Genomic DNA, 57,671 nt, shown 5'->3' with positions numbered 1-57,671 from the left:
ACGGTGTAATGAAGAAAGTCCGGCAGCTGAAATCGTTGAGTTTAACGCTCACGGCAATAAACCCAGATGTTTAATATGCGTAGGAACCACGGCATTGTTTACAGGTATTTTCAGTGGGGTATGCTCAGGGGTTGTCGCCAGTGTCAGTAGTGGTGCTGCATATACTACCGCTCTGACGGTTTTAGGCGCATCGTTTGGCATGGGGGGAATTGGTATGATGGGAATATGCGCCGGACTATACCTTAGCGCAAATGGCGTCAGAACCCGGCCAGCCTGGCCATAAATGAGCAAACACAGCAAGTCATAGGGAAAAGACGAATTCTGACGATGACACGGGGTGTTAAGCGTCCAGACCAGAGGCTTATGACTTATATAGAAACGCTTTAAATAGAGTATGGGGTGTTATGTATTCAAGAGCCGATCGCTTATTAAGACAGTTTTCACTAAAATTAAATGCCGATTCAATTGTCTTTGACGAAAACAGATTATGCTCATTTATTATAGATAACCGTTACCGTATCTTACTAACAAGCACTAACAGCGAGTATATAATGATATACGGTTTTTGCGGAAGACCTCCGGATAATAATAATCTTGCTTTTGAATTTCTCAATGCTAATTTATGGTTTGCAGAGAATAATGGACCACATTTGTGTTATGATAATAACTCACAATCATTATTACTGGCTCTCAACTTCTCACTCAATGAAAGTTCTGTAGAGAAACTTGAATGTGAAATTGAGGTGGTTATTAGATCAATGGAGAATCTGTATCACATTTTACAGGATAAAGGAATAACTCTGGATACCGATTATACGTGACGGTGGTAAGGGCGAGTAAAACAAGGCTATCATGATTACCTCCAAGAACTGGCAGTTAAACTGCTTGTGTTCATAATGATATTTTCGTGTTTAAATTCAATGAAATCGCAAAATGCGTCATAATCTTGTATATGAGAACCGTCAAAATAATGCCTCAACCCTTTACTGAGCCAGTCATTATAGGGATCGCCATAAGGTTTACTGTGCATAATATCGAGTCCTTTTATTAATGCTGGATGCTCGCTGCGGTTAACAGCAATAATCCCATTTTCAAGGCTAACATGATTATCTTTACGACTTACATGGATAGCGATACCATCAGGTAAATACAACGTGCCGAGTTTATCAGTAAGTAACATATCTGCATCAAGATATATGCACCCACCGCCTGGTTGCAGATGATGACAACCAGGTTTACCAGCTTCCAGAAAAGCATCGCTTCCTTTTAGCAGGAAAAGATTTCTGTAGAAGTCAAACCATAAGTGCCCTTTGTCTTTATTATGAGATGAAATAAGCGTTTCCTCCGGATTGTTTTCCAAGACATCTTCCAGGCTTTTTTTTACCCCGTTAAGCAAGACCTCATCTCGTTCACTTGCTGGCTGAGCTTCCAGTTTGGTGATGTTTTCTAAATAAATCGTCGTTAACTTTTTATCATACATGCTATAATTAAGGTCAGAATTATAAATAACCTTTATGTTTCTATAATTTTGTTCCAATTTTGCCAATGCTTTTCTTTGTCCCTTGCTAAAATCGCCATCAACGAAAATACCAATAATTCTTTCTTTTTCTATTATAGCAGCATTGATAATATTATTAAGATAAGGGTTTTTCTGCGTATTGATAATGGGAATTTCGTTTTGACCAAATCTATCTGGATTGCGTTCAAACCACTGAAAAACGAGCGGCGTTTGGTGATCTAGTGGTAATAGAGGATAATCAACCCCAGCAAAACTTACATGGCCTGATGAGGGTGGACTGAGCGTAGGTGCGATGGTTTGAGTATTACTTTGACATGAAATCAAACCTCTAATCCGGGAAAACATTATTTTAATCCTTGTAAAAGCGGCATTAAAACGTGCCATATTTTTACACGCTTAAATTATCAGTTTTTAACCTTAATTTAATAACCTGGAAACTTTTTGTGTAAGTTCTCACAAAGCAGTTATTGATTTAATTTACTGATGTTAAACGTAAACGTCAGAATGCTAAGTCCTGAGTCTGACCGGATGCGGGAGGATTGTGACTTGCTGGCTGGCCATGAATAGTGGAGGTCTGTAAACCTAAGCGCCCATTTGCGCTTTGGTTAGTGTGCTCAATTTTTGGATGTGGCGGGAAGTACCACTTTTTTATTGATTATACGCAAAAAATAAGCCTGCGTAAGGGAGATTACGCAGGCCAAGGAGGTGGTTCCTGGTACAGCTAGCATTTATGGGTTATGTTTTTCAGCGCGTTGAATAATACCCGCATTGAGCGAAGCGGTATGTGATCAATTTCTAAGAATCTTCCCGCCATGAAAAAATAACCGCAATTAACTACTTAGCATGGGGGTTACGCGTTGATTCGCCTGAGAAATTACGCATCAATAGTGCGTAATCCAGCGTAACGTCCTGCGGGACGGGCATCCAGACGGTATAGCCATCGCCAGGTGCCACCGGCATAGCGTCGCCTTTGGCGTTCTCCATCTGTTCCAGGGTGAAATTGATATTTCCCTGCGGTGTCATCAGCTCCAGACTATCGCCAACGGAGAATTTATTTTTCACCGCCACGGCCGCCAGTTGGCCTTTACGCTCGCCGGTGAACTCGCCGACAAATTGCTGGCGTTCGGAAACGGAGTACCCGTACTCGTAATTCTGGTAATCGTCGTGCGTATGGCGACGCAGGAAACCTTCGGTATAGCCGCGATGAGCCAGACCTTCCAGCGTTTCCAGCAGCGTAGGGTCGAAGGGTTTACCCGCGGCGGCGTCGTCGATGGCCTTACGGTAGACCTGCGCGGTACGGGCGCAGTAATAAAAGGATTTGGTGCGGCCTTCGATTTTCAGCGAGTGGACGCCCATTTTCGTCAGGCGCTCCACGTGGGCGATAGCGCGCAAATCTTTTGAGTTCATGATATAGGTGCCATGCTCGTCTTCGAACGCGGTCATGTATTCGCCCGGTCTTTGGGCCTCTTCTATCATAAACACTTTATCCGTCGGCGCGCCGATACCGAGCGTCGGCTCAACGTTCTGTACCGGAATCGGTTCGTGCTTATGCACGATGTTGCCGACAACGTCTTCTTTTCCTTCCTGCACGTTATATTCCCAACGGCAGGCATTGGTGCAGGTGCCCTGATTCGGATCGCGTTTATTGATGTAGCCGGAAAGCAGGCAGCGGCCGGAATAGGCCATGCATAGCGCGCCGTGGACGAAAATTTCTATTTCCATATCCGGCACCTGCTGGCGAATTTCCTCAATCTCTTCCAGTGACAGCTCGCGGGAGAGAATCACGCGTGTCAGCCCCATCTGCTGCCAGAATTTTACCGTCGCCCAGTTTACGGCATTAGCCTGTACCGACAGGTGAATCGGCATTGCCGGGAAGTGCTCGCGTACCAGCATAATCAACCCTGGATCGGACATGATCAGCGCATCCGGGCCCATCTCGACGACGGGTTTCAGGTCACGGATAAAGGTTTTGAGCTTGGCGTTATGCGGGGCGATGTTCACCACCACGTAGAATTTTTTTCCGAGCGCGTGGGCTTCGTTGATGCCAAGCTGCAAATTTTCGTGATTGAATTCGTTATTACGCACGCGTAAAGAGTAGCGCGGTTGGCCCGCATAGACGGCATCGGCACCGTAAGCGAAAGCGTAACGCATATTTTTCAGCGTTCCCGCCGGCGAAAGAAGTTCTGGTTTAAACATCATTTTCTCGTTCTGATGACAGGTCAGATCCGCCTCACCTGATGAGGCGGCTTGAGGAGAGTCCTCACTTTAAGGGCGGGCATTGTACGCTTACGGACAGGCCGAGTAAATATTGCGAGAGTATATTGGCGCTAATAGAACACCGGATGTTAATGGAGAGCCAATGATGAAAATGAGCCGCACGGCCATCGCGTTGAGTCTGCTGGGAATGGTCGCGCATCCCGTTTGTGCCGCTCCGTCGTTTGAAGAGACGGCAAGACAGGTGATTATCGCTTTTCAGCAGCGAGACAACGCGAAAATTAATGCCCTGATTGATAAAAAAGTTGGGATGTATGTGCTGTACCGAATTGGGGCTGGGGTTGATTATAAGTGGATGAAAAATTTTGATATTAATAAGCCGATACCCGGTTTTAACTACCTGTTGGGGCAGGTAGGTTGGTTTTCAGAGCATATTCCTGTGGATAACGAATTTGATCACCACACGGAGGTTGAGTACGTTTGTGAAAAGGGATGGGATCACGCCGGTTTTTTTGTCAGCTATACCGGTTCTGATAATGCGCTGCTGACGTTTAGCATGGTGAATGGAGCGGATAATGGGGATCAGGCGTCTGATACCCGTATAGCAAACGCCAGGCGGCTTGAGCTGCAATCAGAGCGAGTGGTGGCAGTGCCGAAAAAATGGGGTGATGGTTTGATTTTTCATCTGAGCGAGCTTCATGGCTTGGGCAAAGGGTGGAGTTTAACGCTGCTGGATTTGGTCACGGAAGATTGTAGTGCGTGAGGCATATATGTTTAATCAGGGTAAATAGCTGCTTATTTATATCTTTCTGCTATCAGGATGTTATGACACTGCCCCCAATATTCAGGATTTAAATAAAGTATTTCCTGAATATGAAACTAATTCACTAAAAATAAAGTTGAAATTACCTCGGCAACATGCATTAAAGAAAATACTAAAGGTCATTTGACTTATTATAGCGTCAGTGATTACGTCTTTAACTAATTTGGCTCACGTTATGTATCCACTATGGGGAATCTTTATATATTCCGAAAAAAAACACAATGATATTCTTAATGCAGATAAGAGAGTAATCTTAGGGTGTGCAGGTTTGTAAACCAGGGTATGGCGGTAGCGTTATTTTTAACGAGATATCATCAGAGGTAGAATTAACGATCGCAGACGATGCTCAGTACTAAGAGGAAATCAGGTTGAGGTTGAACAGAAAATGATAATTACGTATTGATAAGATGGAATCCATTGAATCTACTTATTAGTGGATTTTATTATGAAAAATATATTTTTGTTTTTTACGCATTGCGCAATAGCAAATCCTTGCCGCCTTGATGCAACTTGAGTGATTTTGTGTATAGTGTGGCAATGCTGAATACTGAATTGATACCTTCTACATATTAAATCAGGGGTTAGTGGTATGGGCGATTTTATAAAGTATCTATTTATTTTTTCTTGCTTATGGAGCGCAAATACTTTTGCGATTACTCAAACTCAATGGGATGGTAACTTTAGAGTCGAGGAACTTGGCGAGCAGTTAAATGATGGGAGTCAGGTTTTTTTACAATATAATTTAAAGATAGATAGTAAAAATAATCGTGCTTCTTTATCCATGACAACCTGGCATGCGGGGATAACATGCATTGGTGACTACTCTTTAAAAATCAATTCTGGTGTTTTGGCATTATACTATAACGGCGACGAGGAAAATGCATGTCCATATCCATCACCGCAATTTGAGATAAGCAATAAAGGAAAAGCATATTATATAAAAGGAAAAATGTTTTCATATTCTCAGCCTGGTGAGTGGTTGCCACTCAAACGTATTACACTAAAATAATTCTATATTTCATAAATTATGATGATGAAGTTAATGATGGTATGAAATATTAATTGGATATGTCGTGAGCATATTTTTGTTATATGTTTTCAATGTGTACGACAAGAAAATTTGCATGAAAAGATTATATGAGACGGTTTGAAAAATGAATGAAGTTCACATAAAAGCAAGGTCATTCTGAAACGAATTTGTCAAATTTACTGAATTATATATCAATAATTCCTGACTATCGACAATAATGTAAAATCGAGTACAAACTCACGGATTTGTAGTAATTAGGGCAAAGAACAAGTCAGATAAAAAATTTCTCATTATTTATTCAAAAAACAAGTGCAAACTGTTAGTTTGAATTTGTACTTCTTCATAGAATGTTAAATAATATTGACGTCAAACATGTTCTGCCTTTTTTTACTAAACTGAGTAAGGTAACTTTAATATTATAATTGCAATGATACAAAATCACATCAATATATAATGAGGAAAACTATATGCCCGCCGTCGCTCGACTAAACTACAATGGTATGCGTTCGACCTGGATAGAGTGTTAATATGAAAGCGAATAATGTGATTATTTTTGTGATTCTATTTTTATCCTCTGTGAGTTATTGTTTTGCTGATATGAAGATATTAAAAATAAATCAGTCCCATTATATGAGTCCTTATAATAAAGAGCCTGGGGATAGAAACTTATGCAATAAATGGGTTTTAAATGCAAGTCAGATAGAAAAAATATTTTCGTTAAGTGATAAATACAAGGAAATGAGTGATACCATGACTGGATTTTGGCTCTGGTTTCCCTGTGAAATAACGGGTGAGTTGATTTATAATAAGAAAAAATGGCATTTTTCTATTAATGCTGCTGCCACGGCAGAATGGTCCGATGGTAAGGAAACGATATACTGGGGGTGTTCCAGGGAAAAATGTGATGACATGTTTATACTTCCATACCCAGGCCGAAGTTATATAGGTGGTGGTGGTAAATTGATTTGGTGACGAGGTAGATCTTCATCCGGGTTTTAGCCTTTTAAAATGAATTAAATTTAACCTTCAGCATCATGACGAGAGTATGAAAGTATATTTTTGCACACGCCTGGATAAAGAATAAAATAACCAGGAATCGTATATTTAGCACGTTAAATACAACTTTTTAAATACAAGTCAGTGCTGGATTTTACAGATTAATGTTGCGTTATTACTAAATTCATAAATTAATGTTTGAGTTATGGTTGTTATGATCTTTCCCTGATAGAACAGTGCCTTCAGGCAGAGGTGGCATTACCACCAACAAAAATAATGTTCATTTTTATGGGCGTAGGGGATTCACCCTCATCTAAAGATTACAAAGAGATATATTTCTCATTGAATGTTAAATAACATGTGACTCATATTGTCAGTGATGTTCCGGATGAGCTAATTGATTTTACATTTGAATGAGGGGTTAAAAAACTATGTGTGACGGTATCTTTTCGTTCAGAGAAACGTAGCGGAAAGAAAGAACCGGAAATGTTGGGTGAGATATTATATATGTTCAGAAGATTTAACAGCAGAAAAATTTGCTAATGCGATGAGAAGCCATTGGGATGTGGAAAATAAATTGCACTGGCGTTTGGAAGTGGCGATGAACGAGGATGATTGCAGGATAAGAAGGGGAAATGTCAAGAGCTTTTTTGAAATAATAAAATCGGGTGAATATGAAATTTGGGGATGTGAGATAATGAGATGGATAAGAATAAATATACTTAAATGTACGTTAGTATTTTGCCTGGCTTGTGGTTTTTCATTTGCAAAAACACCATGTACTAATATGTCTGATAAATTGAGTGCTGCACAAAGAGATTCTTTGCAAAATAATATCAAAAGACAACTAAAAACAGAACGATTAAATATACTCGAATTTTTTAAAGAGCAAAATAGTTCAATCGTCTATATAGAAACATATGGTGCCGATGAGGCGTTTATTTTTTATTCTGGAGATGAGTTTAAGGATGATTTTATCACAATATGGAGTGGTGCGGCTGAAATATCAGAGGAAAAAAATATAGAAAAATGGGTAAAAGATCATGTTCCATACATTCCAGATAGGTTGGCTCGATGTTTCGCATGGTACACAATCTATAGGCATGACTGATCTGATATTTAAGATAAATTTGTCGACGTGCGGAAATATGGTGAGTGGGGAAACCTGTCGGGTGAGGAAAATCCGGCGTACCTGGAGCAGGTGATACGGCTGCCGGGGCAGCAATATGATGAGGAATCGGGGCTGTATTACAACCGGCACCGTTATTACAATCCGGAACAGGGAAGGTACATCACGCAGGATCCTATCGGATTAGCCGGGGGATGAAACCTTTATAAATATCCGCTGAATCCGGTCACAGATATAGATCCATTAGGATTGGAAACACTAAAATGTACTAAACCATTGCATTCACTAGGAGGTACGGGTGAAAAAAGTGGCCCTGATATATGGGGTAATCCTTTATATCATCAATATCTTTGTGTTCCTGACGGGGAAAATGGATATGTTTGTGGTGGTCAGGATCAACGAGGAGAATGGCCAACTGATGGAATGTTAGGGCCAGGAAAAGCGAGCAACGATACGAGAGAAGGTGCTAGCCGGTGCGAATCGGTCGAACCAGATAATGATTGTATTGAAAGCTGCCTAAAAGAAAAACTAAAAGGAGCAAGGCCTTTTTATACCGTATTACCCGACTGGATGTTCCCGATGAAATTTGGATTGGTCAATAATTGTCAGGATTGGTCTAATGATACTTTAAAAACATGTCAGATGAAATGTTCCGGGAATAATGCAGGACGGCTTATGAGATTTATTTTAACTGGAGTGTTATAATGAAACACTTTATTAGAAGTATAAAAATGATCTGGATAACAATGTCAATCTCTATATTATGTGTTTCTTTACTTAGACTTTCTCAGTTAGATTCAAATTACGATATAAGTGAACTGAATAGTATTATGATGTATGGGATGGTAATAATATCATTTCCGACAGGAATAATATTTGCTATTGTTTTGTTTTTATTTTTATTGTCTTTTGGTTTTATTTTTACAACCATTCACAGTGAATATGTTTTGACAGTGGCAATATGGTGGTGGTTTTTATTTGGTGGATATGTTCAATGGTTTTGTTTGGTGGGGAAAATGATAAAAAACGAGGAGTATCACAAGTGATAAATACGTACATACCTTATTCCTCACATCAAATTAAATAATAAAAGGAATTGAGTGATGAGCGGAAAACCAGCGGCGCGCCAGAATGATATGACAGCAGAAGGTGGCCCGATAGTCCAGGGGCTGCGGGGGGGGGCTGATAGGCGCGCCGACAGGCGTGGCGTGCTCGGTATGTCCGGGCGGAATGACGTCCGGCGAGCCGGTAAACCCGCTGCCGGGGACGAAGGTGCTGCCGGGGGAGACCAACTTCGCGCTGTCCGGCCCGCTGCCGTTCATACATCATCTTTACCACTGCGACCAGCGTGGACTGCCACTGGCGCTGATTACCCGGACAATACGGTGGCGTGGCGCGGGGAGTATGATGAATAGGGAAACCTGTCTGGTGAGGAAAATTCGGCGCACCTGGAGCCGGTGATACGGCTGCCGGGGCAGCAATATGATGAGGAATCGGGGCTGTATTGCATTTTTATATGGATCCACCAATTGATCGGGAAACAGCTATTGACAACGTAACGCAAGAATATATGCGGTTAACAGGGCAGGGCCAATAAATGAATGTCATGAAATGTATATATATTGTTGTAATGTTGTGTGTGTATCCGTCAATTGCGTGGGGGGAGAGAGAATGGCCAATAACGGGTATATATACTGATCTTTCCTTTCATAAGATAACGGGAGATGTATTGGGTACGGAAATTATAATTGGATACTCAAATAAAGGTTACTGGGCTATATTTCAGTATAGCGAGGGGGAGCCATCAATTCCAGTAATTGTTCCATTAAATGTTAGTGGAAATAATATCTCATTCAATCTGCCAACAAATACTTATGACAGAGGTAGGTTCGATGGGGAAATATTACAAGGTGGTTGGTTGATTGGTGAATTTGAAAGAAATAAGCAAAAGTTAAAATTAAGACGTAAAAATAGCTACTGGCAATACAGGTGACTATTTTCTGCAATCGATATGGTTATATGAGCTTATAATTAAAAATAATGAAAGGAGTGGAATGTGAGCGGAAAACCAGCGGCGCGCCAGAATGATATGACAGCAAAAGGCGGCCCGATAGTCCAGGGTTCAGCGGGAGTGCTGAGAGGCGCGCCGATAAACCCGCTGCCGGGGGCGAAGGTGCTGCCGGGTGAGATCGACTTCACGCCGCCCGGCCCGCGGCCGTTCATACTCACCCGCGCCTAATCAAGCTAACACAGGAATACAGAAGCTGGTTGATTCATTAATAAGTGAGCGAGGGCAAAGTACAGGTAAGAAACCTGGCCGATGTGAGATGCTCGAAGAGTTAATTGCAGATGGTAGATTTACTGCACTGGAGACAAGTACACCATGAAGGCATGGGGATGCAAACATTCACGGCAATCCAAAGATAAAATTACCAAGTGATAATCGTTATGAAAGTTATTGAAAAATACAAACAAAAAAAAGAAAGAAGAGAGATTTTTCTATATGAAAAGTATAAAAATTACACAATAGAACAACTCACTCCTATTTTGTATGATAATGACCACTTAAAAAGAAATGCTGCTATATTTTGCCTGCAAATATTAAGTGGAGACGATGTTTTTAATTTATCCATGAATCTTTGTCATTCCAGGGATAACTATAAAAAGAAAATTGGAGTTACTATTTTAAGTCAAATGACCATGTCATATGAGAAACTGCGAAAATCTTTTTGTTTTTTAGAAAACATGTTCCAGCTCAATAAATCAGTCTTGATAAGAGCCTCTATTATCAATGCGTTAGGGCATTTTTGTAAAAAAGACAAACACTTCGAAAAGGAATTTATTAATTTATGCACTAAAGTAATTCATGATAAATCGGCAAATGTTCGATGTGCAATTGCAGCAGCACTATCAAATATTAATGATAACTCGACAATACCTTTATTGCTATGTTTACTTCGTGATAATAATAGCGCCGTGAAGAATTGGGCTGCATTTTCTATAAATTTCAATCAATATGACACCGAGGATATCAGAGAGGAGTTTGTGGGGATGTTATTGGATACGAATGATGATATAAGAATTGAGGTTATATCAGGTCTGGCAGAGAGAAAGGATGAACGTGTTCTGGAAACCATAATTAAAGAACTTAAGAAAGATGTGATTTTTGATGAAATTATTATTGCAGCCGGGAATGCCGGGAGTAAAGAATTACTTCCTATTCTAAATGAACTATTAAATGAATTTAGAGATGAACGTATTATAGACAAAATTAATGAATCGATAAAAAAAATAAAAGAAAATGTTTGTGAATAATAGTCTGTCTGTGCTACTGCTAATGAGATATAAAATTATCTGGTGTCGAGATTACAACTGATGTCGATGGTATGATTTGCTGCAAAGGAGGAATATCATACAGGATCCGATAGGGCTTATGGGGGGATTAAACCCGTATCAACGACCACTGGAACGCTTCAGAAACCAGGCGATATAAAATAAATTTATATGATGAGGAAATAAATGCGATTTGTTATTATATTTATAATGTTAATAGTATCATTTTACACATTTGGTGGCAAAATGACTAAGTCTAAAGACGGTAATAAATGGAGGTCGGAATCCACTTCCACCATCTATAATCTAACGGATGAGCAAAAATTCGAGCTTGAAAACAAATCGAAAGATGGAGACTCGGAAGCATCATTTCGATTATATCAATATTATTGCTTCACCATAAATAACATTGACGAACAATTAAGGTATTTGGAGATATCTGCATCTCAAGGAAATATCATAGCTCAATATAATTATGGTATTTATTTATCCAATACAAATCCAGCCTTTTCAAAGTATTATGATTTGGACAAAGCTATTTATTGGATGGGATTGGCTTCAAAAAATGGTGATATAGGTGCTCAAAACAAGCTACAAGAACTGAAAAAATTAAAGAATTAGCTATGATGTAAATATTTTTTTATTATCAATGAGTTGTGTAAATTTTAGTCAAGAGGGACGGACTGACGCCGGAGCAGATGACGGGGCAACTGGAGCCACACCATGAGCTGGAGAGAAAACTCTACCTTTGCCACTGTGACCATATTCTGATGGAAAAGTAGAGCCTTGGGGGGAGGGTATGTTGGTCCAAACAAGAAATGGATACAACTCAACCAGGGTCAATTTGGCCGGGATCTTAAAAAATGCATTGAACTAAAACGGGTCTATTTGCAGAAGCACTGCGGATGCTGTGCTTTATGAATTGTCTACTGGTGAGAAGGTCGGCGGCAGAGAATATATTGAAAGATTTACAGCGAGCTTTAAGGGGAGAGTAATGGATAAAATTATTGCTGACTATGTGGATAAATTTAGTTCTTTTTCGGACTCTATATCAGAAACAATTGTGTCCGTTAATGAGTATTGGATTCCTGATGAGTCACCGTTGATTATGCTATTTTCGCAGATTGGTAAGTCTTTGGTAGCGATATTTTCTGAACTTGATTGTGTTAAAAAAGAGTTATTTTTTAAATATATTGAAGATGGGATGGCTTCAGATAATGATGAATTAGCCACTGCCATAGCAACAGGTCTTGTTGAGGCAATAGTTACATCGACAGACGCCAATCAACATTTATGGGGGGAAATAGAGGGGTTGTTGGGAGTAAAATCTAAGGAACATGCTCAGGCTTGGAGGAATTTTGGGAAGTCATGATGGTATTTATTTAAATATGTAGAATCCGGTAATGACGCAAATTTAGTGATAGTGATTGATTGTCAGATACCAGCTAATGTTCTTATCGTGCCGTGCATTTTTTCTGACTTTGAAATATTGGTTTTGAAAAGGATGCCTATGCGACAGGGAATAAAATCTGATATGAAAAAAATAACTGATGCAGGTGATAATTTATGTCAAAAAAAATTTTCTCTATAATTATGGTCATATCATTCGTTGCGGCGATAACAGCTTGCCAGTCTTCTATTCCTGAATATGTCAGGAGTACCCTCAACGGGCACTCTATCCAGGATGTTTTGGTGTATATGAAGGGATTGCCTTTAGATAAAAGGTATGATTTTTATTATTATGGTACACGTGCTAAAAGACCATATCCATTATGGATGGCTGATGGTATTGCCCCTATGGGATCGAAGGCTATGCCTCTATTGAGAGACAAACTTTCCACCACAAATAGTTCTTTTGAAAAAATGACAATTATATATTTGTTATCTGTGATGTCAGTTCATGGTTGCTATGATGTTAAGTCTGACAGCGAATTGTTTTCGTTGGTTATGCAGAAGGAACGTGAATTAAATGATGATAATTATCATGATTATATCACTAATATGAACTATTTTTATGAGTTTGGAAGTTCTTTAAATAGTACAGAAAGAATAAAGTGTGAATAATGTGGTGTTTTGTAAACGAGCTCCATCCTCCGGGGCAACGTTTTGTGGAGGATGCAGGGGGTAATGCCTTCAATCGATAGAATTTATGGTATGTACTGTTATTTTAGGTTTTCTATGGTTACTGTTGCCATTCATTGCCCCGTTGCCTTTCAGATGAAATTTATCGTCATGGTCATAGTTCTGCCCGGCATGAGCGCTTTCGTTGCCGGTCATGTAGACGTGTTTTCCAGTTGTCTTATACCTGTGAAGCCCGTACGCTCGGCGTTAAATACCATATTGTTGATATGGCCTTTAATGGTGCTGACGTGCGCGATACAGCAAAAACGCTAAAAATTGGTATCAACACCGTCATCTGCACATCTTAATAATTGACGCTTATTTAGCAATCATATCATGAGTCTTTAATTGAAAAATACAACAATGTATGATGACAATATTTTATTATATAGTTTTCAACATATAATCCAATGTTAATGCCGACTATGAATAGTTATAGATTAACTTTTTCTTTATGTTTACTGCGTTCGGCCATATTGTTTGGCATTATTTTAACAAGTGTTGGTTGTAATAATCAAAAGAGTAAAGAATTGGTTCTTCCTGTTGATTCCACGCAGTTTGCGCAATTGGCTTGTTATTATAAGGATATTAATTCCGATGATAATGTAATGGAGTTAAAATTACCAGGTGAATATAAAGAGAAAACTAACTTATTTAATCAGCAGGAAGTTAAGGTGCCGGTAAAAGGTGAGAATTTTCTTTCTCCGTATATTGGAGATGGTGTCCGTTATTATGAATTAGGATACTTTGAACATGATGGTAATACTTACAGATTGATAGTTTATAATAAAATTGGAGAGTCTGATACGTCATTGCTTAATGTGCAAATAAATAGTTACGATGCAAAAGGAAACCTGGTGGATGCTTTATTGCTTAGTAGCTTTTTTGCTTATGAAGATATCGTGCGTTTTTCTGATTTTGTCATCCGCCAGGATTACACAATAAGCATTGATAGTTATGTTATATATAGGTGGTATGAAGACAGCAAAGATGGTCAGCTTGTAACTATAAAGTTTAAAGATCAGGCGCCTCAGATTTATATAAAGGAACAATATCAAATGGAAAATGGTCGGTTCAAATTGATATCCAGAAATGAAGTATCACAGGGTAAAAAAAAGAAGCGAGCGTTAAATATATCATGCTTACGACATTAATAATTGTAATGGAGGTGTTGAGGTAATATGGATAGCAGGAAAGAATGAGGAACGTTATGAGAATTATAAATAGATTGTTAATTTCAACTGAACTCAGGTTAATCATAAAATTTCAGTTTCCGCGCCAGATTTATTCAACGCGCAAATAGTGCCCGTCGGCGCGGACATTTGTGCCAAAACCGCAGTCCACAAACGTATCGGTGCTGGCATCAATGGTTTCAGAAGAAAAAGCCAGTGAAATGTCACAGTGAATATCATCGCCTTCCCGAAGTGCCACGATGGCTTTATCGTTTTCCAGCGTTACCGTTGCGGAGAACTCGCCGATATTGGGGCCGAAGTAGATCCCCATTAAACCGAACCAGTAACCCTGAAAATTAACCTGATAGCGCGATGGGGTGGGTAATGCCTTCACGCTAAGCACGTTCCAGGAGGCGCGCCCGGCATAGCGCCAGTATTCACCCGCCGCAAAAACCGGTGGCGGCAGGGCCGATAGCTTATCTTTGATAAGTTTCAGGTTGTAGATCGACTTGCTATTATTCGGCCTTAGCATCAGCCAGGCGCGGGCTTTACGCCACTCGCCTTCGCGTATCCAGGTCAGCGCCACGTTGTTGTAGGCCGTCGCGATGGCGTTGTCGTCAAGAGCGCAGCTTTCGCTCCATGCGGCCTGCTGTTCAAAAGCGTCGCGCGCTTTGGCATACTTTTGGGTCTTGTAAAGCTGTTCGCCCTGGCTGGCAAAAACTGGAATTTTTGCGCAGTCGGCCTCGATCTGCTGCTCCGTAATTTCAGCCCTGGCGGTGGCGCAGAGTAGAAGCAGGGCGCAAAGAAATAGAGATTTTCTTTGTATTATCACTCCATTACACCATTGAGTTGACCTGTCCCGGCAGCTCTGAATTCGGGATACGGACGGTATACCAGGCGAAACGAAAGCGTTTCCAGAAAGAATCGAAATGCAGGTGGTCAAGGCAGTCCATAACGATTTCATTATCCGGGTAAAGTGTGAAGGCAAAATGCGCCCAGCGTGCGCTTAGCTTCATATTAAACAGCGTTCGATCGTGTTTATTACCGTGCAGACGCGATAGGGTCACCATAGCATGTAGCGTGCCTTTGTTGGCCTCTTGTTGCACCAGTTCCAGATGCTTATGCGCCAGCGTAATATCCTTCACTTCAAAAATATTCAGCAGGAACAAGCCCCAGGCCTCTTTATGCCCGAACTGATGCGCCAGCCAGAGATTATCGAGCAGTTCTTTTTCATAAGCGGAACGTTTTTCGGTATCAGGTTCTTGTTTACTCAGACGCTGGTTGCAGATGCCAATGCTGAAATGAATATTTTGCAGGTCATTTTCATAGTCGGTATAGCCTCCGTTATCTATTAATTTGTACGGGGTGCTCTCGCGCAGCGCTAACTGCTGGTGCAAAATCTCCGCCGCGCGCTGAAAATACCCTAACGCGATGGCAGGATCGTAAGGTAGTAGGCCGTTGTTCTCTTTATTATTGTGTTCAAGGCCCAGCAGGTTTAGCGCGGCGGGTATATTTCTTTGTGCGCCCAGCTCTGCCAGCGGCACGAAATGTTCCGGGAGCCCGAACCAGTTGAAATTTTTAATCGCCGCCCGCCAGCTATGGTTATATTGAATGTCGGCGACGCTATCGAGCCAGGCGAGGCCTTGCGCCTCATCCTTTTCGAAACCCAATAACCCGGCGTACTGAAAGTAGCCACGACGGATTTTCGGCACTGCGAATTCCGTTTGCTGCGCATTCTGACAGAGAAAGTTATACATCCACCAGGTGTCAGGAAAATCGCGCAGGGCGAACTTTATCGTGTCATCAGAGAAGTAATTGTTGAGCTTAACTTTTTCCACGATCGAACGCTGAAGGGTTCGCCAGAGCGCGTCATTATCGTCCAGATCGCTATAGCAGACCCGAAGCCACTCCAGCGCGTTGTGGCGAGATTCCTGGATATGCGCTCGCAGGCTAATCTCTTCGGCTTTGGCGATAATACGTTCCTGTTCTGCCGGGGAGTCAACCTCTTTGATGCGCAGATCGCGGTGATCGTCCCACCAGATTAATAGCTCCAGATGTTCACGTTCTGCGGCAGAAAGGTGATCGCATACGCTTGATTCCAGAAATTCGCGGATTTCCTCGTGAGACCCTCTCCAGCGTGGCATACGAAACGGGATATATTCATCCAGCACGTAAAATGCCGTCGGGAAAATAGCCAGGCAGACGGCGAGCCAGTATTTTTGCCCGGCATCGTCATTGCACTCCGGCAGCACGGACGGGCGCGGCAAATTTGGGCAAACCGCGTCGGCAAACGACAGCCCGGAATGGGCCATCAGCGCGTCCACCTCCTGCGGTGAATGGCGATGATATTCAGCCAGATCTTCCATTAATGGCTGCCCGGCAACATCCGCGCCCACAAGGAACTCAACCAGCCAGTCGGGCTGGCCGAAGACTTTTGAGTTGGTGCTGGTCAGGGCCGCCGCCATCCACTGGCGCGGTTCACAGTCGATAGCATTGAGCGCGGCGATGACCATCCGTTCGTTGCAGGCGGCGGCGCAGATCCACATCGCTCGGGTGGTTTCTCTCGCCCAGCCATAGCTGCGGTAAAGCCACGCACGGTGATTCCAGTATTGCGCCTCGGCAAGCCAGGCGTGAGTGGAGCGGGGACGAGCGCGCAGCCAGTTTTTGATCAGCGCTAATCCTTGCGGCCCAGCCTCAACCAGCGTGTCCATATCGTAAAAAGGGTTGTCCATTTGATTCCAGGCGAAGAAATAGCGCTTTTCCGCTTCGCGGCTGGTAAAGCTCTCCGTCAGCGCCTGGTTGTAGCGTTCGTCCAGTTCGTCATAGCGTTCTTCGCGCAGCAGGCCGGGAATATCGGCGATATGCCATTCGCGTTGCCCGTCATTGAGGGGATTTTTGTGGTTGCACATCTCAAACATGGCGTTGAGCAGGCGGTCATCCTGTTCCATAAAGCGTCCTTTAAATCGGCTCGAAAATTTTGAATTCATTCCACGGCAGTTGTCGCCAGCGGCTGACAGGGTCTTGCAAATAATGGGTGGCTTCCTGTAAATCCCGTCCGGCAAGCGCTGTTGGCGTGTCACGTAGCGTGAGCCATACCCGGCGGGCGCGAACGTAGGCGGTGGCGTAATCCTCCCAGGAATCAAAACAGTCCTGAGCGCGCTGGGCGTTAAGTAATAACACCAGCCAGGCCTGATTTACGTCGCACCAGCCGAGCCCGGCGATACAGCGGGTCAGGAAGGCGGTGCGCATACAGTCGAAGGCCAGCGCGTCGCGGACCTGGCCCTGGGCCGCCAGATGATGATAAAACGTGCGCGGCGAGCTGCCGATGCCCGCAGGCCAGCGGCGTAAGATATCCTCGACCTTGTGGCGTAACGCCGCGCCGTCGAGGTTTTCGCTCAAGCCCAGCTCTTTTTTTACCTGCTGCGCCAGATAGCGGCGTTTGTCATCGTCAAGTTTGAAGACCAGCTCAACGCCTTTGATCGGTAGCCCGTTGCGCCGGGCGAGGATATCAGCTAGCGCCAGCGCCCATTGCCGCCGTCGGGTATCGCGACGCAGATCCTTCAGGCGATCTTTTTCTTTCTCCTCGGCGATACGAGCCGCAATCAGCGGTTTGTTTTTTTTGTAGTTGCGCCAGCTAAAAAATAGGGCGGCAATAATAAGAACAATCCAGAACATTAGCGCTCCTCCCTGGTTGCAGAAAGATAGCGCGTGGTTTGTAGCGTCAGGCTTTCAATTTCGAAAGGTTCGCTACTGGTGTTTTTCCCGGCAAGCGTAGGGTGCCATTCATGTCGTGGAAACAGCATTTCCGCAGCCGTCGCCACGTTAGGATCAACAACCTGAAGGTAGCGTAGCGCCTCCGGGGCGCTGTGCAGCAGCAGCCACTGTAAAGCCACCGGAGGCGTAGGGAAGTGTTCCATTAAATGAAAATTGTCATGCAGCACATTGAGCAGAAAATTGAGGTCATGAATATGAGTAATAAATTTCCAACCTGAATATTCCGGCGTCGATTCATAAACTATTCCCATCCCTTCGCAATCAGCGTGGCGCTCAGGAAGTGGTTGCAGATGGCGTAACAGAGATAAAACATCGTTAGCATATTTCTTAATAGGATGGCGATTTTGCTTACCTTTAATCTGATCAATACTCAGGCCGTTATTACCAACCACCAGGCTTATTGTGACATGGGGAATATTATTGCCGTCGCGCAGGCTGAACAGGCGAAGTTTCTGTTGTTCAATTTGCCGGGCGTAGTAATCGCCGTAGCCGCCGGAAAGCGCGCCTTTATTATCAAAATCTCCGACGCAGTGTTGCATATGCCAGGATTCATACGCCATCTCACTGCGCAGGCCGGGGTTTGTTGCATCAAGCTCAACCAGCACACCGTTATTCACCGCCATCACCGGTTTTAGCGCCTCGCTGTTGGAGGGATACCAACCTTGTTCACGCAGGCGCTGCATTTTTTGATGCTCCGCTTCGCGCATTGCCAGCACGGTAAAGCAGTTGATGCGCTGTAGTTTAGTTTCCAGCCGCGTTCCTTCCTGCCGCGAAAGAAATTCCACTAAATCTCTTTCCATTGCCACGAGTTGCGGGTGCTGAACGTTAAGGTAGTAAAAGCGCTCATCGCCACCCAGTTTTGGCGCCAGCCAGGCGGGGATTTCTGCATCCGCGCTAAAATAAACGGCATAATCGGCGACGGAGCGCACAGGGTAAACATGAGGAAAGTCACCAATGATCCAACGATAAAAATGGTTGCTTAACCAGCGCTGGATATTTTCGCTGTCGCCGCGTTGTTGGCTCCGGGAAAAAATAGACGATTTTACATTTGGCGCATTTATTATATTGCGTGGTTTATAGCGGTGAGATGACGTTTCTGTCATAAAAATCCATGTATAATTAAGCTGGTGTTATGTTTATGTATTTTTAGATTCACTTAATGAATTAATGCGCAATAAGTTTAAAAAACTACTCACAGTATATCGGTAAACTAAAAAGAGCGGCCAAATAATTTATTGTCCCCGATCGCGTTCGTCGTGGTTTTCGGGATACCGCTCGGCCAAAGGAAAGAGGACTGTGTGTTAATTCCGCCAGAATAGCGTTGGCGGAAAATATCGTCTTACGACCTTGTTATTGTTATGCTAATAATCATTATACCAGGCGACACGCATCCGCTTCCCAGCGATATCCCACCCCGTAGACCGCGCGGATAAATGACTGTTCGGCATCCAGCGATTCCAGCTTGCGGCGCAGGTTTTTAATGTGGCTGTCGATAGTACGATCGGTCACCACACGGTAGTCGTCGTAGAGGTGGTTTAACAACTGCTCGCGGGAAAAAACTTTACCCGGTTCAAGCGATAAGGTTTTTAGCAGGCGGAATTCAGCGGGGGTTAAATCCAGCGCTTTACCACACCAGGAGGCCTGAAAGCGGCTTTCATCAATCATTAACGGGCTTTCGGCATCCTGCTGCTGGAGTTCGCGCTGCGGTTTACAGCGGCGCAAAATGGTTTTCACGCGGGCCACGACTTCGCGCGGGCTGTAAGGCTTACAGATATAATCATCGGCGCCGATTTCCAGCCCAAGCAGCCGGTCGATCTCTTCGATTTTGGCCGTGACCATCACAATGGGGATGTCGGAAAAACGGCGAATCTCCCGGCATAGCGTCAGACCATCGGTACCCGGCAGCATCAGATCCAGCAGGATCAGATCCGGCGGCGTTTGACGCACATACGGCAGTACCTTGTCGCCATGATTGATGAGCGTGGGGGCGTAACTCGCCGCGCGTAAGTAGTCAATAAGCAGCTGTCCCAGCTTGGGTTCATCTTCAACAATCAAAATGCGCGGCGTGTTTTCATCAATGGGTAATTCAGTCATACTTCTCTCTGTAAATCGCGATCCAGCGGTAACTCTACTGTAATGCTAACCCCGCCAAAAGGCGAATGAGCGGCGTGAAGATGACCGTTATGCGCGTGTACAATATTGACGCATATTGCCAGCCCCAGTCCAGAACCGCCGCTGGCGCGGTTACGGGACACTTCCGTGCGGTAAAAACGGTCAAAAAGCTTTTGTAACTGTTCATCGCTGACGCCCGGTGCAGAATCGGCAAAGGTCAGGAATAATGATTTGTCGCGTTGTTCGGCGGAAATATGCAGGCCGCCGCCGCTGTCGGTGTAGCGCAGACTGTTTTCCAGTAGATTATTAAACAGTTGCATCAGGCGATCCGGGTCGCCGAAGACGGTCATGCTATCCGGCAACGCGTAATGTAGCGTTAGCCCCCGGCTGGTAAAGCGCTCTCTGAACGCGCCGCCAGCGACTTCCAACAGGGGAACAAGATCGACGGTCGTTTTTTGGTAAGCCAGCGCGCCCTCGTCAGACAACGACAGCTGATGCAGGTCGTCAACCAGTTTGGTAAGCGTACCGACTTCCGCCTGTAGCGAGGTAACCGATTCTGGCGTGAACTGGCGAACGCCATCCTGAATGGCTTCCAGTTCGCCGCGCAATACCGCCAGCGGCGTGCGCAGTTCGTGGGAAATATCCGCCATAAAGTCGCGGCGCATCTGCTGGTTTTTTTCCAGCGTGCTGGCAAGCTGGTTAAAGTCTTGTGCCAGTTTTCCCAGCTCATCGGCGCTGGTTGGGGTCACGCGCGTGGTAAAATCCCCCGCCGCCAGTCTGTGCGTACCCTCGACCAACCGTTTGACCGGGGCGAGCAGGCCACGCGCTAGCAAAAATGTCGCCAGCGCGGCCAGCAACGTTGATAACGCCACGATCATCCAACTGGCGCGCCGCTGCTGCATATCAAAATTAATATCCGTATTGCGCGTCAGCCGCTCGACAGGAGAGGCGATAATCGCGCCGACTTCGACGTCATTGACCAGAATGGGGCGGCGAGTACCGTCATGCGGCACCGGACCGCGTGGGCCGACCAGCACCCGGCCATTTTGATCGACGACCCAGAATTGGGTGCGCCAACCGTGCGGCGGCATACCGGGGCCGGGTTTATCCCGGTCGTTGTCATGCTCAAATGAACGCAGAATCTGGAAAACGAAGCGATCGTTGTTGCGTAAAAAACGCCAGTTGCCGTGTTGCTGGTACTGGTCGCCCAGCGCATCGCCCAGCATTTGTAGCCGCTGCTCGTTGCCGTGTTTGATATAGTCAATAAATCCGCGTTCAAAACTGACGCGCACGGCCCAATGCATACTGATCAGCAGCACGATGCAGGTGGCGAAGATCGCCAGAAACAGCTTGCCGGTGATTCCGGGCCGCCAGACTTTCATTACAGGCTCCTTTTACGCCGTGAAATGACCATGTTTTGCTGTGTATCGTTCGGCACGCGGGCAAAAATTATCGCCGGTAGCGCGATAATAACCGCCATACATAACCAGGTGTACATAAAGACGTGATGTGTGGCGCTACTGTCTATCCCGATATGCTGTTGGCCAAACATACCCAGCAGCATTCCGGCAATAGTGACGCCGATACTCATCGAGAGCTGCATAATCATCGATAATAAGCTATTGCCGCTGCTGGCCAGCGTATCGGGAAGGTCTTTTAGCGTTAAGGTATTCATGGAAGAAAAGCGCGCCGAGTTCACCATTCCCTGCAAAAGCAGTACCAGCGGCAGGAGATAATACCAGCCGAGCAGCGCGACCGACATAAACAACAGGCTAACCAATGCCAGTCCGAGCGTGGTCGCCACCAGAACCCGACGATAGCCAAAACGGTTAACTATCTGCACCACAATCCGCTTCATTCCCATGCTGCCCAGCACCATGGGGATCATCATCAAACCGGCATGAAACGGTGAAAAACCAAGACCAATTTGTAAAAAGACCGGCGTCATAAACGGCAGCATACCGCTGCCGATACGCCCGGCAAAACTGCCCAGCAACCCCAGTGAAAACGTGGGCGTGCGGAACAATCGCAGGCTGAATAACGCGCCTGAGTTTTTTTTGGCATGGAAGAGATAGAGCAGAATGGCTGCCGCGCCGCCCGCAGCAAGTCCGGCTAATGTCCAGGGCGAAATCCCCATGCTTTTACTACCATCCAGCGCCAGCGTGAGTACCGCCATGCCGATAGCTAACAGCAGGAACCCCGGCAGATCAAAGCGCCGGGTCTCTATGGTGTAGTTTGGCATCAGCATAAAGGTTGCCATAGCGCCGACAATTCCCACCGGGATATTGATCAGAAAGATCCAGTGCCATGAAGCATATTCCACCAGCACCCCGCCCAGCGCGGGGCCGAGTAATGGCCCGATCTGACCCGGCAGGGTGACGAAGGTCATCGCCGCCATATATTGCGCGCGCGGCACGATTTTCATGACCGTCAGGCGTCCGACCGGCACCATCATCGCGCCGCCTACGCCTTGTAAAACCCGCGCTAATACCAGTTGATTAAGCGTGCCGGAAAGGGCGCAAAACAGCGAACCCAGCGTGAACAGCACGATGGCGGCAAAGAAAATATTACGCACGCCGATTTTATCTGCCAGCCAGCCGCTGGCGGGGAGCATCACGGCGACGGTAAGAACATATGACACCACTACCATGTGCATATGCAGCGGGCTTTCCCCCAGGCTTTTCGCCATGGAGGGCAGCGCAGTGTTGACGATGGTGGTATCCAGCGACTGCATAAAAAAGCCGAATGCCACAATCCAGAGTTGCCAGCGGGTGTTGTCAGGAAGTTCTGTCATATCTCTACTATCGGTTTGCTATTTTTACGCGAAAAACGCAGCCGCAGACGATCGAAAAAGAGGTACACCACCGGCGTGGTATAGAGCGTCAGGAGCTGGCTCATGACCAAACCGCCGACAATGGTTATCCCCAACGGCTGCCGTAATTCCGAACCGTCTCCGCCAGATAACACCAATGGCAGTGCGCCGAACAGCGCCGCCAGCGTGGTCATCATTATTGGACGGAAGCGTAACAAGCAGGCCTGGAAAATGGCTTGTTCCGGCGTCAGGCCGCCGCTTCGTTGCGCTTCAAGCGCAAAATCGACCATCATAATGGCGTTTTTCTTCACAATGCCAATTAATAGCATGATCCCTATCAGGGCGATTAGGCTGAAAGGGGCATTGAAGAGTTCCAGCGCCAGAAGCGCCCCAACGCCCGCCGATGGCAGAGTAGAGAGAATGGTCAGCGGATGGACGTAACTTTCGTACAGTATCCCCAGCACAATGTAGACGGTAGCGATCGCCGCCACTATCAAAATAAGCTGCGAATTCATGGTCTGCTGGAACACTTGCGCCGTTCCGGAAAAACTGCCGCGTACCGTCGGGGGGACGCCAAGCTGCGTCATGGTGCGATTAATGGCCTCCGTCGCCTGCGATAACGATGTGCCGGTCGGCAGGTTAAAGGCAATCGTGGACGCCGCGGAAAGTCCCTGATGGTTCACCGACAGCGGCGCATTGGCGGGCCGCCATTGGGCGAAATAAGAGAGGGGGATCGCTTTTCCGTCACGGTTGATAACGAACATTTTCTCCAGCGCGCTGATATCCTGGCTATAGCGCGGATCGACTTCCATCACCACTTTATACTGGTTCATCGGCTGATAAATGGTGGAAATTTGCCGCTGGCCGAAAGCATTATTTAACAGACTGTTTGCGGCCTGAACATCAATACCCAGCCGTGACATGGTGTCGCGGTCGTAGATAAGGTTCATCTCCGCGCCGTTATCCTGCTGATCGGAGTTTACGTCCGCCAGTTGCGGCAGGGCCGAGAGCGCTTTGCGTATTTTCGGCTCCCACTCGCGCAGCGCCGCCAGAGAGTCAGACAGCAACGTATATTGGTAACTGGCGTTAGCCTGCCGCCCGCCGACGCGAATATCCTGTACCGCCATCAGAAACAGCCTGGCGCCGGGTTCTTTTGCCAGTTTGACCCGCAGTCGATCAATGATTTGCTGCGCCGTCTCTTTGCGCTCGCCGCGCGGCTTCAGCGTAATAAACATCATGCCGCTATTCACCCGCGAGCCGCCGGTAAAACCAGTGACATTATTCACCGCCGGATCGTCGCGAATAATTTTCATAAAATCCTGCAGCTTGCCGCGCATGGCCTGGAAAGAGATGCTCTGGTCAGCCTGAATACCGCCCATCAACACGCCGGTGTCCTGCTCCGGAAAGAATGTTTTAGGGATGGCGATATAAAGCCAGATGTTCAGCGCAATGGTGCCAAGAAAAACCACACCGACAAGACGCGTATGGTTAAGCACCCATTTTAACGACGTGCCGTAACCCTGTTGCAAGGCGACCAGCAAACGGCCAACGCCCCGTTTACGCGGTTGGGTGCGCGGTTTGCTTGATTTAAGCATCCAGCCGCACATCATCGGCGTCAGCGTGAGCGAGACCACCAGCGAAATGCCAATCGCCACCGAGAGGGTAACGGCGAATTCCCGTAATAATCGCCCTGGCAGACCGCCCATTAACAGCAGCGGCAGAAATACCGCCACCAGCGACAGACTCATGGAGATGACCGTAAACCCGACTTCCCGCGTACCCTGTAATGCCGCCTGCAAAGGTTTCATTCCCGCCTCCAGATGGCGGGCGATATTTTCCAGCACCACAATGGCATCATCAACGACAAATCCGGTCGCGATAGTCAGCGCCATCAGCGACAGATTGTTGAGGCTGAAGCCGCACAGATACATGGCGGCGAAGGTGCCGATGAGCGAAACGGGAACGGCGACGGCGGGGATTAGCGTGGCGCGCCCGGAACGCAGGAATAAAAACACCACCAGGATCACCAGCGCGACAGAGATAGCCAGCGTCTCTTCTACCTCTTGCAGCGACGCGCGAATCGTCGGCGAACGATCCTGGGCGATTTGTAAATCGATAGCGGCGGGGATCATTGCCCGTAGTTCCGGCAGTTTTGCCCGGATGCCGTCGACCGTCTGAATAATATTGGCCTCCGGCAGCTTGCGGATCATCAATAAAATAGCGGGTTTAGCGTTCGTCATCCCGGCGTTACGGACATCCTGCACCGAGTCGGTGACGCTGGCGACGTCGCCCAGGCGTACCGCCGCGCCGTTGTTATAGTGAATAATCAGCGGCTGGTATTCGGCGGCGGTTTTCAGTTCGTCGTTGGTCTGGATTTGCCAGCGGTGGACGCTATCTTCAATTGCGCCTTGCGGTCGGCGTACGTTGGCGCTGTCGATCGCTTCGCGGACCTCATCCAGCGAGACGCCCTGGTTAAAGAGCGCCTGCGGGTTTAAGCCTACACGTACTGCGGGCAGGGAGCTGCCGCCGACGTCAACATCGCCGACGCCGTCAATTTGCGCGATGGTTTGCGCCAGTTGGGTAGAGGCGAAATCATACAGTTTGCCCTGTGACCAGCTCTCCGAGGTGAGCGTTAAAATCATAATCGGCGCGTCGGACGGGTTGGCCTTGCGATAAGTCGGGCGGCTGGGCATTCCACCTGGCAACAAGCTTTGCGCGGCGTTAATGGCGGCCTGCACGTCGCGCGCCGCGCCGTTAATATCACGATCGAAATTAAATTCGAGAATAATGCGCGTACTACCGAGCGAGCTGCTGGAGGTCATTTCATTGACGCCTGCAATGCGTCCCAAAGAACGTTCCAACGGCGTCGCCACCGACGAAGCCATGGTTTCCGGCGAGGCGCCCGGCAGCGAGGCGCTAACCATAATCACCGGGAAATCGACCTGCGGCAGCGGGGCGACCGGCAGCAGACGAAAGCCCAGAATGCCGCACAGCGTAATGGCGGCGGCAATCAAAATGGTGGCGACCGGGCGGTAGATGAAAAGGGCGAAAAAGCGCATCTACGCCTCCTCTTTATGGCGCGGAAAGCGACTTTTCACGTACAGCGACAGGCGGTCAAACAGGAGATAAATCACCGGTGTGGTAAACAGAGTTAATACCTGGCTGACCAGTAGGCCGCCCACCATCGCGATCCCCAACGGGCGACGTAATTCCGCGCCAACGCCGGTACTCAACATTAATGGCAATGCCCCGAGCAACGCCGCCAGCGTGGTCATCAGAATCGGTCGAAAACGCAGCAGACAGGCCTGGAAGATAGCGTCGCGCGGACTCATCCCCTGTTCGCGTTCAGCGGCGAGGGCGAAGTCAATCATCATGATGGCGTTTTTCTTCACGATGCCGATCAGCAAAATAATGCCGATAATGGCGATAATATCGAGCTCGCTACCAGCGATGATCAGCGCCAGCAGCGCGCCGACGCCCGCCGTAGGCAGCGTTGAGAGAATCGTGATCGGATGGATAAAACTCTCATACAGCACGCCGAGCACGATATACATCGCCACCACGGCGGCGACAATAAGCCAGACGGTGCTGCCCAGCGCCGCCTGGAAGGCGAGCGTACTGCCCTGAAACTGCGTTGTAATATCCGCTGGCAGGGCGAGCGTTTTTTCCGTATCGAGAATCGCCTGCACCGCATCGCCGAGCGAATAGCCCTCCGGCACGTTAAACGAAAATGTCGTAACCGGGAACTGATCTAAATGATTGATGGAGAGCGGAGCGAAGCGCTGCTCAATGCGGGCAATCGCGCTGAGCGGTACGGTGCCGCCGTCGCGGCTCGTCAGGCGAATCGTCTCCAGCGCCGCCAGGCCCGGCGTGCTGGCGGTATTATGTTCCAGCACGACGCGGTACTGGTTCGCCTGGGTATAAATCGTTGAAATCAGGCGTTGTCCGAACGCGTTGTAGAGCGCGTTATCCACATCCGCCATGCTGATACCCAGACGGCTGGCGCTGTCGCGGTCGACATTCACCCAGGCCGCTAATCCTCGATCTTGCCAGTCGCTGCTTACCTCAGAGAGCTGTGGTAACGACTGTAGCGCGTTCTGCAGTTTTGGCACCCAGTGGCTGAGCGCATCGAGCGTCGTGGCCTGCAGGGTAAACTGATACTGCGTGCGGCTGACCTGCGTGTCGATGGTTAAATCCTGCGTCGGCTGGAGATACAGCGCCACGCCGGGAATCGTCGCCACGGCGGTTTGCAGCCGGGAGATCACCTGCTGCACGCGGTCATCACGCGCATCCAGCGGCTTGAGGTTAATTTGCAGGCGCGCGCTATTCAGCGTGGGGTTAGCGCCGTCTACGCCAACAAAAGTCGTCAGGCTTTGCACCGCCGGGTCCTGTAATATCCGCTCCGCCACCTGGCGCTGACGTTGCGCCATACTGGCATACGATGACGATTGCGGCGCCTGCAGCGTCCCCTGGATAATGCCGTTATCCTGTACCGGAAAGAACCCTTTCGGGATGACTATCCACAGCATAACGCTGAGCAGGAGCGTGGCGAATGCCACGCTCAATGTAAGCCACGGATGGTTGAGCACTTTCGCTAATCCGCGTCCGTAGCTGGCGATCACGCGGTCAAACATCCGCTCGCAGGCGCGGGAAAAGCGGTTTTGTTTACGCAGAGATTGCTGGCTGAGCATACGCGCGCACATCATGGGCGTGAGCGTCAAAGAGACGACGGCGGAGATTAAAATCGCTACCGCCAACGTCACCGCAAATTCGCGGAACAGTCGACCAACAATATCGCCCATAAAGAGCAACGGGATCAGCACTGCAATCAGTGAAAAGGTGAGGGAAATAATGGTAAAGCCGATTTCGCCCGCGCCTTTGAGCGCCGCCGCCAGCGGTTTTTCTCCTTTTTCGATGTAGCGCGAGATGTTCTCGATCACCACAATCGCATCGTCCACCACGAAACCCGTGGCGATAGTGAGCGCCATCAGCGTCAGGTTATTAATGGAAAAATCCAAAAATACCATCACCGCAAAGGTGCCGATAAGCGACAGCGGTACGGCGACGCCGGGAATAATTGTGGCGGGAATGTTACGTAAAAACAGATAGATAATCATGACGACCAGCGCGATCGCCAGCATCAGTTCAAACTGGGTATCGCGCACGGAAGCGCGAATATTGGTGGTGCGATCGGACAGGACCGTGACCTTCACCGATTTCGGCAGGCTTTCGGTAAGCTGGGGCAGCATCTGGCGAATGCTGTCTGCCGTCGCAATGATATTGGCGCCGGGCTGGCGTTGAACGTTCATCACGATAGCCGGCGCTTGATTCGCCCATGCGCCGAGCCAGCTATTTTCCGCCCCCTGTTCGACGGTGGCGACATCGCCCAACCGTACCGGCGCGCCGTTTTGATACGCGATGATAAGCCTGCGGTATTCGTCGGCAGACTGCATCTGATCGTTAGCAGAAAGCGTCACCGCTCGTTCGGGGCCATCCAGACTGCCTTTCGCCGAGTTGACGTTGGCGCCGGTAATTGCGGTACGGATAGTTTCGCTGGTCAGACCGAGCGCGGCGATAGCCTGAGCATTCAGTTTTACACGCACCGCAGGGCGCTGCCCGCCGGCAAGCGTCACCAGTCCGACGCCGGAGACCTGCGAGATCTTCTGCGCCACGCGGGTTTCTACCATGTCCTCTACCTGGGTCATCGGCATCGCGTTTGAGGTGACGGCAAGCGTCATAATCGGCGGGTCCGCCGGATTGACTTTGCTATAAATCGGCGGATTCGGCAGGTCGGAAGGCAATAAATTGGTGGCTGCGTTAATCGCCGCCTGTACTTCCTGCTCGGCAACGTCCAGCGGCAGCGTCAACTGAAACTGTAGCGTTACCACCGATGCGCCGCCGGAGCTTTGCGACGACATCTGCTTCAGTCCTGACATCTGGCCGAACTGGCGCTCAAGCGGCGCGGTGACGGCGGAGGTCATGACATCCGGGCTGGCGCCAGGGTAGAGCGTAACAACCTGAATAGTGGGGTAGTCGACCTCCGGCAAAGCGGCGACGGGCAGGAAGCGATAGCCGATAATCCCGGCGAGTAAAATCGCCGCCATCAGCAGAGTGGTGGCCACGGGGCGCAGAATAAACAGACGCGAAGGGCCGCCCGTGCTGCCCGGAGGTAATACCTGCATCAGGCGCGCGCTCCTTTTTGACCTTCATGGCGGGAAGGGGATTTTTCATCCGCCACGGTGGTTTGCGGCTCAACGACCTCGACTTTTGCGCCTTCCGTCAGCCGATCAATACCATCGGTAACGACGCGATCGCCTGCCGACAAGCCAGCGCTGATCACCACGTTTTGGTTATCCTGAATACCGATTTTTACCCGCTTCTTGCTGACGTTATTTTCGTCGTTCAGCACCCACACAAAGTGGCCCTCATTGCCCATTTGCACCGCCGCGGCAGGCACCACAACGGCATTTTGTTCGGTATCGACCAGCATCCGGGCGTTCACAAATTGATTGGGGAACAGCGTATCGTCCTGATTGGTAAAGCGCGCTTTAATTTTGATCGTTCCCGTCGTGGGATCAATCTGGTTGTCCAGACTGAGCAACACACCTTCGCTCAATTTGTGCGAGTTAGTCCGATCCCAGGCTTCTACGACCAGCGCTTTCCCCGCTTTCTGTGCCTGAACTACGGTCGCGATATCGCTTTCCGGCAGAGTAAAAATGAGATCAATCGGGTGCGTTTGCGTAATGACGACAATACCGGCGGTATCGCTGCTGGAAATCTGGTTGCCGACATCCACCTGTTTCAGACCCACGCGTCCCGAGACCGGGGCCGTGATACGACTCCAGTCGAGCTGTAACTGCGCGCTGGCGACATTGGCTTCATCCGCTTTAATGGTTCCCTGGGTTTCGTTGACCAGCGCCTGTTGCGCATCCAGTTCCTGACGGGAAACCAGATTGGTTTTTGCCAGTTGCTGATAGCGCGCCAAATCACGACGCGCATTCGCCAGCGTAGCGTTATCTTTCGCCAACTGTCCCTGAGCCTGTGCCAGGGCGACCTTAAACTGGCTGGGATCGATTTGCGCCAGCAGATCGCCTGCGTTGACCTGCTGACCTTCCTGAAAGTGCAGGGCGATGAGTTGACCGTCCACGCGGCTACGCACCGTAACGGTATTCGCTGCGGTCACGGTACCCAGCCCGCTCAGATAGCGCGGTACGGCTTGCGTGGTCGCGGTCGCGGCCTGTACCGGCGCCAGAGGGCCGTCGCGCATACCGCGGCGACCTGCGGCGGCGGTATGCGGCGCTTGCGCGGCGACGCCCGGCGCGGCGGTCGGGCTTTCGCTACGGCTATGCCAGAACCATAATGCGACGGCGGCTACTACAACCCCAATCGCTATTGCCCAGCGGAAAGTATTACTGCCTTTCATCGGTATAAGTTTCTCATCCTGAAACGTTTTGCGGAATGTTGCTCCCTCTATTGTAGTCAGCAGGGAAGGGAGAAAAATGGAGGAATTATGGAACACGGTCGGGATTATTCTGAATGGCGACCCGCTTTGCGAGGCGCTACGCAACTCTCATCGGTGAAAATCGTTAACGCGCCGGAGTGCGGTAAAGTGGCGGCACGGCAATGAAGGTAAGCCACCGATTTCAGCAGGACGCTGAAACGGGAAAGCCCCTCCCGAGGAAGGGGCCAAAATAAGGAAAGGGTTATGATGAAGGTAGTCATCATACTGGTGATACTCTTAGTGATTAGCTTCCAGGCTTACTAAGACACCAGGGGGAGGAGGAATCCTCCCTTACCCTCACTCCTGACGTTAAGCCACATCAAGAATAATGTCAATCCATCAGCGCTGGGCTTGCGAGGCGCTTAGCGGAAAACGACCTCTGCCCAGCGAGCCAGTCCTGCGGTGACGGAGCCGAAATCATCGCCGCCAGCGACGGGTATGCCCGGTAGCTGTTCGGAAAGCGCTTTTTTAATCAATGGCGAACGGGCGCTGCCGCCGGTCAGATAGATGACATCCGGTTTTTCCTGCGCGCTGTCCAGCGCCAGTTGCACCTGTTCCAGAATACGCGCCAGCGGTTGATCCAGCGCCGCTTCCAGTCCTTGCTGGCTGATAGCGACCGCCAGGTCGTCGCTGATAAATGGCAGCCTCGCCGTAACATCCGCCTGGCCGGAAAGGGCGATTTTGCTCTCTTCCGCGCAGCGTACCAGGCGGTAACTAAGCCGTTGACGCCAGACCTTGAGCAGCAACGCGACCTTGTCTGCTTCACGCGCGTTGCGAACCAAATCGTTCAACAGACGACCATTCGCGCTACTGTAAAAATCGCTTTGCGCCGGGACGTCGTTAATCGCCACGGCATTCCACCACGGCAGCACCGGCAGGGCGATGCCTTTTTCGGTTTCGCCGCCCATGCCCAGCAAAGGCATCAGATTTTTAAAGGCCAGCGCGATATCCAGATCGTTTCCGCCCACGCGGCAACCGCTGTGTCCCAACAGGCTGTTTTCACGATCGGCGCGCTGACGCCACTGCGGCCCCATCAGCAGCATGGAACAGTCGGTGGTGCCGCCGCCAATATCCACGACCAGCACACGCTTCTCTTCCCGCAGCGTAGCCTCGTAGTCCAGGCCCGCCGCGACCGGTTCATACTGGAATACCACCTCCTGAAAACCGGCGCGTTTTGCCGCCCGCTCCAGAATACCCTGCGCCTGGCGGTTCGCGTCATCGCCGCCGAGTCCCTGAAAGTTGATCGGGCGACCGATCACTGCCTGGGTAATGGCCTCCGGCAATTGGCTGTGCGCCGTATGACGAATATGTACCATCATGGCGCAGACCAAATCTTCAAACAGCGCGACCTGCTGCGGTTTCAGGCCGCTGGCGCCTAAAAAGGATTTCGGCGATTTGACAAACCAGACCTCCTGGGGATCGTCAATATAGTGCGCCAGCGACGCCAGACCAAACTGTACGCTTTGCGCGCCAACCTCAATATCTTCCTCGCGGTTGTAGCGTATCGCGCGGCGCAGCAGCGCCTGGGTTTCTTCGTCCGTTGCCGGCACATCATGATGGCGATACAGCCACTCGCTCACCGCTTCGCGCGTCGGTGCGCACAGCATAGACGGCAGTAATGCGCTGTTATTCTCCATTGTCAGCAACTGTGGATGCCCGTCGCGCATAATGGCGACCGAGCAATTTGCCGTACCGTAATCAAATCCTATAAACACCTTAAAATCCCCATGCCAGTGAAGAAGGGGCGTGACTTTAGCGAAATGTCGTCGCGGCGACAACTGGAATATGAAAGCAAGGCGTTACGTGCGATTAGCGTTTATGCTGAAAGGTCAAATAAAGGAGAAAAGTATGTTTACCCTGAGCTGGCAGCCACCTTACGACTGGTCGTGGATGTTGGGCTTTCTTGCCTCGCGTGCGGTGGACGGCGTGGAAACGGTAGGCGAGGGCTTTTATGCGCGCAGCCTGGTGGTGGGCGAGCATCGCGGACTGGTCAGCGTGAGGCCCCATCTGCCCACCCACACTGTGCAGGTTAGCGTGAGCGCCGGATTACTTCCCGTCGCGCCGGCGTGTCTGGCGAAGGTTTCGCGTCTGTTTGATCTTGACTGCCAGCCCGCGCAGGTTGCCGCCGTGCTGGGGCCACTGGGCGAGGACAGACCGGGGCTGCGTTTACCGGGATCGGTTGATACGTTTGAACAAGGCGTGCGGGCGATACTGGGGCAACTGGTGAGTGTCGCGATGGCGGCAAGGTTGACGGCGAAAGTGGCGCGCCGCTATGGCGAGGCGTTGCCGGATGCGCCCGATTATGTCTGTTTTCCCGGTCCGGAAACGCTGGCGTTGGCCGATCCGCTGGCGCTTAAAGCTCTGGGGATGCCGCTGCGGCGCGCCGAAGCGCTGATTCATCTGGCGCAGGCGACGCTGGCGGGAAAACTGGCGCTCGCCGCGCCGCCGGATATTGAGCAGAGCGTTAAAAATTTACAAACGTTTCCGGGAATTGGCCGCTGGACGGCGAACTATTTCGCCCTGCGCGGTTGGCAGGCAAAAGATATCTTTTTGCCCGATGATTACTTAATTAAGCAGCGCTTCGCCGGGATGACGCCCGCGCAGATCCGTCGCTACGCGGAGCGCTGGAAACCGTGGCGTTCCTACGCGCTACTGCATATCTGGTATACCCACGGCTGGCAACCGTCAATGGATAGCGAAATAGCTGGTATTCAGTAACAAATCCAGCGGTTGCGCTTCGGCGATAGTGTCGCCATAAATCAGATCCACGCCAATACGGGAGAGCGTATCCAGCACCTGTGGGTTTTGTACCGGCCCGGCGAGCGTTTTGATGTCCAGATGCTGGGCGTGTCCCTGGATGATCGAGGTCAGCATTTCATCCATTAAATTCTCATGAACGTTGGCGATAAGGTCGCTATCCAGCAGTAAATAATCGGCGATATGCGGGGTCAGTAAATTAAACAGCTGTAAATCGCGCCCGACATGGCTGAGAATCACCTGGCAGCCGCGTTGCCGCAGTTTTCGCAGAGTCGCAGCGGCGGTCTGCGCCTGCTTAACGATAACGTCAGCCGGGATAATCAGGTGTAATAACCGTGGCGGCAGTGGGCTATGCTCCAGTTGTTCCAGCAGCTCATCAATAAGGGTCGCGCTGTATAATCCCGCGGCGGACAGCGGCAGCGCAACGCTTAATCCCTTGCTGGCGACGGCGGTCGCCGCATGGCGGAAAAACTCATGGAATACCCGTCGGTCAAGCGCGTGATGCAGCGCGGAGTCGGCTAACCCTGCCCGGAACGCGCGCTCTTCCATCACTTCCCCTTCGCTGGTCCACAGCCTGAGTGAGACCAGCCAAAAGCTGGTGGCCTCCGGCGTACGCGGCGGCGCGACGTTTCTGGCAAGCATCAGCAGGTGGTTATTTTTAATCATATGCCACTGTTCTTCCAGCGGCATCATTCCCTTTGAGGAGGTTAATGCGTGCTGTGGTTCGTACACGGTCAGACGGCCTCGACCGCTATTTTTCGCGGCGTAGCAGGCAATATCGGCCTGAGACACGACCTCTGTGAGCTGGCAGTTATGTTCATTTATCATTGTGATCCCGGCGCTGGCGCCGATCCGATGCAGGCGTCCTTCCCACATAAAGTGATACTCATTAACGGCGTTGATAAGCCGCGTCACGATAAAGCGCGCGCTGTCACTATTACAATCCGGCAGCAACAGGCCAAACTCATCGCCACCCAGACGGGCCAGGAGATCGCCGGAGCGAAGCATACTGAGCATCAGTGACGCGAGCTCGCGCAATAAGGCATCGCCGGCGGCATGTCCCGCGCTGTCGTTAACCGCTTTAAAACGGTCCAGATCGATAAACACCAGCGCATGATGTTGAGGCGATTCCTGTATTGTTTGCAGGCGCTGTTGAAGCTGTTTTTCAAAACTGGCGCGGTTGGCAAGATGGGTGAGGGCGTCATGCGTTGCGCTGTAGCTGAGCTGGCGTAACATTTTTCGTGATTCGGTAACGTCCTGGATAACCAGAACCGAACCAATCTTATCGCCGTCAAGCGTACTGAGCGGCGTGATACTGTAATGAATATCGTAGCTGCCGCCGTTATGACAATGGAGCACTATCTCCTGTTCCATGTCCGATCGCGACCTGTCGGCGCGATAAATATCCTCCAGCAGCGGCCCCTTATTACCTGACGTAATGCGCAGAACCGTTAATAATGGCGCGCCTAAAGCATCCTCTTGCCGCCAGCCGCTCATCTTCTCGGCGATCGGGTTCATAAAGGTGATATTCATCGCGACATCAATACACACCACCGCTTCTCCGATAGAGTCAAGCGTGATGTGCAACCGTTCTTTTTCCTGAAACAGCGCCTCGTTCGCCTGTGTAATTCGCTCCATCAACCGCTGGTTTTCCTGCTCGCTTTGCTTGAGATCGTTAATATCTTCAATCTGAGCAATAAAATAGAGAGGTTGATTGTCTTTATGACGAACCAGCGAGACGGCCAGTAGCGCCCAGACGACATCGCCGTTGCGGGTGTAGTAGCGTTTTTCCATGGAATAGCTATTGATGTCGCCGCGCACCAGCATGTTTAGCTGTTCAAGGTCGTTATTCAGGTCTTCCGGCCAGGTCAATTGCTGAAATGTCATCGTGCGTAATTCATCCTGGCTATAGCCAAGAAAATGGCTCAGAGATTTATTGACCTGTAGCCACTGACCCTCCGTACCGACCAGCGCCATACCAATGGCGGAATACTCCATCGCGTTGCGAAAGCGGGATTCGCTCTCGGTGATATGTTTGCGTTCCGTGCGAAACGCGTACATCACCATCGTCATCATATTGGCAGGCAGCAGGATCATTAAAAAAGGTAGCCACGGCATATTGACCATCACGTCGGTTTTCGGCGTGGCGAGCAGCGTGGGGTCATTGGCCAGCATGAGCGAGACCACGATAACGGTAGCTAAAAAAATTAAAAACGCCTCCATTCGCGGCAGGCGCACCGCACTCCACATCAACAGGACGATAACGCACGTAAACGGCCACGGAATATAGCGCATAGCGAGCCAGCTTAGCGCCAGCGTAATGACCAGCGTCAATAGCGTTTCCAGCAACAGATGCGGGTCGCGATGACGCAACAGATAGTGTGGTTTAAACAGTAAACCTAACGGTACCAGCGTCAGCGCGCCGATGGCTTCCGATAATACCCAAATCAGAAACGCTTTCGAGGCGACCGCTTCCGGCGCTATCAGCCAAAATAACAGGCCGCCGAGTAGCGGCGGAATCACGGCGCTGCCGATAGCCAGACGAAACCAGTCATTCAAATTTTGTAAGGGGTTGTAGCTGGGGAGCAGTTTTCGCAGCAGTATCGCGCCAGTGGCCGCCTCGATAATATTTATTGCCGTCCAGCTAAAGTTAAGCGAGGCGGCAGGAAATAAAGTCAGGGAGGCGCCGATGCTGCCGAGCGAGCAGGCGACCGCGATCCCTGGCCACAGACGGCCCGCGTGGCGGTAAAACGCGACCATCATAATGGAGGTGGGGAACCACAGCGGCGCGAGTTGGGTGCCGACACGCGATAATACGAGCGAAAAGAGCGTAAAGACAAACGCGACCAGGCCTAAACTGACCAGACGCAATAGCGGGTGGGGGACGGTAACGAAAACATGTTGGGATGGTTTACTCATTACCACTCTATCCGAATCGCCGGTAACGTCGCGGAATACCGGACGCGTCAGTTTACTCTGTGATTATGCTAGTATAAACGCGTAATGATTTATACGCTGGCTGAATATAAATTGTGGCTCCCGGCGTATTCCTCCTCCAGACGGGTCGATAAAACCGCTGCCCGCGTTAAAACTGAACGCTTTTACGTCGCGACGTCGAATGCGCCGCCAACAAATTCACCGTGGCATAGCGCCGGACTGGTATCGCGCTGCTGAAATCCCTATAATTGCCGCGTTTGGCGTTTCGGCGCCCCCCTTCCTTACATCCAGGTTAATCAGGTCGCTAAATTTATGACTGATCAGTCTCATCAGTGCGTCATTATCGGTATCGCTGGCGCATCGGCTTCCGGCAAGAGTCTTATTGCCAGTACCCTTTACCGCGAATTGCGTGAACAAGTGGGTGACGAACATATTGGCGTTATTCCCGAAGACAGTTATTACAAAGATCAAAGCCATCTGTCGATGGAAGAACGCGTAAAAACCAACTATGACCATCCGAATGCGATGGATCACAGCCTGCTATTTCAGCATCTTCAGGCGCTCAAGCGCGGTTCGGCGATTGAATTACCGGTATACAGTTATGTTGAGCATACCCGTATGCAGGAAACGGTTCGCGTAGAACCGAAGAAAGTGATTATTCTTGAAGGTATTCTGTTACTGACCGACGCGCGTTTGCGTGAAGAGATGAACTTCTCTATTTTTGTCGATACGCCGCTGGATATCTGTTTGATGCGCCGTATCAAACGCGATGTGAACGAGCGTGGTCGCTCAATGGATTCGGTGATGGCGCAATATCAGAAAACGGTGCGTCCGATGTTCCTGCAATTTATTGAGCCTTCCAAACAATATGCGGATATTATCGTGCCGCGCGGCGGTAAAAACCGCATCGCTATTGATATTCTGAAAGCGAAAATCAGCCAGTTCTTTGAATAAATCTGGCGAATTGTGTACCGTTCAGTGATAACCTGGTTAGCCCTTGATGTGCTTGATTTAAGGGCTTGATGCGCGAAAGGAGAAAGTGCCATGCGTTTATGCGACCGAGATATTGAAGCCTGGCTGGATGAAGGCCGTTTGTCTATCACCCCGCGACCTCCCGTAGAGCGCATTAACGGCGCGACGGTCGATGTACGTCTTGGCAATAAATTTCGAACCTTCCGTGGCCATACGGCGGCGTTTATCGATCTGAGCGGGCCGAAAGATGAGGTCAGCGCAGCGCTGGATCGCGTGATGAGCGATGAAATCGTTTTGCCGGACGGCGAGGCATTTTATCTGCATCCGGGCGAGTTGGCGCTGGCCGTTACCTTTGAATCCGTTACCCTGCCGCCGGATTTAGTGGGCTGGCTGGATGGTCGCTCCTCGCTGGCGCGTCTGGGGCTGATGGTGCATGTGACGGCGCACCGGATCGATCCCGGCTGGTCGGGCTGCATTGTGCTTGAGTTTTACAACTCCGGGAAGCTGCCGCTGGCGTTGCGTCCGGGTATGCTCATCGGCGCGCTGAGCTTTGAGCCGCTGTCCGGCCCGGCGGCGCGGCCTTATAACCGCCGTCAGGATGCCAAATATCGCGATCAGCAGGGCGCTGTTGCCAGCCGGATTGATAAAGACTGAGCCATTCGGCGCAATACTGCCGGTCCATTGAGGGTAGCATGAGACGATTTCTGACGACGCTGATGATTCTCCTGGTCGTGCTGGTGGCCGGATTCTCTGCGTTGGTATTGTTGGTCAATCCGAATGATTTCCGCGCCTATATGGTGCAGCAGGTTGCCGCGCGTAGTGAATATCAGTTGCAACTGGACGGGCCGCTGCGCTGGCACGTATGGCCGCAACTCAGCATCCTTTCCGGGCGAATGACGCTAACGGCGCGAGGCGCCAGCGAACCGCTGGTGCGGGCTGACAATATGCGCCTGGACGTCGCTTTATGGCCGCTATTGAGTCATCAGCTTCATGTTAAGCAGGTGATGCTGAAAGGCGGGGTGATTCAACTGACGCCGCAAACGGAAGCGGTACGCAGCGATGATGCGCCGGTCGCGCCGAAAGATAATACCTTGCCGGACGTAGCGGAAGATCGCGGCTGGTCGTTTGATATTCGTAGCCTGCGCGTTGCCGACAGCGTGCTGGTTTTCCAGCATGAAAATGATGATCAGGTCACGGTGCGTGATATTCGTCTGAATATGGAACAAGATGCCGAGCATCGCGGCACGTTTGATTTTTCGGGACGCGTGAACCGCGATCAGCGGGATCTTGCTTTATCGTTCAGCGGAACGGTGGATGCTTCCGATTACCCGCATAATTTAACCGCGGGTATTGAGCAACTGCGCTGGCAATTGCAGGGCGCGGATCTACCGGCGCAGGGGATTGAGGGGCAGGGACAATTGCAGGCGCAGTGGCAGGAGGCGCAAAAACGTCTTTCATTTAACCACTTAAATTTAACGGCGAATGACAGTTCTCTGACCGGGCAAGTTCAGGTAACGCTGGCGGACCAGCCGGAATGGCAAATTGACCTCCAGTCCAGCAAGCTTAATCTGGACAACCTGTTGCCGCATCATAGCGCCGTGGCACAGACGGGCGGCGCGGTGTCGCAGGGGCAAAATACGCTCCCCCTGACCAGGCCAGTTATCGCGTCGCGTGTTGGTGCGCCGCCTTATCAGGGGCTGCAAAGCTTTACGGCGGAGATTGCTTTACAGGCGGATTCAGTTCGCTGGCGGGGAATGGACTTTACCCAGGTTTCGACGAAGATGTCTAATCAGGCCGGATTGCTGGATATCACCGAGTTGCAGGGGAAACTGGCCGACGGAGAGATGTCGCTGCCCGGCACGCTGGACGCCCGCACCGCCAGTCCACGCATCGAGTTCCATCCTCGCCTCAACCATGTTGAGATTGGGACTATCCTGAAAGCCTTCAATTATCCGATTAGCCTGACCGGTAAGATGTCGCTGGTTGGCGATTTCTCCGGGGCGGATATTGACGCAGAGGCATTTCGCCACAGCTGGAAAGGAAAAGCGCATGTTGACATGAGCAATACGCGCCTCGAAGGAATGAATTTCCAGCAACTGGTGCAGCAGGCCGTAGAGCGAAGCGGCGGCGACGCGCAGCAGTCGCAGGAAAATATGGACAACGCGACCCGACTGGATCGCTTCACGACCGATCTGACGCTAAATAAGGGCACGCTGACGCTCGACGACATGGTCGGGCAATCTTCTATGCTGGCGTTAACCGGCAGCGGAACGCTGGATCTGGTTAAGCAGAGCTGTGATACACAATTTAATCTGCGTGTGCTGGGCGGCTGGAACGGCAATAGCAACCTGATCACCTTCCTGAAAGAGACGCCGGTGCCGTTGCGCGTCTATGGCAAGTGGCAGGAGCTGAACTATACCCTGCAAGTGGATCAGTTATTGCGTAAGCATTTACAGGATGAGGCGAAGCGTCGGCTCAATGACTGGGCGGATCGCAATAAAGATACCCGCAACGGTAAAGATGTGAAGAAGCTGCTGAATAAGCTGTAGTTTTTGGCCAAAGGGCAGCGCCGGATGGCGAGGCTAACGCGCCTCCGGCCTGCCTGGTAAGCAGGCCGGGGCAGGCGAACAGACGTTACATCTCCTGGTCTGGCTCGCCGTTATGCAGCGGAATTAACTGCACTTTCTGCACTCGATGGCTTTCTACCTGCAATGTTTTCAGCAAATAATCGCCCACCTGAACCTCTTCACCGGTTTGTGGTATGCGCTGCAAATATTCCATCAATAATCCGGCAATCGTATGGTATTCCCGTTTTTCATCCAGCGGTAGCGGCACGTACTGCACCAAATCCTCCAGCGGCATATGGCCGTTTGCTGTCCAGGAACCGTCCGGGTTCTTCTGAATATCGTGGCGGGCGTCAATTTCCTCGACTTCATTCGGCAGATTACCGGCGATAGTCTCCATGACATCGCTTAATGTCACAATGCCTTCAACCGAGCCAAATTCATCTACGACAAAGGCAAAATGGGTTCTGGCGTTACGGAACTGCTCCAGCGCAGGCAGCAGCGGCAATGTTTCCGGGAAAACCAGCGGTTGGCGAATCAGCGCCCGCAGGTTGAGCGGTTCGCCGCGCAGCGATTGTTGCAACAGATCGATGACGTGGACGACGCCGAGTAAATCTTCCTGTTCATTTTCACCCGTCACGACCAGACGCGTATGCTGGTTCTTTTCCAGCAGAGCGCGGATTTCCGCTTCCGGCGCGTTGAGATCGATATGCTCGATATCGTGGCGCGACGTCATGATGCTACTTACGGTGCGCTGGTTGAGATTCAGCACCCGCTCAATCATCCTGCGCTCCTGCGGATTAAAAATCTGGCTGTCGTCATGGTCTGCCAGCATCGCGGCGGTTTCCGCATCCAGTTCGGCATCCTCTTTTTTACCGCTAATCAGCCGCATCACGGCCTCCGTTGTGCGCTGGCGCAGCGTATGGTTAGCGGAAAGAAAACGGCGGCGGTTAAAAATAGCCAGTTGGTTGAGCGCCTCGATCATCACCGAGAAGCCGATAGCCGCGTACAGATATCCTTTCGGAATGTGGAAACCAAACCCTTCCGCCACCAGGCTAAAGCCGATCATTAGCAGGAAGCTAAGGCACAAAATAACAATGGTGGGATGGTTGTTCACAAATCGGGTCAGGGACTTGCTGGCGAGCAGCATCAGGCTAATGGCGATTATCACTGCCGCCATCATGACCGCCAGGTGATCGACCATCCCCACGGCGGTAATCACGGAGTCGAGAGAAAAGATAGCGTCCAGCACCACGATTTGCGCGACCACCGCCCAGAATTTCGCCCCCTTACGCTGGGTAGGGTTGGCGCTATCTTTCCCTTCCAGCCGTTCGTTGAGCTCCATGGTGGCTTTAAAGAGCAGGAAGAAGCCGCCGAACAGCATAATCAGATCGCGGGCGCTGAAGCTTAACGCCTGTACGCTAAAGAGCGGCTTAGTCAAGGTGACCAGCCACGAGATTGACGCCAGCAGCAGCAGGCGCATGATCATCGCCAGTATCAGGCCGGTAATGCGCGCGCGGTCGCGCTGCCCCGGCGGTAGTTTTTCAGCGAGGATGGCAATAAAGACCAGGTTATCAATGCCGAGAACAAGTTCGATAACGATTAACGTTACCAGTCCGGCCCAGATTGACGGATCGGCAATCCATTCCATAGTAAGAGCAATACCTTCTGTAATATGACAATTGTCACAATTCGATCATGGATAATACGGCGGAAAAATGCAATGCCGCAGAGCAATTTATCTTTGTTACGCGGCTATAAAATAACTTTAAAATAGCCGTAATGTTTCTGTCGGAAACTAAATAATGTCAAGAATATATTTAGGAAATATCGCAGGTGGAGTGGAGTAAATAAATATTGTCAACATCAATAAAATCCTAAAATCATCTGTTAATTCATTTAATATTAATCTTAAAAATATAGAATGGCGGGTTTGTTACCTTGCCTGTCATTAGGTTAGCTGCAACAATTCTTGCAGGATTAAGATAGCGCTCTTAAATATCCTGTCACGACATCGAGAAAACTATTAATACGTAACCTTTATTTCGCTGAAGATTTTTATCTGAACGAGGATGAAATCGGAGGGGAATGCGAAAATTTAGAATAATCAGTGTATTGGTAGCTAAGAAGCCAGGGGCGGTAGCGTGCCTGAAAGCCTGAATATAAGCCTTTATTATTCTGTCAATAGCCTGCGGATGAATTGATTTTTTTTCAGAATGATGCCAGTTAATTTTCTCTGCCATTAACTGCAAGGTAAATGTGCACGGACGAAGTCGCTATTTAAATTGCACAGGATAATGACTCTGCCAAAGTGATAAATAATCAATGATGAAATCCAAAATGAAATTGATGCCATTATTGGCGTCGCTCAGCTTGATAAGTGGTTGCACAGTACTTCCGGGCAGCAATATGTCTACGATGGGGAAAGATGTGATCAAACAGCAAGACGCTGACTTTGATCTCGACCGGATGGTCAATGTGTATCCGCTGACGCCACGGCTGGTTGAGCAATTACGCCCGCGGCCCAATGTCGCGCAACCGAATATGTCGCTGGACCAGGAGATCGCCAGCTATCAGTATCGCGTCGGGCCTGGCGATGTGCTGAATGTCACCGTCTGGGATCACCCGGAATTGACCACGCCAGCGGGCCAGTACCGTAGCTCAAGCGATACCGGCAACTGGGTTCAGCCGGACGGCACCATGTTTTATCCCTACATTGGCAAGGTTAGCGTCGTCGGTAAAACTTTGTCAGAGATTCGCAGCGATATTACCGGGCGTTTAGCGAAGTACATCGCGGACCCACAGGTGGATGTCAATATCGCCGCTTTCCGCTCGCAAAAAGCGTATATCTCCGGCCAGGTGAATAAATCCGGTCAGCAGGCTATTACTAACGTACCGCTAACCGTCCTGGATGCGATTAACGCTGCGGGCGGCCTGACCGATATGGCGGACTGGCGCAACGTCGTGTTGACGCACAACGGCAAAGAACAGCGCATTTCGCTACAGGCGCTGATGCAAAATGGCGATCTTAGCCAGAACCGCTTGCTCTACCCTGGCGACATTCTGTATGTGCCGCGCAATGACGATCTGAAAGTCTTTGTCATGGGCGAAGTGAAAAAACAGAGCACTCTCAAAATGGATTTCAGCGGTATGACGCTCACCGAAGCATTGGGCAATGCGGAAGGCATCGATCTGACCACCTCCAACGCCAGCGGCATTTTTGTGATTCGTCCGTTGAAAGGCGAGGGGGGACGCGGCGGCAAGATCGCCAATATCTACCAGCTTGATATGTCTGACGCCACGTCATTGGTGATGGCGACGGAATTCCGACTTCAGCCTTACGATGTGGTGTACGTCACGACCGCGCCGGTTGCTCGCTGGAACCGTCTGATCAATCAGTTGCTGCCGACCATTAGCGGTGTCCGTTATATGACGGATACGGCCAGCGACATTCATTCCTGGTAATCGTTATGTTTAACAAAATCTTAGTGGTCTGTGTGGGGAATGTTTGCCGTTCCCCGACGGCGGAACGTTTGCTAAAGCGCTTTCATCCCTCGCTGACGGTTGCGTCCGCCGGATTAGGCGCGCTGGTCGGCAAAGGCGCCGATCCTGCGGCGGCGAGCGTGGCGAGCGCCCACGATCTGTCTTTGGAAAATCACTGCGCAAGGCAAATTTCCGCGCGTCTGTGCCGGGAATATGACCTGATTCTGACGATGGAGAAACGCCACATCGCCGCCCTGTGCGACATTGCGCCGGAAATGCGCGGCAAGGTAATGCTGTTTGGTCACTGGGACAGCGAGCGTGAAATACCGGACCCGTATCGCAAAAGCCGCGATGCGTTTGAGGCGGTGTACACATTACTGGAAAGGTCTGCCCGCCAGTGGGCGCAGGCACTGAATGCAGAGCAGGGAAAACCATGACAGAAAAAGTAAAACAATCTGCGGCGGTTACGGGTAGCGATGAAATCGATATCGGGCGTCTGGTCGGAACGGTGATTGAAGCGCGTTGGTGGGTGTTGGGGACGACGGCCATATTTGCGCTGTGCGCGGTAATTTATACGTTCTTCGCCACGCCCATCTATAGCGCCGATGCGCTGGTGCAGATTGAACAAAACGCCGGTAATTCGCTGGTACAGGATATCAACAGCGCATTAGCGAATAAGCCGCCGGCTTCCGATGCGGAAATTCAGCTCATTCGATCGCGCCTGGTGCTGGGGAAGACCGTCGACGATCTGGATCTGGATATTGCCGTCACTAAAAACACCTTTCCGCTCTTCGGCGCTGGGTGGGAACGGCTGATGGGACGTCACAATGAAAGGGTGAAAGTCACGACATTCACCCGACCAGAGACGATGAGCGGACAGATCTTCACCCTCAAAGTGCTGGGCGACAAACGTTATCAGTTGGTCAGCGACGGCGGATTTAGCGCGCAGGGCGTTGTGGGCCAGCCACTCAATAAAGACGGCGTGACGATGCAGGTAGAGGCGATTGACGCCCGTCCTGATACAGAATTTACGGTGAGTAAATTCTCAACGCTTGGCATGATTAATAACCTGCAAAATAACCTCACCGTAACGGAAACCGGCAAAGATACCGGCGTTCTGAGCCTGACGTTCACGGGAGAGGATCGCGACCAGATCCGCGAAATTCTCAACAGTATTACCCGTAACTATCTGCAACAGGATATTGCGCGGAAATCTGAAGAGGCGGGGAAGAGCCTGGCGTTTCTGGCAAAACAACTGCCGGAAGTCCGTAGCCGTCTGGATGTGGCAGAAAACAAGCTAAACGCTTTCCGCCAGGATAAAGACTCGGTGGATTTACCGCTGGAGGCGAAGGCGGTGCTCGATTCGATGGTTAATATCGACGCCCAGTTGAATGAGTTGACGTTTAAAGAGGCGGAAATTTCCAAGCTCTTTACCAAAGCGCATCCGGCTTACCGCACCCTGCTGGAAAAACGTAAAGCGCTGGAAGATGAAAAAGCCAAACTGAACGGGCGGGTGACGGCAATGCCGAAAACCCAGCAGGAGATTGTGCGTTTGACCCGTGATGTGGAGTCCGGCCAGCAGGTTTATATGCAACTGCTTAATAAACAGCAGGAGCTGAAAATCACCGAAGCCAGCACCGTTGGCGACGTGCGCATCGTTGACCCGGCGATTACCCAGCCGGGCGTGCTGAAGCCGAAAAAGGCGTTGATTATTCTCGGCAGCATTATTCTGGGATTAATGTTATCGATTGTCGGCGTGCTGCTGCGCTCGCTGTTTAATCGCGGTATTGAAAGCCCGCAGGCGCTGGAGGAGCAGGGGATCAGCGTCTATGCCAGTATTCCGCTGTCGGAATGGCAAAAAGCGCGCGATAGCGTCAAAACCATTAAAGGAATTAAGCGTTACAAGCAGAGCCAACTGCTGGCGGTGGGCAATCCGACCGATCTGGCGATTGAGGCGATTCGCAGCCTGCGCACCAGCCTGCATTTCGCCATGATGCAGGCGCAAAATAATGTACTCATGCTCACAGGCGTCAGCCCCTCTATCGGCAAAACCTTTGTTTGCGCCAACCTGGCGGCCGTCATCAGCCAGACGCATAAACGGGTATTACTGATCGACTGCGATATGCGTAAGGGCTACACCCATGAACTGCTCGGCACCAATAACGTGGACGGCTTATCTGACATTCTGGCGGGCAAAGGCGAGATAGCCTCCTGCGCGAAACCCACGGCGATCGCTAATTTTGATCTTATTCCGCGCGGTCAGGTGCCGCCTAACCCATCGGAACTGCTGATGAGCGAGCGCTTCGGCGAGCTGATCGCCTGGGCAAGCAGCCGCTACGATCTGGTATTAATCGACACGCCGCCGATTCTGGCCGTGACGGACGCCGCGATTGTGGGTCGTCACGTCGGGACGACGCTGATGGTGGCGCGTTATGCCGTCAACACTTTAAAAGAGGTGGAAACCAGTCTGAGCCGTTTTGACCAGAATGGCATTCAGGTCAAAGGCGTCATTCTCAACTCCATTTTCCGCCGGGCGACGGGCTACCAGGATTATGGCTATTACGAGTATGAATACCAGTCAGATTCCAAATAAAAAATAAGGCGTGCCGGATGGCGCGGCCTGTGACTGTAGGCCGGACAAGCGTAGCGCCATGCGGCAAAACTATCTGGGGAATAAGCATGACAACAGACAATCCGCTGATCTCAATTTATATGCCAACCTGGAACAGGCAGCAGTTGGCTATCCGGGCGATTAAATCAGTACTACGTCAGGACTACCGTCACTGGGAGATGATCATCGTGGATGATTGCTCCTCATCTTATCAGCAGCTACAACAATTTGTTGAGGAGCTGAACGACCCGCGCGTCCGTTATACCCATAACGCCAGGAATACCGGCGCTTGCGCGGTTCGCAACCAGGCCATTATGCAGGCGCAAGGGCACTACATTACCGGTATTGATGATGACGATGAATGGACGCCAAACCGTCTGAGCGTGTTTCTGGCCCATAAACACCAGTTGACTACGCACGCCTTTTTGTATGCCAACGACTATGTGTGCGAGGGCGAGGTCTACTCTCAGCCTGCCAGCCTGCCGCTGTATCCGAAATCCCCTTATTCGCGCCGCTTGTTCTACAAGCGCAATATTATTGGCAATCAGGTTTTTACCTGGGCCTGGCGTTTTAAAGCGTGTTTGTTCGATACCGAACTCAAGGCGGCGCAGGACTACGACATTTTTCTGCGCATGGTGGTGGAGTATGGCGAACCGTGGAAAGTCGAAGAGGCGACGCAAATTTTACATATCAACCACGGCGAGATGCAGATTACCTCTTCGCCGAAAAAGTTCTCCGGCTATTTCCATTTTTATCGTAAGCACAAAGATAAATTCGATCGCGCCAGTAAAAAATACCAGCTTTTTACCCTGTACCAAATTCGCAATAAGCGAATGACCTGGCGCACGTTGCTGACGTTGCTCTCCGTGCGTAATAGCAAACGCCTGGCGGCCGGGCTGCGGGGGCGATAACGATGCTGGAAGACTTACGCGCGAATAGCTGGAGCTTACGCCCCTGTTGCATGGTGCTGGCCTACCGTATCGCTCATTTTTGTTCCGTCTGGCGCAAAAAGAATGTGCTGAATAATCTGTGGGCTGCGCCGGTGCTGGTGCTGTATCGCGTGATCACGGAATGCCTGTTCGGGTATGAAATCCAGGCCGCCGCGACCATTGGTCGGCGGTTCACTATCCATCATGGTTACGCGGTAGTGATCAACAAACATGTCGTCGCCGGCGACGATTTTACCATTCGCCACGGCGTCACCATTGGCAATCGCGGCGCGGACAGCCTGGCTTGTCCGGTGATTGGTCACGGCGTTGAGCTGGGGGCGAATGTCATCCTGCTTGGCGATATTACTATCGGTAATCACGTCACGATTGGCGCGGGTAGCGTGGTGCTTGACAGTATTCCGGACCATGCGCTGGTGGTGGGAGAAAAAGCACGGGTGAAGGTCAGCACATGAATATTCTGCAATTTAATGTACGGCTGGCGGAAGGCGGCGCGGCGGGAGTGGCGTTGGATCTCCATCTGCGGGCGCTGCAAAAAGGGCTGACGTCACGTTTTGTCTACGGTTATGGTAAAGGCGGAAAAAAAAGCGTCAGCCACCACCGTTATCCGCAGGTGATAAAACAGACGCCGCGCGGCACGGCAATCGCTAATATCGCGCTGTTTCGTTTCCTGAATCGCGATCTGTTTGGCAATCTCGACAATCTTTACCGCACGGTTATCCAGACATCCGGCCCGCTGGTGCTGCATTTTCATGTTCTCCACAGTTACTGGCTAAACCTGGCGGACATCGTGACGTTTTGCGAAAAAGTCAAAGCGCAAAAACCAGACGTCACGCTGGTCTGGACGCTGCACGATCACTGGAGCGTCACCGGGCGTTGCGCCTTCACCGACGGTTGCGAGGGCTGGAAAAGCGGCTGCCAAAAATGCCCGACCCTAAGCAATTATCCGCCGGTCAGGGTGGATCGGGCGCACCAGCTTATTGACGGCAAACGTCAGCGCTTTCGTGACATGCTGCGGCTGGGCTGCCAGTTTATTTCGCCGAGCCAGCACGTGGCCGAGGCCTTTAACAGCGTTTATGGCGCGGGGCGCTGCCAGATTATTAACAACGGTATCGATCTGGCGACCGAGGCGATTCTCGCGCAGCTATCACCTGTGCCGCTGAATCCGGGCAAACCGCGGATCGCCATTGTGGCGCATGACTTGCGTTACGACGGCAAAACTGACCAGCGTCTGGTACACGACATGATGGCGCTGGGCGAAAAAATTGAACTGCATACCTTCGGTAAATTTTCGCCTTTTACCGGCCAAAACGTTGTTAATCACGGTTTTGAAACCGATAAGCGTAAATTAATGAGCGCGCTCAATGAGATGGATGCGCTGGTCTTTAGCTCGCGGGTCGATAACTATCCGCTGATCTTGTGTGAAGCGCTCTCGATCGGCGTACCGGTGCTCGCTACCCACAGCGAGGCGGCGCAGGAGGTGCTGGCGAAATCCGGCGGCCAGACCTTTGCCGCTACAGATGTACTGCGCCTGGCGCAGCGGCGTAAGCCAGAGATTGCTCAGGCGGTATTTGGCGCCACGCTGGACGCCTTTCGTATGCGTAGCCGCGTCGCGTACAGCGGTCAACAGATGCTGGAGGAGTATGTCTCGTTCTATCAGAATCTGTAGCTATCTGCTGCTGCCGCTGATCTACCTACTGGTCAATGTCAAGATTGCCCAACTGGGGGAAAGCTTTCCCATTACCATCGTCACTTTTTTACCGCTGTTGCTGCTGTTATTTGTGGAACGCATTAGCGTAAAAAAATTGATGATCGCCTTAGGCATCGGCGCGGGGCTTACGGCATTTAACTTCCTGTTCGGCCAGTCGCTGAATGCCGGTAAATATGTCACATCCACGATGCTGTTTGTCTATATTGTGGTCATTATCGGGATGGTCTGGAGTATCCGATTCAAAACCATTTCCGCGCATAACCACCGAAAGATTTTGCGTTTTTTTTATCTGGTGGTGGGTATGGTGGTCGCGCTCGCCGCGGTTGAGATGGCGCAAATTATCCTTACCGGCGGCAGCAGTATTATGGAAGGAATTTCGAAATATCTCATTTACAGTAATAGCTACGTACTGAACTTCATAAAATTTGGCGGTAAGCGTACCACTGCGCTTTATTTTGAACCGGCATTTTTCGCTTTGGCACTAATCTCAATTTGGCTGAGCATCAAACAGTTTGGTATCAAAACACCGAAAAGCGATGCTATGATTCTGGCAGGGATAATATTATCAGGATCATTTTCAGGGGTAATGACCTTTATCTTGTTTTACCTTCTGGAGTGGGCGTTCCAATATTTGAATAAGGATGCGATAAAGAAAAAACTTCCACTGGCGCTGGTCTCATTAACCCTGTTTTTGGTTGGGGTAATTATTGCATTTCCTTATATCGCGACACGACTTGGCGATTTAGGGACGGAAGGCTCATCTTCTTATTATCGTATTGTGGGCCCGTTAGTCATGGTCGGATATTCCTTGACCCATATTGATGGTGTAGTCAGATTTGGCTCACTTTATGAATATGTCGCATCATTCGGAATCTTTAACGGTGCGGATGTCGGGAAAACCATAGACAATGGATTGTATCTGCTGATTATTTATTTTTCCTGGTTCGCAGTGCTAATGACGCTGTGGTATATGGGGAAAGTTTTAAAAATGGCGCTAAATGCGTTTGGCGATAATCGCAATTTTCGGGTACAGCTCTATCTTTTTACGCCGGTGTCACTGTTTTTTACCGGTTCAATATTTAGCCCGGAATATGCTTTTTTAATCGTCTGTCCGTTCATTTTGCGCAAGGCGTTAAAAATTTCATAACAGGGTGGTGGCATGTTTTTAAGCGTCGTTACCGTCGCCTTTCGCAATTACGAAGGGGTGGTAAAAACCTGGCGCTCGCTGCGCAATCTGGCGCGCGATCCGGGTCTGTCATTTGAATGGATCGTAGTGGATGGCGGTTCGGAGGACGGCACGCGCGAATTTCTGCAAAAACGTCACGGTGAGTTTAACCTGCGTTTTATCAGTGAAAAGGATCGCGGTATTTATGATGCCATGAACAAAGGCATTGCGCTGGCGCAGGGGCGCTATACCCTGTTTCTTAATTCCGGTGATGCGTTCCATGATGATGCCGCGCTGTTTGTCCGCCAACTGGCGCGACAAAAGGGCGAGGCGATGTATATTGGCGACGCGCTGCTGGATTTTGGCGGCGGGCATAAAATACGCCGGAAGGCTAAACCCGGGTATTATATCTACCATAGTTTGCCAGCCAGCCATCAGGCGATATTTTTCCCGACGGTAGCGTTAAAAAAGTATCCTTATGATCTGCAATATCATGTCTCTTCAGATTATGCGCTGGCGGCCCGTCTCTATAAAGCAGGCTATCCTTTCCGGCGAATTAACGGACTGGTATCTGAATTTTCAATGGGCGGCGTGTCAACCTCGAATAATCTGGAATTATGTCAGGATGCAAAAAACGTACAGCGAAAAATATTACATGTTCCAGGGTTTTGGGCGCAATTATCCTATTTGTTACGTCTGAAAACGACGGGTAAAACAAAAGCGCGGTATAACAAAGTCTAATCACCGGGAGTTATTATGCAGGATCTTAGCGGCTTTACGGTGCCGAAGGGGTTCCGCGGCGCTAATGCGCTAAAAGTACAATTATGGTGGGCGGTACAGGCGACATTATTCGCCGGGTCGCCGCAAATATTGTATCGCTGGCGAGCCTTTTTGCTGCGTCTGTTTGGCGCCAAAATTGGAAAGAATGTGGTTATTCGACCGTCAGTAAAAATTACCTATCCGTGGAAATTAACCGTCGGCGATTATGCATGGGTAGGCGACGACGCGGTGTTATATACGTTGGGTGAAATTAATATTGGCGCACATGCGGTTATTTCACAAAAAGGGTATTTGTGTACCGGTAGCCATGATTATACCAGCGCCCATTTCGATATTAATGCCGCGCCGATTGTTATTGGCGAAAAATGTTGGCTGGCGACCGATGTTTTTGTCGCGCCCGGCGTGACGATAGGTCATGGCACCGTCGTCGGCGCGCGCAGCAGCGTATTTAAATCATTACCGGCAAATGCGATTTGTCGGGGCAATCCCGCAGTGGTAACGCGCCAGCGCGTTCAGAAAGTTACTCCCTAACGGGACTATTTGAGGAAATGAAAATGTCAAAAGTCGCTCTCATTACTGGCGTAACCGGACAGGATGGGTCTTACCTGGCAGAATTTCTGCTGGAAAAAGGGTATGAGGTGCATGGTATCAAGCGCCGCGCGTCATCGTTTAATACCGAGCGCGTGGACCATATTTATCAGGATCCGCACAGCTGCAACCCGAAATTTCATCTGCATTATGGCGACCTGACCGACGCCTCCAACCTGACCCGCATTTTACAGGAAGTGCAGCCGGATGAGGTCTACAACCTGGGCGCGATGAGCCATGTGGCGGTGTCGTTTGAGTCGCCGGAATATACCGCCGATGTGGATGCGATGGGCACGCTGCGCCTGCTGGAGGCGATCCGCTTCCTCGGTCTTGAAAAGAAAACGCGGTTCTACCAGGCCTCCACCTCTGAACTGTACGGGCTGGTGCAGGAGATCCCGCAGAAAGAGACCACGCCGTTCTACCCGCGTTCCCCCTATGCGGTGGCGAAACTGTACGCCTACTGGATCACCGTCAACTACCGTGAATCCTACGGTATTTACGCCTGTAACGGCATTCTGTTTAACCATGAGTCCCCGCGTCGCGGCGAAACCTTCGTCACCCGTAAGATCACCCGCGCCATCGCCAATATCGCGCAGGGACTGGAGTCCTGCCTGTATCTCGGCAACATGGACTCGCTGCGCGACTGGGGCCATGCGAAAGATTACGTGCGGATGCAGTGGATGATGTTACAGCAGGAGCAGCCGGAAGATTTCGTGATTGCCACCGGCGTGCAGTATTCCGTGCGCCAGTTTGTGGAGCTGGCGGCGGCGCAACTGGGGATAAAACTGCGCTTTGAAGGCGAAGGCATTAATGAGAAAGGGATCGTGGTATCCGTTACCGGACACGATGCGCCGGGTGTGAAACCGGGGGATGTGATTGTGGCCGTTGATCCGCGTTATTTCCGTCCGGCGGAAGTGGAAACCCTGCTGGGCGACCCGTCCAAAGCGCATGAGAAACTGGGCTGGAAACCGGAAATCACCCTGTCGGAGATGGTCTCCGAGATGGTGGCGAACGATCTGGAGGCCGCGAAAAAACACTCACTGCTGAAATCTCACGGTTACGAGGTGGCCATCGCGCTGGAGTCCTGAGAATGAATAAGCAACGAATTTTTGTGGCGGGCCATCGTGGGATGGTGGGATCCGCCATTGTACGGCAGCTTGCGCAGCGCGGCGACGTGGAACTGGTGCTGCGCACCCGCGATGAGCTGGATCTGCTCGACGGGCGCGCGGTACAGGCGTTCTTTGCCGGAGCGGGTATCGACCAGGTTTATCTGGCGGCGGCGAAAGTGGGCGGCATTGTTGCCAACAACACGTATCCGGCGGATTTTATTTATGAAAACATGATGATAGAGAGCAACATTATTCACGCCGCGCACCTGCACAACGTGAACAAACTGCTGTTTCTCGGTTCGTCCTGTATCTATCCGAAACTGGCAAGGCAGCCGATGGCGGAAAGCGAGCTGCTGCAGGGAACGCTGGAGCCGACCAACGAGCCGTACGCCATCGCCAAGATCGCCGGGATTAAACTGTGCGAGTCCTACAACCGGCAGTACGGTCGCGACTACCGTTCGGTGATGCCAACCAACCTGTACGGCCCGCATGACAATTTCCATCCGGACAATTCACATGTGATCCCGGCGCTGCTGCGTCGCTTTCATGAGGCCGCGCAGAGCCACGCGCCGGAGGTGGTGGTGTGGGGCAGCGGCACGCCGATGCGTGAATTTCTGCACGTTGACGATATGGCGGCGGCCAGTATTCACGTGATGGAGCTGGCGCGCGAAGTGTGGCAGGAGAACACCGCCCCGATGCTGTCGCACATTAACGTCGGCACTGGCGTGGACTGCACCATCCGCGAGCTGGCGCAGACTATCGCAAAGGTGGTGGGTTACCAGGGCCGGGTGGTGTTCGACGCCGCGAAGCCGGACGGCACGCCGCGTAAATTGCTCGACGTCACGCGCCTGCATCAGCTTGGCTGGTATCACGAAATTTCACTGGAGGCAGGGCTTGCCGGTACTTACCAGTGGTTCCTTGAGAATCAGCAACGGTTCCGGGGGTGACAATGTTTTTACGTCAGGAAGATTTCGCCGCCGTGGTGCGGACCACGCCCCTCATCTCCCTCGATTTCATTGTGGAAAACGGCCAGGGGGAAATTTTACTGGGCCAGCGTCTCAACCGTCCGGCGCAGGGCTACTGGTTTGTGCCGGGGGGGCGGGTGTGCAAAGACGAAACGCTGGAGACCGCCTTTGCACGCCTGACGCAGGCGGAACTGGGCGTGCGTCTGCCGCTGGCGGCAGGGACGTTTTATGGCGTCTGGCAGCACTTCTATGACGACAACTTTTCCGGTGAGGATTTTTCAACTCACTACATCGTGCTCGGCTTTCGTCTGCGCGTGGCGGAGAGCGATTTACGCCTGCCTGACACCCAGCATGGCAGTTACCGCTGGCTGACGCCGGAACAGCTTCTGGCAAGCGATAATGTTCATGAGAACAGTCGGGCCTACTTCTCTCCTGACGCGCCGGCGGTGGGCCTATGAAGATCCTGGTCTATGGCATTAACTATTCACCGGAACTGACCGGTATCGGCAAATATACCGGCGAAATGGTGGCGTGGATGGCGCGGGAAGGCCATGAGGTGCGGGTCATTACTGCGCCGCCGTACTACCCGCAGTGGAAGGTCGGTGAGCGCTATTCCGCCTGGCGCTATCGCCGGGAAGAGGGCGAGGCTACCGTCTGGCGCTGCCCGCTGTATGTGCCGAAACAGCCCTCCACCCTAAAACGACTGCTTCATCTGGGGAGCTTTGCATTGAGCAGTTTTTTCCCACTGATGGCGCAGCGTCGCTGGAAGCCGGATCGGATTATCGGCGTTGTACCGACGCTCTTTTGTACGCCGGGAATGCGCCTGCTGGCGAAACTCTCCGGCGCGCGTACCGTACTGCATATTCAGGATTACGAAGTGGACGCCATGCTCGGCTTAGGAATGGCGGGAAAAGGCAAGCGCGGCAGCGTAGCGCGGTTAGCGACGGCCTTTGAACGCAGTGCGCTGCGTAACGTTGATAATGTTTCGACCATCTCTCGCTCCATGATGAATAAAGCGCGGGAAAAGGGCGTCGCGGCGGAAAAAATCCTCTTTTTTCCGAACTGGTCGGAAGTGGCGCGCTTTCAGGATGTTAATGACGCTGACGTGACGGCTTTGCGTCAGCAGCTTGGCTTGCCAGAGGGCAAAAAAATTGTGCTCTATTCCGGCAATATCGGCGAAAAGCAAGGGCTGGAAAAGGTAATTGGCGCCGCGGAACGATTACGCGATCGACCGTTGATTTTTGCGATTGTCGGCCAGGGGGGCGGCAAGGCGCGGCTGGAGAACATGGCCCGCGAACGCGGCCTGGCAAATATTAAATTCCTCCCGTTGCAGCCTTACGACGCCTTACCCGCGCTGCTGAAAATGGGCGACTGCCATCTGGTGGTGCAAAAGCGCGGCGCGGCGGATGCGGTACTGCCCTCCAAGCTGACTAACATTCTGGCGGTCGGCGGTAATGCGGTGATTACCGCTGAGCCGCACACCGAATTAGGACAACTTTGCGCGCGCTATCCGGGCATCGCCGTTTGCGTGGAGCCGGAGTCGACCGACGCGCTGGTCAACGGGATTAGCCAGGCGCTCGCCATGCCGAAAAACAACACGACGGCACGTGAATACGCCGAACGCACGCTCAATAAAGAGAACGTGCTACGCCAATTTATTGCAGATATTCGGGGATGATAATGCGTCAGACAAAACTTTACCCGGTTGTGATGGCCGGTGGCTCCGGTAGCCGATTGTGGCCGCTTTCTCGCGTGCTTTATCCAAAACAGTTTTTGTGCCTGAAAGGCGATCTCACCATGCTGCAAACCACCATTTGCCGTCTGAACGGCGTGGAGTGCGAAAGCCCGGTGGTTATCTGCAACGAACAGCACCGTTTTATCGTTGCCGAACAGCTCCGCCAGCTCAATAAGCTGACGGAGAACATTATTCTTGAGCCCGCCGGGCGCAATACCGCGCCGGCGATTGCGTTGGCGGCGCTGGCGGCGACGCGCCAGCATACGGACTGCGATCCGCTGATGCTGGTACTGGCGGCGGATCATGCGATCGCCAATGAAGAGGCCTTCCGCGACGCGGTGCGCGGCGCCATGCCCTATGCCGACGCGGGCAAACTGGTGACCTTCGGTATCGTGCCGGATCTGCCGGAAACCGGCTATGGCTATATCCGGCGTGGTGATGTCGTGCCGGGCGCGACGGATGCGGTGGCTTTTGAGGTGGCGCAGTTCGTTGAGAAGCCGGGGCTGGAAACCGCTCAGGCCTACGTCGCCAGCGGCGATTACTACTGGAACAGCGGCATGTTTCTGTTCCGCGCCGGACGCTATCTGGAAGAGCTGAAAAAGTTCCGCCCCGATATTCTGGCCGCCTGTGAACAGGCGATGCGCGGCGTCGATCCGGATCTTGACTTCATTCGTGTGGATGAAGAGGCCTTCCTCGCCTGTCCGGAAGAGTCCATTGACTACGCGGTGATGGAGCGAACGGCGGACGCGGTGGTGATGCCAATGGACGCGGGCTGGAGCGATGTCGGCTCGTGGTCCTCGCTGTGGGAAATCAGCGCCCACACCCCGGAGGGAAACGTCCACCACGGCGACGTCATCAGCCATAAAACGGAAAACAGCTACGTTTACGCCGAATCCGGCCTGGTGACTACCGTCGGCGTGAAGGATCTGGTGGTGGTGCAGACCAAAGACGCCGTGCTGATTGCCGATCGCCACGCGGTGCAGGACGTGAAAAAGGTGGTGGAGAAGATCAAGGCCGACGGACGCCATGAGCACCACATGCACCGCGAGGTTTACCGTCCGTGGGGCAAATACGACTCCATCGACGCGGGCGAGCGCTATCAGGTGAAGCGCATTACGGTCAAGCCGGGGGAAGGGCTGTCAGTGCAGATGCACCATCACCGCGCCGAGCACTGGGTAGTGGTGGCGGGTACTGCCAGAGTCACCATTAACGGCGAGGTGAAACTGCTGGGTGAAAACGAGTCCATCTATATTCCGCTGGGGGCGACCCACTGCCTGGAAAATCCGGGAAAAATACCGCTCGATTTAATTGAAGTGCGTTCCGGCTCGTATCTCGAAGAGGACGACGTGGTGCGGTTCGAGGACCGTTACGGGCGGGTCTGACGCCTGCAATTATGCCCGGTAAGCGCAACGCGCCATCCGGCAATGAATAACAATAACGATGCTGGCCATTTACGGTCAGGGCTAACTGTTGCCTGAAGAAGGGTAAGAACATGACAAAATTAACCTGTTTCAAGGCCTACGACATTCGCGGCAGGCTGGGCGAAGAGCTCAATGAAGATATCGCGTGGCGGATTGGCCGCGCCTACGGCGAATATTTAAAACCGAAAACCATCGTGCTGGGCGGCGACGTGCGCCTGACCAGCGAGGCGCTGAAGCTGGCGCTGGCGAAAGGGTTACAGGACGCGGGCGTTGACGTGCTGGATATCGGTATGTCCGGCACAGAAGAGATTTACTTCGCCACCTTCCACCTCGGCGTGGACGGCGGTATTGAGGTGACCGCCAGCCATAACCCGATGGACTACAACGGCATGAAGCTGGTGCGCGAGGGCGCCCGCCCGATAAGCGGCGACACCGGTCTGCGCGACGTTCAGCGTCTGGCGGAAGCGGGCGACTTCCCGCCGGTGAACGAGGCCGCGCGCGGCAGCTACAGACAAATCAGCCTGCGCGACGCCTACATCGACCACCTGCTCGGCTATATCAGTGTTAACAATCTCACCCCGCTGAAGCTGGTGTTTAACGCCGGCAACGGCGCGGCGGGGCCGGTCATTGACGCCATCGAAGCGCGCCTGAAGGCGCTGGGCGCGCCGGTGGAGTTCATCAAAATCCACAACACCCCGGACGGCACCTTCCCGAACGGCATTCCCAACCCGTTGCTGCCGGAGTGTCGCGACGACACCCGCAAGGCCGTTATTGAACACGGGGCGGACATGGGCATCGCCTTTGACGGCGACTTCGACCGCTGCTTCCTGTTCGATGAGAAAGGGCAGTTTATCGAGGGGTACTACATCGTCGGGCTGCTGGCGGAAGCGTTTCTGGAAAAACACCCGGGGGCGAAGATTATCCACGACCCGCGCCTGACCTGGAACACGGAGGCAGTGGTGACGGCGGCGGGCGGGACGCCGGTGATGTCAAAAACCGGGCACGCCTTTATCAAGGAGCGGATGCGTACGGAGGATGCCATTTATGGCGGGGAAATGAGCGCGCATCACTATTTTCGTGATTTTGCCTACTGCGACAGCGGGATGATCCCGTGGCTGCTGGTGGCGGAGCTGGTGTGCCTGAAGGGGCAGTCGCTGGGTGAGCTGGTCCGCGACCGGATGGCGGCGTTTCCGGCGAGCGGGGAAATCAACAGCAGGCTGGCGGAGCCGGCGGCGGCCATCGCGCGGGTGGAAGCGCACTTCGCGGAAGAGGCGCAGGCGGTGGACCGCACGGACGGCCTCAGCATGTCGTTCCCGGACTGGCGTTTCAACCTGCGCTCGTCAAACACCGAACCGGTGGTGCGCCTGAATGTGGAATCACGCGGCGATAT

49 protein-coding genes and 7 pseudogenes (1 of these 56 running past the window's edge) are annotated in these 57,671 nt (G+C 51.1%); 41 read left to right on the top strand and 15 right to left on the bottom strand.

Annotated elements, in window-relative coordinates:
* Positions 1 to 283, top strand: the 3' portion of a protein-coding gene (gene steD, locus ABVN36_RS17860) for a type III secretion system effector SteD (protein ID WP_033903599.1). The gene continues 53 nt to the left of window position 1, outside the view; only the last 283 of its 336 coding nucleotides appear in the window; the start codon falls outside the window, past its left edge; the stop codon is at positions 281 to 283.
* A 121-nt stretch (positions 284 to 404) separates the two neighbouring features.
* Complete coding sequence (locus ABVN36_RS17855; protein ID WP_001677052.1) at positions 405 to 821, top strand: CesT family type III secretion system chaperone; 417 nt, start codon at positions 405 to 407, stop codon at positions 819 to 821.
* A gap of 35 nt (positions 822 to 856) precedes the next feature.
* On the opposite strand, the gene sseK2 is transcribed toward ABVN36_RS17855, so the two are convergent.
* Complete coding sequence (gene sseK2 / locus ABVN36_RS17850; RefSeq protein ID WP_077908611.1) at positions 857 to 1,903, bottom strand: type III secretion system effector arginine glycosyltransferase SseK2; 1,047 nt, start codon at positions 1,901 to 1,903, stop codon at positions 857 to 859.
* 450 nt (positions 1,904 to 2,353) lie between these two features.
* A complete protein-coding gene (gene yegQ, locus ABVN36_RS17845) occupies positions 2,354 to 3,715 on the bottom strand; it encodes a tRNA 5-hydroxyuridine modification protein YegQ (RefSeq protein WP_001517981.1) in 1,362 nt (453 codons plus the stop codon).
* 163 nt (positions 3,716 to 3,878) lie between these two features.
* Between yegQ and ABVN36_RS17840 the strand changes: the two genes are divergently transcribed.
* The 19 genes and pseudogenes from ABVN36_RS17840 to ABVN36_RS17750 all read left to right on the top strand — a co-directional run bounded on the left by ABVN36_RS17840 (position 3,879) and on the right by ABVN36_RS17750 (position 14,319).
* Positions 3,879 to 4,496 carry a hypothetical protein gene (locus tag ABVN36_RS17840; RefSeq protein WP_023138375.1) on the top strand — a complete coding sequence of 206 codons (618 nt, stop codon included), beginning with the start codon at positions 3,879 to 3,881 and terminating at the stop codon, positions 4,494 to 4,496.
* Between the two features lie 24 nt (positions 4,497 to 4,520).
* A pseudogene (locus tag ABVN36_RS17835) lies at positions 4,521 to 4,718 on the top strand (hypothetical protein).
* 427 nt (positions 4,719 to 5,145) lie between these two features.
* Complete coding sequence (locus ABVN36_RS17830) at positions 5,146 to 5,565, top strand: hypothetical protein (RefSeq protein ID WP_023219765.1); 420 nt, start codon at positions 5,146 to 5,148, stop codon at positions 5,563 to 5,565.
* A gap of 549 nt (positions 5,566 to 6,114) precedes the next feature.
* Positions 6,115 to 6,558, top strand: coding sequence for a hypothetical protein (locus tag ABVN36_RS17825; RefSeq protein ID WP_000646715.1), 444 nt, complete (start codon positions 6,115 to 6,117; stop codon positions 6,556 to 6,558).
* Positions 6,559 to 6,948: 390 nt separating this feature from the next.
* A pseudogene (locus ABVN36_RS17820) lies at positions 6,949 to 7,324 on the top strand (ISAs1 family transposase); the annotation flags it as partial.
* A 402-nt stretch (positions 7,325 to 7,726) separates the two neighbouring features.
* Positions 7,727 to 7,990, top strand: a pseudogene (locus tag ABVN36_RS17815) (RHS repeat-associated core domain-containing protein); the annotation flags it as partial.
* Positions 7,988 to 8,416: a hypothetical protein gene (locus tag ABVN36_RS17810; RefSeq protein ID WP_138808417.1), complete on the top strand. Its 429-nt coding sequence runs from the start codon at positions 7,988 to 7,990 to the stop codon at positions 8,414 to 8,416. The pseudogene ABVN36_RS17815 and the gene ABVN36_RS17810, both read left to right, overlap by 3 nt.
* Positions 8,416 to 8,757, top strand: a complete 342-nt coding sequence (locus ABVN36_RS17805; RefSeq protein WP_000680151.1) for a hypothetical protein — start codon at positions 8,416 to 8,418, stop codon at positions 8,755 to 8,757. Before ABVN36_RS17810 ends, ABVN36_RS17805 begins: the two co-directional genes overlap by 1 nt.
* Before the next feature lie 57 nt (positions 8,758 to 8,814).
* A pseudogene (locus ABVN36_RS17800) lies at positions 8,815 to 9,034 on the top strand (type IV secretion protein Rhs); the annotation flags it as partial.
* Between the two features lie 3 nt (positions 9,035 to 9,037).
* Positions 9,038 to 9,216: pseudogene (locus ABVN36_RS17795) on the top strand (RHS domain-containing protein); the annotation flags it as partial.
* A gap of 92 nt (positions 9,217 to 9,308) precedes the next feature.
* Positions 9,309 to 9,704, top strand: a complete 396-nt coding sequence (locus tag ABVN36_RS17790; RefSeq protein WP_001102017.1) for a hypothetical protein — start codon at positions 9,309 to 9,311, stop codon at positions 9,702 to 9,704.
* 63 nt (positions 9,705 to 9,767) lie between these two features.
* Positions 9,768 to 9,944: pseudogene (locus ABVN36_RS17785) on the top strand (type IV secretion protein Rhs); the annotation flags it as partial.
* Entirely contained in the window at positions 9,895 to 10,098 is a 204-nt protein-coding gene (locus ABVN36_RS17780; protein ID WP_071590666.1) for a polymorphic toxin type 34 domain-containing protein, read from the top strand. The pseudogene ABVN36_RS17785 and the gene ABVN36_RS17780, both read left to right, overlap by 50 nt.
* Before the next feature lie 61 nt (positions 10,099 to 10,159).
* On the top strand, positions 10,160 to 11,026 hold the full coding sequence (locus ABVN36_RS17775; protein WP_000864146.1) for a HEAT repeat domain-containing protein: 867 nt from the start codon (positions 10,160 to 10,162) through the stop codon (positions 11,024 to 11,026).
* 204 nt (positions 11,027 to 11,230) lie between these two features.
* Positions 11,231 to 11,665 carry a sel1 repeat family protein gene (locus ABVN36_RS17770; RefSeq protein WP_023138378.1) on the top strand — a complete coding sequence of 145 codons (435 nt, stop codon included), beginning with the start codon at positions 11,231 to 11,233 and terminating at the stop codon, positions 11,663 to 11,665.
* Positions 11,666 to 12,038: 373 nt separating this feature from the next.
* Positions 12,039 to 12,416 (top strand): hypothetical protein, encoded by a 378-nt coding sequence (locus tag ABVN36_RS17765; protein ID WP_023138379.1) that lies wholly within the window; start codon positions 12,039 to 12,041, stop codon positions 12,414 to 12,416.
* A 194-nt stretch (positions 12,417 to 12,610) separates the two neighbouring features.
* Positions 12,611 to 13,108 carry a hypothetical protein gene (locus ABVN36_RS17760; RefSeq protein WP_000037626.1) on the top strand — a complete coding sequence of 166 codons (498 nt, stop codon included), beginning with the start codon at positions 12,611 to 12,613 and terminating at the stop codon, positions 13,106 to 13,108.
* A gap of 114 nt (positions 13,109 to 13,222) precedes the next feature.
* A pseudogene (locus ABVN36_RS17755) lies at positions 13,223 to 13,467 on the top strand (IS1 family transposase); the annotation flags it as partial.
* Between the two features lie 114 nt (positions 13,468 to 13,581).
* Complete coding sequence (locus ABVN36_RS17750; RefSeq protein ID WP_079917300.1) at positions 13,582 to 14,319, top strand: hypothetical protein; 738 nt, start codon at positions 13,582 to 13,584, stop codon at positions 14,317 to 14,319.
* 130 nt (positions 14,320 to 14,449) lie between these two features.
* Here ABVN36_RS17750 and ABVN36_RS17745 read toward each other — a convergent pair whose 3' ends face one another.
* From ABVN36_RS17745 to mdtA, 10 genes are all read right to left on the bottom strand, one after another.
* Positions 14,450 to 15,169: a tetratricopeptide repeat protein gene (locus ABVN36_RS17745; RefSeq protein WP_023138381.1), complete on the bottom strand. Its 720-nt coding sequence runs from the start codon at positions 15,167 to 15,169 to the stop codon at positions 14,450 to 14,452.
* A gap of 4 nt (positions 15,170 to 15,173) precedes the next feature.
* Entirely contained in the window at positions 15,174 to 17,285 is a 2,112-nt protein-coding gene (locus ABVN36_RS17740) for a DUF4034 domain-containing protein (RefSeq protein ID WP_023138382.1), read from the bottom strand.
* Positions 17,286 to 17,295: 10 nt separating this feature from the next.
* Positions 17,296 to 18,012: a DUF1266 domain-containing protein gene (locus ABVN36_RS17735; protein WP_023138383.1), complete on the bottom strand. Its 717-nt coding sequence runs from the start codon at positions 18,010 to 18,012 to the stop codon at positions 17,296 to 17,298.
* Positions 18,012 to 19,214, bottom strand: a complete 1,203-nt coding sequence (locus tag ABVN36_RS17730) for a hypothetical protein (protein ID WP_023138384.1) — start codon at positions 19,212 to 19,214, stop codon at positions 18,012 to 18,014. The genes ABVN36_RS17735 and ABVN36_RS17730 overlap by 1 nt, the downstream gene beginning before the upstream one ends.
* Before the next feature lie 268 nt (positions 19,215 to 19,482).
* Entirely contained in the window at positions 19,483 to 20,205 is a 723-nt protein-coding gene (gene baeR / locus ABVN36_RS17725) for a two-component system response regulator BaeR (RefSeq protein WP_000137854.1), read from the bottom strand.
* Positions 20,202 to 21,605, bottom strand: a complete 1,404-nt coding sequence (gene baeS / locus ABVN36_RS17720; RefSeq protein ID WP_000870070.1) for a two-component system sensor histidine kinase BaeS — start codon at positions 21,603 to 21,605, stop codon at positions 20,202 to 20,204. The genes baeR and baeS overlap by 4 nt, the downstream gene beginning before the upstream one ends.
* Positions 21,605 to 23,017 (bottom strand): MFS transporter, encoded by a 1,413-nt coding sequence (locus ABVN36_RS17715; protein ID WP_000137818.1) that lies wholly within the window; start codon positions 23,015 to 23,017, stop codon positions 21,605 to 21,607. Before ABVN36_RS17715 ends, baeS begins: the two co-directional genes overlap by 1 nt.
* A complete protein-coding gene (mdtC, locus tag ABVN36_RS17710) occupies positions 23,014 to 26,094 on the bottom strand; it encodes a multidrug efflux RND transporter permease subunit MdtC (protein WP_023138385.1) in 3,081 nt (1,026 codons plus the stop codon). Before mdtC ends, ABVN36_RS17715 begins: the two co-directional genes overlap by 4 nt.
* Positions 26,095 to 29,217, bottom strand: coding sequence for a multidrug efflux RND transporter permease subunit MdtB (gene mdtB / locus ABVN36_RS17705; protein WP_023138386.1), 3,123 nt, complete (start codon positions 29,215 to 29,217; stop codon positions 26,095 to 26,097).
* Positions 29,217 to 30,458: a multidrug efflux RND transporter subunit MdtA gene (gene mdtA, locus ABVN36_RS17700; RefSeq protein ID WP_023138387.1), complete on the bottom strand. Its 1,242-nt coding sequence runs from the start codon at positions 30,456 to 30,458 to the stop codon at positions 29,217 to 29,219. Before mdtA ends, mdtB begins: the two co-directional genes overlap by 1 nt.
* A 282-nt stretch (positions 30,459 to 30,740) precedes the next feature.
* Between mdtA and ibsA the strand changes: the two genes are divergently transcribed.
* Positions 30,741 to 30,800 (top strand): type I toxin-antitoxin system Ibs family toxin, encoded by a 60-nt coding sequence (gene ibsA, locus ABVN36_RS17695; RefSeq protein WP_001805500.1) that lies wholly within the window; start codon positions 30,741 to 30,743, stop codon positions 30,798 to 30,800.
* 98 nt (positions 30,801 to 30,898) lie between these two features.
* Here the strand turns inward: ibsA and yegD are convergent, their stop codons facing one another.
* Positions 30,899 to 32,251, bottom strand: a complete 1,353-nt coding sequence (gene yegD / locus ABVN36_RS17690) for a molecular chaperone (RefSeq protein ID WP_000469628.1) — start codon at positions 32,249 to 32,251, stop codon at positions 30,899 to 30,901.
* Positions 32,252 to 32,384: 133 nt separating this feature from the next.
* On the opposite strand from yegD, the gene alkA reads away from it, so the two are divergent.
* The gene (gene alkA, locus ABVN36_RS17685) at positions 32,385 to 33,254 is read left to right on the top strand and encodes a DNA-3-methyladenine glycosylase 2 (RefSeq protein ID WP_023138388.1); all 870 of its coding nucleotides are present in this window, start codon (positions 32,385 to 32,387) and stop codon (positions 33,252 to 33,254) included.
* On the opposite strand, the gene ABVN36_RS17680 is transcribed toward alkA, so the two are convergent.
* Positions 33,222 to 36,212, bottom strand: coding sequence for an MASE1 domain-containing protein (locus tag ABVN36_RS17680; RefSeq protein ID WP_023138389.1), 2,991 nt, complete (start codon positions 36,210 to 36,212; stop codon positions 33,222 to 33,224). The two genes, alkA and ABVN36_RS17680, sit on opposite strands and share 33 nt — an antisense overlap.
* Positions 36,213 to 36,542: 330 nt before the next feature.
* On the opposite strand from ABVN36_RS17680, the gene udk reads away from it, so the two are divergent.
* From udk to asmA, 3 genes are all read left to right on the top strand, one after another.
* Complete coding sequence (gene udk / locus ABVN36_RS17675) at positions 36,543 to 37,184, top strand: uridine kinase (protein WP_000132082.1); 642 nt, start codon at positions 36,543 to 36,545, stop codon at positions 37,182 to 37,184.
* 90 nt (positions 37,185 to 37,274) lie between these two features.
* Positions 37,275 to 37,856: a dCTP deaminase gene (dcd, locus tag ABVN36_RS17670; protein ID WP_001234783.1), complete on the top strand. Its 582-nt coding sequence runs from the start codon at positions 37,275 to 37,277 to the stop codon at positions 37,854 to 37,856.
* A 38-nt stretch (positions 37,857 to 37,894) separates the two neighbouring features.
* Complete coding sequence (asmA, locus tag ABVN36_RS17665) at positions 37,895 to 39,751, top strand: outer membrane assembly protein AsmA (RefSeq protein WP_023138390.1); 1,857 nt, start codon at positions 37,895 to 37,897, stop codon at positions 39,749 to 39,751.
* A gap of 85 nt (positions 39,752 to 39,836) precedes the next feature.
* Here the strand turns inward: asmA and ABVN36_RS17660 are convergent, their stop codons facing one another.
* Positions 39,837 to 41,417: a TerC family protein gene (locus ABVN36_RS17660; protein ID WP_000454713.1), complete on the bottom strand. Its 1,581-nt coding sequence runs from the start codon at positions 41,415 to 41,417 to the stop codon at positions 39,837 to 39,839.
* Positions 41,418 to 42,091: 674 nt separating this feature from the next.
* On the opposite strand from ABVN36_RS17660, the gene ABVN36_RS17655 reads away from it, so the two are divergent.
* The 15 genes from ABVN36_RS17655 to cpsG form a co-directional block, all read left to right on the top strand.
* Complete coding sequence (locus ABVN36_RS17655; RefSeq protein WP_000978077.1) at positions 42,092 to 43,231, top strand: polysaccharide export protein; 1,140 nt, start codon at positions 42,092 to 42,094, stop codon at positions 43,229 to 43,231.
* Positions 43,232 to 43,236: 5 nt separating this feature from the next.
* Entirely contained in the window at positions 43,237 to 43,686 is a 450-nt protein-coding gene (wzb, locus tag ABVN36_RS17650) for a low molecular weight protein-tyrosine-phosphatase Wzb (RefSeq protein ID WP_000482224.1), read from the top strand.
* Entirely contained in the window at positions 43,683 to 45,842 is a 2,160-nt protein-coding gene (gene wzc, locus ABVN36_RS17645) for a tyrosine-protein kinase Wzc (protein ID WP_023138391.1), read from the top strand. Before wzb ends, wzc begins: the two co-directional genes overlap by 4 nt.
* Positions 45,843 to 45,928: 86 nt before the next feature.
* Positions 45,929 to 46,771: a colanic acid biosynthesis glycosyltransferase WcaA gene (wcaA, locus tag ABVN36_RS17640; protein ID WP_000205695.1), complete on the top strand. Its 843-nt coding sequence runs from the start codon at positions 45,929 to 45,931 to the stop codon at positions 46,769 to 46,771.
* Between the two features lie 2 nt (positions 46,772 to 46,773).
* On the top strand, positions 46,774 to 47,262 hold the full coding sequence (gene wcaB, locus ABVN36_RS17635) for a colanic acid biosynthesis acetyltransferase WcaB (protein WP_000888724.1): 489 nt from the start codon (positions 46,774 to 46,776) through the stop codon (positions 47,260 to 47,262).
* A complete protein-coding gene (gene wcaC, locus ABVN36_RS17630) occupies positions 47,259 to 48,476 on the top strand; it encodes a colanic acid biosynthesis glycosyltransferase WcaC (RefSeq protein WP_023138392.1) in 1,218 nt (405 codons plus the stop codon). Before wcaB ends, wcaC begins: the two co-directional genes overlap by 4 nt.
* Positions 48,451 to 49,665: a colanic acid polymerase WcaD gene (gene wcaD, locus ABVN36_RS17625; protein ID WP_000091397.1), complete on the top strand. Its 1,215-nt coding sequence runs from the start codon at positions 48,451 to 48,453 to the stop codon at positions 49,663 to 49,665. The genes wcaC and wcaD overlap by 26 nt, the downstream gene beginning before the upstream one ends.
* A 12-nt stretch (positions 49,666 to 49,677) precedes the next feature.
* A complete protein-coding gene (wcaE, locus tag ABVN36_RS17620) occupies positions 49,678 to 50,424 on the top strand; it encodes a colanic acid biosynthesis glycosyltransferase WcaE (RefSeq protein ID WP_023138393.1) in 747 nt (248 codons plus the stop codon).
* A gap of 15 nt (positions 50,425 to 50,439) precedes the next feature.
* Positions 50,440 to 50,994 carry a colanic acid biosynthesis acetyltransferase WcaF gene (gene wcaF / locus ABVN36_RS17615; protein WP_001153603.1) on the top strand — a complete coding sequence of 185 codons (555 nt, stop codon included), beginning with the start codon at positions 50,440 to 50,442 and terminating at the stop codon, positions 50,992 to 50,994.
* A gap of 23 nt (positions 50,995 to 51,017) precedes the next feature.
* Complete coding sequence (gene gmd / locus ABVN36_RS17610; protein WP_000048160.1) at positions 51,018 to 52,139, top strand: GDP-mannose 4,6-dehydratase; 1,122 nt, start codon at positions 51,018 to 51,020, stop codon at positions 52,137 to 52,139.
* A 2-nt stretch (positions 52,140 to 52,141) separates the two neighbouring features.
* The gene (locus ABVN36_RS17605) at positions 52,142 to 53,107 is read left to right on the top strand and encodes a GDP-L-fucose synthase (protein ID WP_001041701.1); all 966 of its coding nucleotides are present in this window, start codon (positions 52,142 to 52,144) and stop codon (positions 53,105 to 53,107) included.
* A gap of 2 nt (positions 53,108 to 53,109) precedes the next feature.
* Positions 53,110 to 53,583 carry a GDP-mannose mannosyl hydrolase gene (locus tag ABVN36_RS17600; protein WP_023138394.1) on the top strand — a complete coding sequence of 158 codons (474 nt, stop codon included), beginning with the start codon at positions 53,110 to 53,112 and terminating at the stop codon, positions 53,581 to 53,583.
* Complete coding sequence (gene wcaI / locus ABVN36_RS17595; protein ID WP_023138395.1) at positions 53,580 to 54,803, top strand: colanic acid biosynthesis fucosyltransferase WcaI; 1,224 nt, start codon at positions 53,580 to 53,582, stop codon at positions 54,801 to 54,803. The genes ABVN36_RS17600 and wcaI overlap by 4 nt, the downstream gene beginning before the upstream one ends.
* Positions 54,800 to 56,242, top strand: coding sequence for a mannose-1-phosphate guanyltransferase (gene cpsB, locus ABVN36_RS17590; RefSeq protein ID WP_000605946.1), 1,443 nt, complete (start codon positions 54,800 to 54,802; stop codon positions 56,240 to 56,242). The genes wcaI and cpsB overlap by 4 nt, the downstream gene beginning before the upstream one ends.
* Positions 56,243 to 56,352: 110 nt before the next feature.
* A partial coding sequence (gene cpsG / locus ABVN36_RS17585) for a colanic acid biosynthesis phosphomannomutase CpsG (RefSeq protein WP_393923686.1) occupies positions 56,353 to 57,671 on the top strand: 1,319 nt, incomplete at its 3' end.

It is taken from the genome of Salmonella sp. SJTUF15581 (genome assembly GCF_043356775.1).
Classification (GTDB): domain Bacteria; phylum Pseudomonadota; class Gammaproteobacteria; order Enterobacterales; family Enterobacteriaceae; genus Salmonella; species Salmonella enterica.
Note: the sequence above shows the minus strand (reverse complement) of the source record. Positions and strands in the feature narration are given on the sequence as shown.

Coding starts and splice junctions, on each gene's coding strand:
- ABVN36_RS17735 (WP_023138383.1), bottom strand. CDS start 18,012: ATGTTCTGGATTGTTCTTATTATTGCCGCCCTATTTTTTAGCTGGCGC.
- wzb (WP_000482224.1), top strand. CDS start 43,237: ATGTTTAACAAAATCTTAGTGGTCTGTGTGGGGAATGTTTGCCGTTCC.
- ABVN36_RS17750 (WP_079917300.1), top strand. CDS start 13,582: ATGCCGACTATGAATAGTTATAGATTAACTTTTTCTTTATGTTTACTG.
- ABVN36_RS17605 (WP_001041701.1), top strand. CDS start 52,142: ATGAATAAGCAACGAATTTTTGTGGCGGGCCATCGTGGGATGGTGGGA.
- ABVN36_RS17740 (WP_023138382.1), bottom strand. CDS start 17,285: ATGGAACAGGATGACCGCCTGCTCAACGCCATGTTTGAGATGTGCAAC.
- wcaC (WP_023138392.1), top strand. CDS start 47,259: ATGAATATTCTGCAATTTAATGTACGGCTGGCGGAAGGCGGCGCGGCG.
- ABVN36_RS17805 (WP_000680151.1), top strand. CDS start 8,416: ATGAAACACTTTATTAGAAGTATAAAAATGATCTGGATAACAATGTCA.
- baeS (WP_000870070.1), bottom strand. CDS start 21,605: ATGAAAGTCTGGCGGCCCGGAATCACCGGCAAGCTGTTTCTGGCGATC.
- gmd (WP_000048160.1), top strand. CDS start 51,018: ATGTCAAAAGTCGCTCTCATTACTGGCGTAACCGGACAGGATGGGTCT.
- wcaE (WP_023138393.1), top strand. CDS start 49,678: ATGTTTTTAAGCGTCGTTACCGTCGCCTTTCGCAATTACGAAGGGGTG.
- udk (WP_000132082.1), top strand. CDS start 36,543: ATGACTGATCAGTCTCATCAGTGCGTCATTATCGGTATCGCTGGCGCA.
- wcaB (WP_000888724.1), top strand. CDS start 46,774: ATGCTGGAAGACTTACGCGCGAATAGCTGGAGCTTACGCCCCTGTTGC.
- cpsB (WP_000605946.1), top strand. CDS start 54,800: ATGATAATGCGTCAGACAAAACTTTACCCGGTTGTGATGGCCGGTGGC.
- ABVN36_RS17655 (WP_000978077.1), top strand. CDS start 42,092: ATGATGAAATCCAAAATGAAATTGATGCCATTATTGGCGTCGCTCAGC.
- ABVN36_RS17840 (WP_023138375.1), top strand. CDS start 3,879: ATGATGAAAATGAGCCGCACGGCCATCGCGTTGAGTCTGCTGGGAATG.
- wcaI (WP_023138395.1), top strand. CDS start 53,580: ATGAAGATCCTGGTCTATGGCATTAACTATTCACCGGAACTGACCGGT.
- wzc (WP_023138391.1), top strand. CDS start 43,683: ATGACAGAAAAAGTAAAACAATCTGCGGCGGTTACGGGTAGCGATGAA.
- ABVN36_RS17600 (WP_023138394.1), top strand. CDS start 53,110: ATGTTTTTACGTCAGGAAGATTTCGCCGCCGTGGTGCGGACCACGCCC.
- mdtB (WP_023138386.1), bottom strand. CDS start 29,217: ATGCAGGTATTACCTCCGGGCAGCACGGGCGGCCCTTCGCGTCTGTTT.
- ABVN36_RS17830 (WP_023219765.1), top strand. CDS start 5,146: ATGGGCGATTTTATAAAGTATCTATTTATTTTTTCTTGCTTATGGAGC.
- ABVN36_RS17715 (WP_000137818.1), bottom strand. CDS start 23,017: ATGACAGAACTTCCTGACAACACCCGCTGGCAACTCTGGATTGTGGCA.
- ABVN36_RS17660 (WP_000454713.1), bottom strand. CDS start 41,417: ATGGAATGGATTGCCGATCCGTCAATCTGGGCCGGACTGGTAACGTTA.
- sseK2 (WP_077908611.1), bottom strand. CDS start 1,903: ATGGCACGTTTTAATGCCGCTTTTACAAGGATTAAAATAATGTTTTCC.
- alkA (WP_023138388.1), top strand. CDS start 32,385: ATGTTTACCCTGAGCTGGCAGCCACCTTACGACTGGTCGTGGATGTTG.
- ABVN36_RS17775 (WP_000864146.1), top strand. CDS start 10,160: ATGAAAGTTATTGAAAAATACAAACAAAAAAAAGAAAGAAGAGAGATT.
- baeR (WP_000137854.1), bottom strand. CDS start 20,205: ATGACTGAATTACCCATTGATGAAAACACGCCGCGCATTTTGATTGTT.
- ABVN36_RS17825 (WP_000646715.1), top strand. CDS start 6,115: ATGAAAGCGAATAATGTGATTATTTTTGTGATTCTATTTTTATCCTCT.
- asmA (WP_023138390.1), top strand. CDS start 37,895: ATGAGACGATTTCTGACGACGCTGATGATTCTCCTGGTCGTGCTGGTG.
- mdtC (WP_023138385.1), bottom strand. CDS start 26,094: ATGCGCTTTTTCGCCCTTTTCATCTACCGCCCGGTCGCCACCATTTTG.
- ABVN36_RS17680 (WP_023138389.1), bottom strand. CDS start 36,212: ATGAGTAAACCATCCCAACATGTTTTCGTTACCGTCCCCCACCCGCTA.
- ABVN36_RS17770 (WP_023138378.1), top strand. CDS start 11,231: ATGCGATTTGTTATTATATTTATAATGTTAATAGTATCATTTTACACA.
- ABVN36_RS17790 (WP_001102017.1), top strand. CDS start 9,309: ATGAATGTCATGAAATGTATATATATTGTTGTAATGTTGTGTGTGTAT.
- wcaD (WP_000091397.1), top strand. CDS start 48,451: ATGTCTCGTTCTATCAGAATCTGTAGCTATCTGCTGCTGCCGCTGATC.
- dcd (WP_001234783.1), top strand. CDS start 37,275: ATGCGTTTATGCGACCGAGATATTGAAGCCTGGCTGGATGAAGGCCGT.
- mdtA (WP_023138387.1), bottom strand. CDS start 30,458: ATGAAAGGCAGTAATACTTTCCGCTGGGCAATAGCGATTGGGGTTGTA.
- ABVN36_RS17765 (WP_023138379.1), top strand. CDS start 12,039: ATGGATAAAATTATTGCTGACTATGTGGATAAATTTAGTTCTTTTTCG.
- wcaF (WP_001153603.1), top strand. CDS start 50,440: ATGCAGGATCTTAGCGGCTTTACGGTGCCGAAGGGGTTCCGCGGCGCT.
- wcaA (WP_000205695.1), top strand. CDS start 45,929: ATGACAACAGACAATCCGCTGATCTCAATTTATATGCCAACCTGGAAC.
- ABVN36_RS17855 (WP_001677052.1), top strand. CDS start 405: ATGTATTCAAGAGCCGATCGCTTATTAAGACAGTTTTCACTAAAATTA.
- ABVN36_RS17760 (WP_000037626.1), top strand. CDS start 12,611: ATGTCAAAAAAAATTTTCTCTATAATTATGGTCATATCATTCGTTGCG.
- ABVN36_RS17730 (WP_023138384.1), bottom strand. CDS start 19,214: ATGACAGAAACGTCATCTCACCGCTATAAACCACGCAATATAATAAAT.
- yegQ (WP_001517981.1), bottom strand. CDS start 3,715: ATGTTTAAACCAGAACTTCTTTCGCCGGCGGGAACGCTGAAAAATATG.